Source organism: Enterobacter sp. UPMP2060 (assembly GCF_053709655.1).
The window spans coordinates 1-57,504 of sequence record NZ_JBSKJQ010000005.1; the positions used below are offsets into that span (position 1 = coordinate 1).

General features: G+C 56.7%; 51 protein-coding genes and 1 tRNA gene (1 of these 52 only partly in view). 28 read left to right on the forward strand and 24 right to left on the reverse strand.

All coding sequences use genetic code 11. The features are described from left to right. From ACWKXN_RS12345 to ACWKXN_RS12355, 3 genes are all read right to left on the reverse strand, one after another. On the reverse strand, positions 1-2,912 hold a 2,912-nt coding region (locus tag ACWKXN_RS12345; RefSeq protein WP_454543850.1), incomplete at its 3' end, for an efflux RND transporter permease subunit. 9 nt (positions 2,913-2,921) lie between these two features. Beyond that, a complete protein-coding gene (locus tag ACWKXN_RS12350; RefSeq protein ID WP_454543851.1) occupies positions 2,922-3,986 on the reverse strand; it encodes an efflux RND transporter periplasmic adaptor subunit in 1,065 nt (354 codons plus the stop codon). Positions 3,987-4,145: 159 nt separating this feature from the next. Further along, positions 4,146-6,854: a cation-transporting P-type ATPase gene (locus ACWKXN_RS12355; protein WP_454543852.1), complete on the reverse strand. Its 2,709-nt coding sequence runs from the start codon at positions 6,852-6,854 to the stop codon at positions 4,146-4,148. A gap of 477 nt (positions 6,855-7,331) precedes the next feature. On the opposite strand from ACWKXN_RS12355, the gene ACWKXN_RS12360 reads away from it, so the two are divergent. Next, complete coding sequence (locus ACWKXN_RS12360; protein WP_013097677.1) at positions 7,332-7,580, forward strand: DUF1158 domain-containing protein; 249 nt, start codon at positions 7,332-7,334, stop codon at positions 7,578-7,580. A gap of 82 nt (positions 7,581-7,662) precedes the next feature. Here ACWKXN_RS12360 and ACWKXN_RS12365 read toward each other — a convergent pair whose 3' ends face one another. Both ACWKXN_RS12365 and ACWKXN_RS12370 read right to left on the reverse strand, forming a co-directional pair. Continuing rightward, positions 7,663-8,004 (reverse strand): RamA family antibiotic efflux transcriptional regulator, encoded by a 342-nt coding sequence (locus tag ACWKXN_RS12365; RefSeq protein ID WP_010428317.1) that lies wholly within the window; start codon positions 8,002-8,004, stop codon positions 7,663-7,665. Positions 8,005-8,036: 32 nt separating this feature from the next. After that, positions 8,037-9,140, reverse strand: coding sequence for an MBL fold metallo-hydrolase (locus ACWKXN_RS12370; RefSeq protein ID WP_454543853.1), 1,104 nt, complete (start codon positions 9,138-9,140; stop codon positions 8,037-8,039). Positions 9,141-9,330: 190 nt separating this feature from the next. Here ACWKXN_RS12370 and ACWKXN_RS12375 point away from each other — a divergent pair, with 190 nt between their 5' ends. From ACWKXN_RS12375 to ACWKXN_RS12415, 9 genes are all read left to right on the forward strand, one after another. After that, positions 9,331-9,921, forward strand: a complete 591-nt coding sequence (locus ACWKXN_RS12375) for a TetR/AcrR family transcriptional regulator (protein WP_039264021.1) — start codon at positions 9,331-9,333, stop codon at positions 9,919-9,921. Beyond that, positions 9,911-10,279: an MmcQ/YjbR family DNA-binding protein gene (locus ACWKXN_RS12380; protein ID WP_045889435.1), complete on the forward strand. Its 369-nt coding sequence runs from the start codon at positions 9,911-9,913 to the stop codon at positions 10,277-10,279. The genes ACWKXN_RS12375 and ACWKXN_RS12380 overlap by 11 nt, the downstream gene beginning before the upstream one ends. 120 nt (positions 10,280-10,399) lie before the next feature. Continuing rightward, the gene (nfsB, locus tag ACWKXN_RS12385; protein WP_454543854.1) at positions 10,400-11,053 is read left to right on the forward strand and encodes an oxygen-insensitive NAD(P)H nitroreductase; all 654 of its coding nucleotides are present in this window, start codon (positions 10,400-10,402) and stop codon (positions 11,051-11,053) included. 404 nt (positions 11,054-11,457) lie between these two features. Further along, entirely contained in the window at positions 11,458-14,067 is a 2,610-nt protein-coding gene (locus ACWKXN_RS12390; RefSeq protein ID WP_454543855.1) for a two-partner secretion domain-containing protein, read from the forward strand. A 93-nt stretch (positions 14,068-14,160) separates the two neighbouring features. After that, positions 14,161-15,819: a ShlB/FhaC/HecB family hemolysin secretion/activation protein gene (locus ACWKXN_RS12395; protein WP_454543856.1), complete on the forward strand. Its 1,659-nt coding sequence runs from the start codon at positions 14,161-14,163 to the stop codon at positions 15,817-15,819. A 328-nt stretch (positions 15,820-16,147) separates the two neighbouring features. Beyond that, the gene (locus tag ACWKXN_RS12400; protein ID WP_211437705.1) at positions 16,148-16,519 is read left to right on the forward strand and encodes a pilin glycosylation ligase domain-containing protein; all 372 of its coding nucleotides are present in this window, start codon (positions 16,148-16,150) and stop codon (positions 16,517-16,519) included. 61 nt (positions 16,520-16,580) lie between these two features. Further along, entirely contained in the window at positions 16,581-17,021 is a 441-nt protein-coding gene (locus tag ACWKXN_RS12405) for a Wzy polymerase domain-containing protein (protein WP_454543857.1), read from the forward strand. A 1,063-nt stretch (positions 17,022-18,084) separates the two neighbouring features. After that, complete coding sequence (locus tag ACWKXN_RS12410) at positions 18,085-18,363, forward strand: hypothetical protein (RefSeq protein ID WP_048978903.1); 279 nt, start codon at positions 18,085-18,087, stop codon at positions 18,361-18,363. A gap of 110 nt (positions 18,364-18,473) precedes the next feature. Continuing rightward, positions 18,474-19,010 carry a helix-turn-helix domain-containing protein gene (locus tag ACWKXN_RS12415; RefSeq protein ID WP_176690013.1) on the forward strand — a complete coding sequence of 179 codons (537 nt, stop codon included), beginning with the start codon at positions 18,474-18,476 and terminating at the stop codon, positions 19,008-19,010. A gap of 47 nt (positions 19,011-19,057) precedes the next feature. On the opposite strand, the gene ACWKXN_RS12420 is transcribed toward ACWKXN_RS12415, so the two are convergent. Further along, complete coding sequence (locus ACWKXN_RS12420; RefSeq protein WP_454543858.1) at positions 19,058-19,930, reverse strand: helix-turn-helix transcriptional regulator; 873 nt, start codon at positions 19,928-19,930, stop codon at positions 19,058-19,060. A gap of 107 nt (positions 19,931-20,037) precedes the next feature. Between ACWKXN_RS12420 and ACWKXN_RS12425 the strand changes: the two genes are divergently transcribed. Further along, positions 20,038-21,474 (forward strand): MFS transporter, encoded by a 1,437-nt coding sequence (locus ACWKXN_RS12425; protein ID WP_240608842.1) that lies wholly within the window; start codon positions 20,038-20,040, stop codon positions 21,472-21,474. 65 nt (positions 21,475-21,539) lie between these two features. Then, entirely contained in the window at positions 21,540-22,781 is a 1,242-nt protein-coding gene (locus ACWKXN_RS12430) for a mechanosensitive ion channel family protein (protein ID WP_454543859.1), read from the forward strand. Positions 22,782-22,863: 82 nt separating this feature from the next. Here the strand turns inward: ACWKXN_RS12430 and pheP are convergent, their stop codons facing one another. The 8 genes from pheP to ACWKXN_RS12470 all read right to left on the reverse strand — a co-directional run bounded on the left by pheP (position 22,864) and on the right by ACWKXN_RS12470 (position 32,163). Then, a complete protein-coding gene (pheP, locus tag ACWKXN_RS12435) occupies positions 22,864-24,252 on the reverse strand; it encodes a phenylalanine transporter (RefSeq protein ID WP_047061279.1) in 1,389 nt (462 codons plus the stop codon). A 103-nt stretch (positions 24,253-24,355) separates the two neighbouring features. Further along, positions 24,356-26,539 carry a TonB-dependent receptor gene (locus tag ACWKXN_RS12440; RefSeq protein WP_454543860.1) on the reverse strand — a complete coding sequence of 728 codons (2,184 nt, stop codon included), beginning with the start codon at positions 26,537-26,539 and terminating at the stop codon, positions 24,356-24,358. Between the two features lie 185 nt (positions 26,540-26,724). Next, a complete protein-coding gene (gene yahO / locus ACWKXN_RS12445; protein ID WP_033144835.1) occupies positions 26,725-27,000 on the reverse strand; it encodes a DUF1471 family periplasmic protein YahO in 276 nt (91 codons plus the stop codon). Between the two features lie 149 nt (positions 27,001-27,149). Further along, on the reverse strand, positions 27,150-28,181 hold the full coding sequence (locus ACWKXN_RS12450; protein ID WP_454543861.1) for an ABC transporter ATP-binding protein: 1,032 nt from the start codon (positions 28,179-28,181) through the stop codon (positions 27,150-27,152). A 1-nt stretch (position 28,182) separates the two neighbouring features. Next, the gene (locus ACWKXN_RS12455; protein WP_454543862.1) at positions 28,183-29,757 is read right to left on the reverse strand and encodes an ABC transporter permease; all 1,575 of its coding nucleotides are present in this window, start codon (positions 29,755-29,757) and stop codon (positions 28,183-28,185) included. 24 nt (positions 29,758-29,781) lie between these two features. Further along, positions 29,782-30,798 (reverse strand): iron ABC transporter substrate-binding protein, encoded by a 1,017-nt coding sequence (locus ACWKXN_RS12460; protein ID WP_181594540.1) that lies wholly within the window; start codon positions 30,796-30,798, stop codon positions 29,782-29,784. A gap of 355 nt (positions 30,799-31,153) precedes the next feature. Then, positions 31,154-31,984, reverse strand: coding sequence for a CPBP family intramembrane glutamic endopeptidase (locus ACWKXN_RS12465; RefSeq protein WP_454543863.1), 831 nt, complete (start codon positions 31,982-31,984; stop codon positions 31,154-31,156). A 102-nt stretch (positions 31,985-32,086) separates the two neighbouring features. Beyond that, positions 32,087-32,163: transfer RNA gene (locus tag ACWKXN_RS12470), tRNA-Arg, on the reverse strand. A gap of 278 nt (positions 32,164-32,441) precedes the next feature. Here ACWKXN_RS12470 and ACWKXN_RS12475 point away from each other — a divergent pair. The 3 genes from ACWKXN_RS12475 to fimZ all read left to right on the forward strand — a co-directional run bounded on the left by ACWKXN_RS12475 (position 32,442) and on the right by fimZ (position 35,326). Next, complete coding sequence (locus tag ACWKXN_RS12475) at positions 32,442-33,140, forward strand: EAL domain-containing protein (protein WP_454543864.1); 699 nt, start codon at positions 32,442-32,444, stop codon at positions 33,138-33,140. A 24-nt stretch (positions 33,141-33,164) separates the two neighbouring features. Beyond that, the gene (locus ACWKXN_RS12480; RefSeq protein ID WP_211437700.1) at positions 33,165-33,893 is read left to right on the forward strand and encodes a helix-turn-helix transcriptional regulator; all 729 of its coding nucleotides are present in this window, start codon (positions 33,165-33,167) and stop codon (positions 33,891-33,893) included. A gap of 800 nt (positions 33,894-34,693) precedes the next feature. After that, positions 34,694-35,326 (forward strand): fimbria biosynthesis transcriptional regulator FimZ, encoded by a 633-nt coding sequence (gene fimZ / locus ACWKXN_RS12485; RefSeq protein ID WP_032661427.1) that lies wholly within the window; start codon positions 34,694-34,696, stop codon positions 35,324-35,326. A gap of 51 nt (positions 35,327-35,377) precedes the next feature. Here the strand turns inward: fimZ and sfmF are convergent, their stop codons facing one another. The 6 genes from sfmF to fimA all read right to left on the reverse strand — a co-directional run bounded on the left by sfmF (position 35,378) and on the right by fimA (position 41,389). Continuing rightward, positions 35,378-35,899 (reverse strand): fimbria assembly protein, encoded by a 522-nt coding sequence (gene sfmF, locus ACWKXN_RS12490; RefSeq protein ID WP_039263992.1) that lies wholly within the window; start codon positions 35,897-35,899, stop codon positions 35,378-35,380. 9 nt (positions 35,900-35,908) lie between these two features. Continuing rightward, positions 35,909-36,916: a type 1 fimbria D-mannose specific adhesin FimH gene (gene fimH, locus ACWKXN_RS12495; RefSeq protein ID WP_033144826.1), complete on the reverse strand. Its 1,008-nt coding sequence runs from the start codon at positions 36,914-36,916 to the stop codon at positions 35,909-35,911. Beyond that, positions 36,909-39,470 (reverse strand): fimbrial biogenesis usher protein, encoded by a 2,562-nt coding sequence (locus ACWKXN_RS12500; protein WP_182931605.1) that lies wholly within the window; start codon positions 39,468-39,470, stop codon positions 36,909-36,911. Before ACWKXN_RS12500 ends, fimH begins: the two co-directional genes overlap by 8 nt. 14 nt (positions 39,471-39,484) lie before the next feature. Further along, the gene (gene fimC / locus ACWKXN_RS12505; RefSeq protein WP_032661434.1) at positions 39,485-40,177 is read right to left on the reverse strand and encodes a type 1 fimbria chaperone FimC; all 693 of its coding nucleotides are present in this window, start codon (positions 40,175-40,177) and stop codon (positions 39,485-39,487) included. Positions 40,178-40,211: 34 nt separating this feature from the next. Continuing rightward, the gene (gene fimI / locus ACWKXN_RS12510) at positions 40,212-40,757 is read right to left on the reverse strand and encodes a type 1 fimbrial protein subunit FimI (protein ID WP_023310642.1); all 546 of its coding nucleotides are present in this window, start codon (positions 40,755-40,757) and stop codon (positions 40,212-40,214) included. Positions 40,758-40,825: 68 nt separating this feature from the next. Then, on the reverse strand, positions 40,826-41,389 hold the full coding sequence (fimA, locus tag ACWKXN_RS12515; RefSeq protein ID WP_023310641.1) for a type 1 fimbrial major subunit FimA: 564 nt from the start codon (positions 41,387-41,389) through the stop codon (positions 40,826-40,828). Positions 41,390-41,699: 310 nt separating this feature from the next. On the opposite strand from fimA, the gene folD reads away from it, so the two are divergent. From folD to ACWKXN_RS12540, 5 genes are all read left to right on the forward strand, one after another. Continuing rightward, positions 41,700-42,566: a bifunctional methylenetetrahydrofolate dehydrogenase/methenyltetrahydrofolate cyclohydrolase FolD gene (gene folD, locus ACWKXN_RS12520; protein ID WP_008499332.1), complete on the forward strand. Its 867-nt coding sequence runs from the start codon at positions 41,700-41,702 to the stop codon at positions 42,564-42,566. 1 nt (position 42,567) lies between these two features. Beyond that, positions 42,568-42,780, forward strand: coding sequence for a ribosome-associated protein YbcJ (ybcJ, locus tag ACWKXN_RS12525; RefSeq protein WP_023334767.1), 213 nt, complete (start codon positions 42,568-42,570; stop codon positions 42,778-42,780). A 234-nt stretch (positions 42,781-43,014) separates the two neighbouring features. Beyond that, on the forward strand, positions 43,015-44,514 hold the full coding sequence (locus tag ACWKXN_RS12530; protein ID WP_029741054.1) for a PTS transporter subunit EIIC: 1,500 nt from the start codon (positions 43,015-43,017) through the stop codon (positions 44,512-44,514). A gap of 86 nt (positions 44,515-44,600) precedes the next feature. Then, positions 44,601-45,617 carry a Mal regulon transcriptional regulator MalI gene (gene malI, locus ACWKXN_RS12535; protein ID WP_023310638.1) on the forward strand — a complete coding sequence of 339 codons (1,017 nt, stop codon included), beginning with the start codon at positions 44,601-44,603 and terminating at the stop codon, positions 45,615-45,617. Positions 45,618-45,691: 74 nt separating this feature from the next. Continuing rightward, positions 45,692-46,219, forward strand: a complete 528-nt coding sequence (locus ACWKXN_RS12540) for a metal-dependent hydrolase (RefSeq protein WP_454543865.1) — start codon at positions 45,692-45,694, stop codon at positions 46,217-46,219. Positions 46,220-46,308: 89 nt separating this feature from the next. On the opposite strand, the gene cysS is transcribed toward ACWKXN_RS12540, so the two are convergent. After that, positions 46,309-47,694 (reverse strand): cysteine--tRNA ligase, encoded by a 1,386-nt coding sequence (gene cysS, locus ACWKXN_RS12545; RefSeq protein ID WP_454543866.1) that lies wholly within the window; start codon positions 47,692-47,694, stop codon positions 46,309-46,311. 174 nt (positions 47,695-47,868) lie between these two features. On the opposite strand from cysS, the gene ppiB reads away from it, so the two are divergent. The 7 genes from ppiB to mnmH all read left to right on the forward strand — a co-directional run bounded on the left by ppiB (position 47,869) and on the right by mnmH (position 52,580). Further along, complete coding sequence (gene ppiB, locus ACWKXN_RS12550; protein WP_023310635.1) at positions 47,869-48,363, forward strand: peptidylprolyl isomerase B; 495 nt, start codon at positions 47,869-47,871, stop codon at positions 48,361-48,363. A 3-nt stretch (positions 48,364-48,366) separates the two neighbouring features. After that, entirely contained in the window at positions 48,367-49,089 is a 723-nt protein-coding gene (gene lpxH / locus ACWKXN_RS12555; RefSeq protein WP_454543867.1) for a UDP-2,3-diacylglucosamine diphosphatase, read from the forward strand. Positions 49,090-49,226: 137 nt separating this feature from the next. Continuing rightward, positions 49,227-49,436 carry a YdgH/BhsA/McbA-like domain containing protein gene (locus ACWKXN_RS12560; RefSeq protein WP_023310633.1) on the forward strand — a complete coding sequence of 70 codons (210 nt, stop codon included), beginning with the start codon at positions 49,227-49,229 and terminating at the stop codon, positions 49,434-49,436. Positions 49,437-49,504: 68 nt separating this feature from the next. Further along, the gene (locus ACWKXN_RS12565) at positions 49,505-49,690 is read left to right on the forward strand and encodes a hypothetical protein (RefSeq protein ID WP_029741050.1); all 186 of its coding nucleotides are present in this window, start codon (positions 49,505-49,507) and stop codon (positions 49,688-49,690) included. Between the two features lie 161 nt (positions 49,691-49,851). After that, complete coding sequence (purE, locus tag ACWKXN_RS12570; RefSeq protein ID WP_023310631.1) at positions 49,852-50,361, forward strand: 5-(carboxyamino)imidazole ribonucleotide mutase; 510 nt, start codon at positions 49,852-49,854, stop codon at positions 50,359-50,361. Beyond that, complete coding sequence (gene purK / locus ACWKXN_RS12575; protein ID WP_032661448.1) at positions 50,358-51,425, forward strand: 5-(carboxyamino)imidazole ribonucleotide synthase; 1,068 nt, start codon at positions 50,358-50,360, stop codon at positions 51,423-51,425. The genes purE and purK overlap by 4 nt, the downstream gene beginning before the upstream one ends. A gap of 84 nt (positions 51,426-51,509) precedes the next feature. Then, positions 51,510-52,580 carry a tRNA 2-selenouridine(34) synthase MnmH gene (gene mnmH / locus ACWKXN_RS12580; protein WP_454543868.1) on the forward strand — a complete coding sequence of 357 codons (1,071 nt, stop codon included), beginning with the start codon at positions 51,510-51,512 and terminating at the stop codon, positions 52,578-52,580. Between the two features lie 123 nt (positions 52,581-52,703). Here mnmH and ACWKXN_RS12585 read toward each other — a convergent pair whose 3' ends face one another. From ACWKXN_RS12585 to ybbA, 3 genes are all read right to left on the reverse strand, one after another. Continuing rightward, a complete protein-coding gene (locus tag ACWKXN_RS12585) occupies positions 52,704-53,849 on the reverse strand; it encodes a porin (RefSeq protein ID WP_039263983.1) in 1,146 nt (381 codons plus the stop codon). Positions 53,850-54,032: 183 nt separating this feature from the next. Continuing rightward, complete coding sequence (gene ybbP / locus ACWKXN_RS12590) at positions 54,033-56,447, reverse strand: putative ABC transporter permease subunit YbbP (protein ID WP_454543869.1); 2,415 nt, start codon at positions 56,445-56,447, stop codon at positions 54,033-54,035. Then, positions 56,444-57,130: a putative ABC transporter ATP-binding protein YbbA gene (gene ybbA / locus ACWKXN_RS12595; RefSeq protein ID WP_023617272.1), complete on the reverse strand. Its 687-nt coding sequence runs from the start codon at positions 57,128-57,130 to the stop codon at positions 56,444-56,446. Before ybbA ends, ybbP begins: the two co-directional genes overlap by 4 nt. Between ybbA and tesA the strand changes: the two genes are divergently transcribed. Further along, positions 57,101-57,504 carry the 5' portion of a multifunctional acyl-CoA thioesterase I/protease I/lysophospholipase L1 gene (gene tesA / locus ACWKXN_RS12600; protein WP_032661743.1) on the forward strand. 220 nt of this gene lie beyond the right edge of the window, so the window shows 404 of its 624 coding nt (coding positions 1-404); its start codon is at positions 57,101-57,103; the stop codon falls past the right edge of the window. The genes ybbA and tesA overlap by 30 nt on opposite strands.

Genomic DNA, 57,504 nt, shown 5'->3' on the forward strand with positions numbered 1-57,504 from the left:
GACACGGCGGTCATCATCACCGCGCGGAAGCGGCGCGATGCCCCTTCCCGCGCGGCATCGACAATCGCCATCCCGTCCATGCGCCGCGCGCGGGCGAACTCCACGATAAGAATTGCGTTCTTGGCGGCGAGGGCTATCAATAGCACCAGACCTATCTGCACATACACGTCGTTGGCGTAGCCCGCCAACCATAGCCAGACCAGCGCCCCGCCGATGGCGAACAGCACCGAGAGCATCACGCTCGCCGGGAGCGTCCAGCTCTCGTACTGGGCAACGAGGAACAGCCACGCCATCACCACCGCCGCCAGCACGATCCACATCGCCTGGTTGCAGGTCTGCTGCTCCTGATACGACATGCCGCTCCAGGCGTAGTCGTACCCGGCAGGCAGATTCTGCGCCAGAAGCTCGCCCATCGCCGCCATCGCGGTGCTGCTGCTCACCCCTTCCGCCGCCGAGCCGCTCACCGACACGGACGGGAACTGGTTGTACTGCTGCAGGAACGGCGCCCCGACGGTCGGCGTGATGGTGACGAGGTTGCTCAGGCGCACCCGCTCGCCGCTGTTGCTGCGCACGAACAGCTCGCTGATTTGCCCGGCGCGCTCGCGCCACTGCATCTCGTTCTGCATCACCACGTGGTAGACGCGGTTGTTGACGCTGAAATCCCCGGCGCGCGTGCCGCCAAAGGCGGTTTGCAGGCTGCTGAAGATGCGCGACACCGGCACGTCGAGGCGCGCGGCGCGCTCGCGGTCAACGGTCAGCATCAGCTGCGGCACGTTGCTGCTCCAGGTGGTGAACACGCGGCTCAGCTGCGGGTGCTGGTTGGCTTTCGCCAGCACCTCACGCGTCACGCGCTCCAGCTCCGCCGGGCTCTGCCCCGCCTGCGCCTGGATGCGCAGGTCGAAGCCGGAGGCGTTGCCCAGCCCCGGCAGCGTCGGCGGGGCGAAGGTCATGATGGTCGCTTCCGGCAGGGCCAGCAGCTGGCGCTGCAGGGTACCCATCACCTCGTCCAGCGGCGGACGCTCGCTCCAGTCCTTCAGCATGATGGAGATAAACCCGCCGTTGGAGGCGCTGGTGCCGTTGAGAATGTTAAATCCGGAGACCTGAATCACGTCCTCCACCGCCGGATTTTTTGCGATGAGTTCGCGTGCCGTGGTCATCACCGCTTCGGTGCGCTCCAGCGAGGCCGCCTCCGGCAGCTGGACGCTGGCAAAGAAGTAGCCCTGATCCTCCTGCGGCAGGAAGCCTTTAGGCATCGACGTAAAGCTGAACGCCACCACGGCCGCCGCGCCTGCGGTGGCCAGTAGCGCCAGCCACGGGCGAAGGTTGAAGATAGTCACGATGCGGGTGTAGACGCCACGCGTGGCCTCCAGCCCCCGGTTGAACCCACGGAAAATCGCCGCGGGCTGCGCCGGGCGCGGGCGCAGCAGCATCGCGCACAGGGCGGGCGTCAGGGTCAGCGCCACCAGGCTTGAGAGCGTGACGGCGGTGGAGAGCGTCACCGCAAACTGGCGGTACAGCTCGCCGACAATCCCCGGCAGGAGCGCCACCGGCACAAACACCGCCAGCAGCACCAGCGTCGTGGCGATGACCGGCCCGGCGATCTGGCGCAGCGCCAGCGCGGTCGCCGCCGTGCGGCTCTGCCCTTCCGCCATCAGCGTTTCGACGCTCTCCACCACCACGATGGCGTCATCCACCACCATGGTCAGCGCCAGAATAATGGCGAACAGGCTGAGCGTGTTGGCGGAGTAGCCGAGCGCGTAGAGCACCGCGAAGGTGCCCACCAGCGATACCGGAATGGCGAGCGCGACAATCAGCGTCGCGCGCCAGCTTTGCAGGAACAGGGACACCACGACCACCACCGCCAGCATCGTCAGCGCCAGCGAGACGCCGATCTCTTTAATGGTGGCGGCCACAAAGGAGGTGGTGTCGAATTTCACCTCGTAGACCAGATCGTCCGGGAAGCGCGTGGAGAGGCGTTCCAGCTCCGCGCGCACCGCGTCGGCCACGCGCAGGGCGTTGGCGGACGGCGTCGGGTAGATGCCGAGGTAGGCGGAGTCGTGCCCGTTCAGCTGCGCGCCGGAGCTGTAGCTGCGCGAGCCGAGCTCGATGGTGGCGACATCCTTCAGGCGCACCAGCTGGCCCATCTCGCCCGCGCGGATGATGATGTCGGCAAAGTCTTCGGCCTGGCTTAAGCGCCCCAGGCCGTTGATGGTCAGGGTCTGCTGCTGGCCGTTAAACACCGGCGGCGTACCGACCTGGCCTGCCGCCCCCTGCACGTTCTGCTCGCGCAGCGCCTGCGCCACGTCGTCGGTGGTGACGTTCAGGGCGTTCATGCGGTCCGGACGCAGCCAGATGCGCATGCTGTAGTCGCGCGCGCCAAACATCTGCACCTGCCCGACGCCCGGCAGGCGGGACAGCGCCTCGCGCACCTGGGTGCTGGCGTAGTTGCTCACAAACAGCGGCGTGTGGGTGTTGTCCGGTGAGTAAAGACTTACCCCCATCATCAGGTTGGTGGCGCGCTTGCGCACCTGCACGCCGTTTTGCTGCGCTTCGGTCGGGAGCTGCGCCACGGCCTGCGAGACGCGGTTCTGCACGTCGATGGCGGCGAGGTCCGGATCGGTGCCCGCCGCGAAGGTGATGTTCAGGCTATACGAGCCTTCGTCCGAGCTGGTGGACTCCATGTAGAGCATGTGATCCACGCCGTTCAGCTGGGTCTCCAGCGGCGTGGCGATAGCCTCCGCCACGTCAGCCGAGCTGGCGCCCGGCCAGCTGGCAGACACATTCACCACCGGCGGCGCGATCTGCGGGTACTGCTCCACCGGGATAATCCTCAGCGCAATGGCCCCCAGCAGGGTGATGACCAGCGCAATCACCATCGCGAAGCGCGGGCGTTTGATGAAAAACGTCAGCATGATGGCTCCTTAATTGAGTATCTGGACGGCCGCGCCGGGCTGTACGCGCTGCGCGCCGTCAGTAATCGCTCGCTCACCGGACTTCACGCCGGATGAAATCCGGAACTGCTGGCCGATCTGTCCGGCGACCTTCAGCGGGCGCATTTCGGCTTTGCCGTCGGCGTTAACCACCCAGGCAAAGAACCCGTCGCCGTTCTGCTGGACCGCCGCGGCGGGCAGGGTCAGAGCCGGCTGCTCGCTGGCCGGGCGCAGCGTCACGTTCACGCTGCCGCCGGGCAGCAGCTGATGGCGCGGGTTGGCAAACTCGGCGCGCAGCATCACGCTGGCGGTGCGCGGATCGATGCGGTTGTCCACGGACGTCAGCTCGCCGCTGACGCGCTGGCCGTTGCTGTCTATGAACGCCTGCCAGGCCTGCTTCATGGCGCTGATATCCGCATGCTGTCCGGCTTTGGTGGCAAACGCGCCCTCTTCCAGCGCAAAGGCGATGCGGATGGGATCGAGCTGCACCACCTCCACCAGCACGCCGCTGGCAGGGTTGACCAGGCTGCCGACGTGGAATCGGCTGTGCCCCACGCGACCGTCAATCGGCGAGGTGATGCGGGTGTAGGTCAGGGTGACATTACGGGTTTCGAGCCGGGCTTTCGCCTGCTCCAGCGCCGCGCTGGCGACGTCCCTTTGCATGCGGGCGTTGTCCACGTCGTGACGGCTGATGGCGTTGCTGCTGCCCAGGCTTTCAAAGCGGGACAGCTGCTGCTGCGCCTGGCGCAGCGTGGCTTCGGCGCTTCTCACCTCAGCCTGCGCCAGACGCAGGGCGGCGCGCGGCTCGGCGTCGTCCAGTTCGAACAGCAGGTCGCCTTTTTTCACGTACTGCCCGTCGCGGAAGTGGATTTTGGCGATCGCGCCTTCGGTACGCGCGCGCAGCTCAACGGTGTGGATGGCTTCGATACGGCCCGGGATCTGGCGCTCGGCGGCGTGGGCGGTCTGCTCCACGGTGGCGACACGAACGGGGATGGCGGCAGCGAATACGGGTTGCAGGGTGCAGGCGAGGAGCGCGAACAGGAGTGGGAGTTTCATGGGAGTACCTCAGCGTTGTTTCTCCCCTCACCCCGGCCCTCTCCCCAAAGGGGCGAGGGAGAAAACCGAGCAGCCCCTTCACCTCAGAGCAGAGGGAGAAAACCGGGCGGTCCCCTCTCCCCTTAGGGGAGAGGGATAGGGTGAGGGGTAAGGTTTTGGTTATGCAGCCTTACGGAACCTGCGGGTCAGTCGCTTCTCGATTTCGACGACGAAGAACATCACGCCCGCTACCGCCAGGGTCACAAACCAGTAGCGCAGCGGCAGGGCTTCGGTGCCAAACAGCATCTGCATCAACGGCAGGTAGATAATCGCCGCCTGGAGCAGGAACAGCACGCCCGTGACCAGCCAGATCCCTTTGTTCGCCAGCAGGCCGCGATTCAGGGAGAATCCTTCGGTGTTGCGGCAGTTAATCATGTACACCCACTGGGCGCAGACCAGCATCTGCAGCAGCACGGTGCGGATGAACTCCGCGCTGTGGCCGCGCGGGGCCAGCCAGGCTTCCAGCGCAAAGGCGGCGATGGCAATCATGGTGCCGACGAAGGCCACGCGCCACACGGCGTAGGCGTCCATCACGTGCTGCCCGGTCTGACGCGGCGGACGACGCATGATGTTGCGCTCGGCGGCTTCGAAGGCCAGGCCGAAGGAGAGCGTGGCGGAGGTGGCCATGTTCATCCACAGGATCAGCACCGGCGTCAGCGGAATGATGTTCCCCGCCAGCAGCGCAATTACAATCAGCAGCCCCTGCGCGAGGTTGGTCGGCATGATGAACAGAATCGTCTTCTTCAGGTTGTCGTAAACGCGACGCCCCTCTTTCACCGCGCTGGCGATGGTGGCGAAGTTGTCGTCCGTCAGGACCATGTCCGCCGCCTCTTTGGTCACTTCCGTGCCCTTGATGCCCATCGCGATGCCGACGTCAGCCTGACGCAGCGCCGGGGCATCGTTCACGCCGTCACCGGTCATGCCGACGATTTCACCCTTGTCCTGCAGCGCTTTCACCAGGCGCAGCTTATGCTCCGGGCTGGTACGGGCGAAGATGTCATACTTCACCGCCGCTTCCGCCAGCGCGGCGTCGTCCATCTTCTCCAGCTCGTAGCCGGTGACCGCTTGCTCGCTGTTGGCGATCCCCAGCATCTGGCCGATGCTCATCGCCGTCTGCGGGTGATCCCCGGTGATCATCTTCACGCGGATCCCCGCCTGCTGGCAGGCGTTAATCGCATCAATGGCTTCCGGACGCGGCGGATCCATCATCCCGGCGATGCCGAGGAAGATCAGGCCGTGGCTCAGGTCGTCGTGCGTCAGTTCCTGCTCGCCGTTCGCCGGCTTAAACGCCGCGGCGACCATGCGCAGCCCCTGACGCGCATAGCGCTCCATCTCGGTTTCCCAGTACGCGCGGTTGAAGGCTTCCGCACCGTTGCGGGTCTGCTGCTGCGCGCACAGGGCGAAAATGACGTCCGGCGCGCCGGTGATCAGGATCTGCTCCTCACCGCCAATCTGGTAGTGGGTGCTCATGTACTTGTACTGCGAGTCGAACGGGATTTTGTTAACCAGCGTGGTCATGACCGGCTCAAGGCTGGCCTTCGCCGCCAGCACCTTCAGCGCGCCCTCGGTTGGGCCACCGGTGATGCCCCACAGGCCGCGCTCGTCCTGGATCAGCTGGCTGTCGTTGCACAGGTCGATGGTGCGCAGGTAGTGCTCCAGCACGGTGCCCGGCTGGATGTGGACCGGCTCATCGCTGCCTTCCAGGTAGATGTTGCCCACCGGCTCGTAGCTGTTGCCGTCCACGCGGTAGCAGGCGTCAGCGGTGATAATGGCTTTAACCGTCATCTCGTTCATGGTCAGGGTGCCGGTTTTATCCGAACAGACCACGGTCATCGCGCCGAGCGTTTCCACCGTCGGCAGCTTGCGGATAATCGCCCGCTTGCGCGCCATCGCCTGCACGCCCAGCGAGAGGATGATGGAGATAATCGCCGGCAGACCTTCCGGCACGGAGGCCACCGCCAGGCTAATCAGGGAGAGCAGCAGCTCGCCCATCGGGATCTCGCGGAACACCAGGCTGAAGACAAACAGCGCGGCCATCATCGCCAGAATAATGGCGAAGATCGCTTTACCCAGCTTGTCCATCTGAACCAGCAGCGGCGTGCGGTGCTTTTCGATACCCGCCATCATCTGGTTGATGTGGCCGAGTTCCGTATCCTTACCGGTCGCGGTGACCACGCCGACGCCGCCGCCCGCGCTTACGGTCGTTCCGGAGAAGACCATATTGGTGCGATCGCCCAGCGGCAGTTCGCCGCTCAGCGGATTAATATGTTTATCCACCACGGTGGATTCACCGGTCAGAATGGCCTCTTCCACGCGTAAATTATGCGCTTCGATTAAACGCATATCCGCCGGAATACGATCCCCCGCGCGTAATACAATAATATCGCCCGGGACTATTTCAGTTGTGGGTAGAGTTTCGTGATTGCCGTTACGAATAACGCGCGCCTCGCTGGAGAGCATATTGCGAATACTCTTCAGGGATTTTTCCGCGTTGCTTTCCTGAATATGCCCAATTAAAGCATTGATTACCGCCACGCCCAGAATAACCAGCGTATCAACCCAGTGGCCCATTACTGCCGTTAATACGGCGGCGGCCAGCAGGACATAAATCAGCACATCATTAAAATGGGCCAGGAAACGCAGCCAGGCGGGTTTACCTTTTTTCTCCGGCAGCGCGTTCGGCCCTGTTTTTTGCAGACGCGCCTGCGCCTCTGCACGATCCAGACCGCTGGCCTGGCTCTGCGTGTGGGTAAGCACCTGCTCGACGGTCTGCTGGTATGCCAGCCCGCCGGAAGGCGGCACGTTTGGGGACAATTTTTTTTCGGTCATCGTATTTTTCCTTCAATATCCGGTGAACAGAAGCCTGAATTCCTTTCTGGCTAAATAAATTCATTTTTAAGTCTTGCGGGTAAAATTGATCTACCGCAATATAATGACTTCTCGGTTATTCAAAACTGATTAAAACTATTTCGATGGCCTGATTTTTACAAAATATTTCTAAACCAACACTAAACGAGGGGGAACCATGTGGGGTATTTATCGCGAACGCCGACTGGTGTTATACGTTATCGCGGCCATTGTTATTGCCACGTTAATTGGTTATAGCACTTATACATTTGTAAAATTATTTTCCTGACAAAGACATTTATTTACATAACGCGATATTAATATAAATGCCGGGTCGTATTTTGTTATTTATTTCCCAAATAATATCTTCGTTTTATTCAATAACGTCTTAGTCGCTGATATTGCTTTACGTTACAGGATGCCGGACAATGACATTTTTAACTGACGATTAACATTACGATGAAACACCCGTTAGAATCGCTGCTTACGGCAGGCGGCATTTTATTGCTGGCCCTGCTCTCCTGCCTGCTGTTGCCCGCGCCATCGCTGGGTCTGGTGCTGGCGCAGAAGCTGGTTCAGACCTTTCACATGGTCGATCTGAACCAGCTTTACACCATTCTGTTCTGCGTGTGGTTTTTACTGCTGGGTGCTATCGAATTCTTCGTGCTGCGTTTCGTCTGGCGCCGCTGGTTTTCACTGGCGTCGTAAGCCAATAAAAAAGCCGGGTGGCGACTTCGCCTTACCCGGCCTGTGATGGCAATTTTTGTGACCCGCCAGGGCGGAAAACAGCTCAATGCGTCTGACTGTGGTTCTCCTTGCGGTACGCACCAGGTGGCTGGTTGAACGTGCGGGTGAAGATACGGGTAAACGTCTGCTGCGAGTCAAACCCGTAACGCAGGCAGATGTCGTACACCCGAGCGTCGGATTCACGCAGATCGCGCGCCGCCAGCAGCAGCTTGCGCTCACGGATATAACGCCCCAGGCTCTCCCCTTTGTACTGCATAAACAACCGCTGCAGGTGCCACTTCGAGTAGCCCGCGTGGCGGGCAATCTCTTCTATACGTAATGGCTGGTGCAGATTGTCGTCGATCCATTCGACGATAGTGTCGATGACTTGAGCGGAAATGGTCATGCTGCTGTCCCCCTCTGCTTCTCGCTTAAACATTATTCCCACCACGCGCGAAAGGTTTGCGTGGCGTCATTCACCCGGACGGGCTCGCCCAGCGCCGGTGTCAGTAGCCGATAGTTTTTATCCTTGCTGGCTTTAGCCAGCTGGATCAGCGGATCGTTCCACGTATGTTTCGCCAGCACGAAGCGTCCGTTATGCCCGGGCACTACGGCTTTCGCGTTCAGATCCACCGAGGCCTGCGCCGTTTCCTCCGGCAGCATGTGGATGTACTTCCAGTCCTGGTCGTACTGGCCGTTTTCCATGATGGCGATATCCACGCCATCAAACTGCTCGCCGATGGCCTTAAAGTGCGGGCCGTAGCCGGAATCCCCGCTGTAATAAACCTTCCGATCTGGCGTGACGAACATAAAGCTGCCCCACAGGGTTCGATCGCGCTTGATGCCGCGCCCGGAGAAGTGACGCGCCGGCAGAACATGCACCGTCAGTTCATCGCTGATGCGTACCGACTGGTTCCAGTCGCGTTCGTCAATAATCTCAGGCTTCATCCCCCAGTAGCGCAGGTGGGATCCCACGCCCAGCGGCGTCACCACGCGCTTCACCTTCGGCAGTAGCGCCCGGATGGTGGCGTAATCCAGATGATCGTAGTGATCGTGCGAGATAATCAGCAGGTCGATTTCCGGCATGCTTTCAGCGCGCCACGGATATTCCCCGGCAAAGGCTTTATTCAGAAACGAGAACGGCGCGGCATAGTTGCCGAGCACCGGGTCAATCAGGATGCGTTTGCCCGCGAGCTGCAGGTACCACGAGGAGTGGCCGAGCCACACCAGGGTGTTCTCCTCAAGCGGCAGGCTCGCAAGATCGGTTTTCACCAGCGGCAGCGGCTGGGCCGGGCGCGCGTTTTCGGTTTTTTTGGTCAGAAAATCCCACGTCGCGACCAGCATGTTTTTGTCGCCGTTATAGCCCGGCGTCGGCAGCGTATTGTGGAATTTCCCGTCGCGATACTGGGGAGAGGCCTCCACTTCAGTGAGCTGCTCACCCTGCGGCGGCTGGCCGAATCCGGCATTCAGAACAAACGGTAAACTCGCAGCTGAAGCAATAATCATGATTAACACCACGCAGATGAAGAGAGGTTTTTTCATATCCAGACCCGAAAACGCGCCCCTTCCGATAGTTTGCGCGGGGTAAACTTGATTATGAGTGAGTAAGCACTCATTATAGATATGATGATAAAGTCGTCAAGACGTTTTCGATCTTTGACATTCCGCGTTGCAGCGTGTCAAAGCACGTGTTTCAATCAGGGTTTTTATAATTGACAGGGGGAAAAATTTAGTGGCACGTCCGAAGAGTGAAGATAAAAAACAGGCCTTACTGGAAGCCGCAACGGTGGCGTTTGCACAGTCAGGTATTGCCGCCTCAACGTCGTTAATCGCCCGTAACGCGGGCGTCGCCGAAGGGACCCTGTTTCGCTACTTTCCCACTAAAGACGATCTGCTGAATGCCCTCTATCTGCACCTGAAGCAGGATCTCTGCCAGGCCATGCTGGCAAACCTCGATCGCACCATCACGCTGCCCAAAGAACATACCCGCAATATCTGGAACAGCTACGTGGACTGGGGTATTCGTAACCCCGTTTCTCATGCGGCTATCCGCCAGATTGGCGTCAGTGAAAAGCTGAGCGCCGAAACCGAACAGGCGGTGAAAGAGATGTTCCCGGAACTCCATGAACTGTGCCGCCGCTCGGTGCGTCAGGTGTTTATGTCAGATGAATTTAAAACCTTTGGCGATGCGCTTTTCTTATCGCTGGCCGAATCCACGATGGAATTTGCCACTCGCGACCCTTCCCGCGCCGTTGATTTTAAAGCGCTCGGTTTTGAAGTGATGTGGCGCGGGCTGGCCCAGGAAGAGAGCGATGGACAGTAAATCCTTGCAGGAGCACGCAATGCGCGTGGCCCTTGAGTTGCCCTTCACCGAACACTGCTGGCCGTTTGGGCCGGAGTTTGACGTGTTTAAAGTGGGCGGAAAGATTTTCATGATCGCCGCGGTCGCGCACGGGCGACCGCACGTCAGCCTGAAGTCAGACCCGGAGAAATCGCTGTTAAATCAGCAGATCTATCGCGGGATAGAGCCGGGCTACCATTTGAGTAAAAAGCACTGGATCTCCCTTTACGGCACCGACGACGTGACGCCGGAACTGGTTACCGACCTCATTCATGATTCCTGGAATCTGGTGGTGGATAAGCTGCCGAAAAAAGACCAGAAGTGGATCCGGCCGGTCTGATTGTTCGTCTGAGACGAACAGATTAAGCGCTCGAATTGCACTTATCTTTTTCCGCGTCCCGCTGTAATCTGCTTTCCTTTCGCGCCCGCGAGCGGGCGAATTTCATCACCAGGAGTTGTTATGGATATCATTTCTGTCGCGCTGAAACGCCACTCTACCAAGGCGTTCGACCCAAGCAAAAAACTGACCGCGGAAGAAGCGGAAAAAATCAAAACCCTGCTGCAGTACAGCCCGTCCAGCACCAACTCCCAGCCGTGGCACTTCATTGTGGCCAGCACCGAGGAAGGAAAAGCGCGCGTGGCGAAATCCGCCGCGGGCACCTATGTGTTCAACGAACGCAAAATGCTGGATGCTTCTCACATGGTGGTGTTCTGCGCGAAAACCGCGCTGGATGACGCCTGGCTGGAGCGCGTCGTGGATCAGGAAGAGGCCGATGGCCGTTTCAACACGCCGGAAGCCAAAGCCGCAAACCACAAGGGCCGCACCTACTTCGCCGACATGCACCGCGTGGATCTGAAGGATGACGACCAGTGGATGGCGAAGCAGGTTTACCTGAACGTCGGCAACTTCCTGCTGGGCGTAGGCGCGATGGGTCTGGACGCGGTACCGATTGAAGGTTTCGACGCCGCCATTCTCGACGAAGAGTTTGGCCTGAAAGAGAAAGGCTTTACCAGCCTGGTGGTGGTACCGGTTGGGCACCACAGCGTGGAAGATTTCAACGCCACGCTGCCGAAGTCTCGCCTGCCGCTGAGCACGATTGTAACTGAGTGCTGATCTCCTCTGGCGCGCTGGGTTCCGGCGTGCCTGTTTTCAATACCGCATACTCCCGTTGTGTATAAATGCATTCGTTAGCAGGCAAATTATTTGTAACAGCATAGAAATACCTATATCGGAAATTTCGCATACAATTTAATAATTAATAATTACGTTCTTCTATGTGATATCAACCAGTTATAGCCTCTCACCATCCCAATCAATAATCCTCAAAAATATATCCATTTATTTTTTGTCACGCTCACGTTAATTAGTCCCTTCTGGTATCGCATTAATTAATGCACATTTTGTATGAATTGTTACATGTCTATTTTTGGAATCGAGGTTCTGCATGTTTTTATGTGCGTCCATTTCGCATGAAGAGAAATGGGAACACTTTTTCAAGGAATTACAAGGATAGATATATGAAAAATAAAAGTGCAGTGAGCACAAAGGCTAATTCAAAGGTATTGCACGCCAAACTGGCGCCGACCTGCTTTGCGACCATGCTTGCGCTGGGCATGATTATGCCAGCTCAGGCTGCCATCGTGGCAGGTAATACCGACAAACCGGCCATTCATACGGATGCAAGTGGCGCAACCATCGTTGATATCAACAAGGCGAGCGCGGGTGGGGTTTCCCATAACGTTTATTCCGAATTTAACGTCGAAAGCAACGGCGTGATCCTGAATAACAGCGGCACAGCAACCAACACCCAATTAGCAGGTCAGATCAATGGCAACGCTAATATGGCCGGCGGCAGCGCTAAAGTGATCCTGAACGAAGTGCGTTCATCCGATCCGAGCCAGCTGAACGGCATGGTCGAAGTAGCAGGCCAGTCCGCGCAGGTGATTATCGCCAACCCATCAGGCATAACCTGTGACGGTTGCGGCTTTATCAATACCAACCACGCTACGCTGACCACCGGTACTGCCACCTACGACAACAAGGGTGATGTTAGCGGTCTGGATGTGAGCAAAGGTCAGGTGACCATCACCGGTAAAGGGATGGATACTCGTTCTACGCAGTACACCGACATTATTGCCCGTTCAGTGAAGGTCAATGCGAAACTTCAGGCTAACGAACTGAATATCGTCACGGGTAATAACCACATTGATAAATATGGCCGCGTGCAGAAGAAGTATGACAGCAGCAATGCCCCGGACGTAGCGCTGGATGTGTCTGCGCTGGGCTCCATGTACGCGAATAAAATCTATATGGAAGGCACTGACGCCGGCGTTGGCGTGCATATCGATCGTGCTGACCTGACGGCATCCGACACGCTGTCAATCAACGTTGAGGGTGTGGTCGAAAACAACGGCGGACGTATCAGCGGTAAAAATTCAGCTACCGTGATGGGAAGTGATGTCCTGAACCATAACGGTCAGATTACCTCTGAGGGGATGGTGTCCGTTGCCGCAGACAACACGCTGGACAACACTAACGGCGTCATTAAAGCTGCGATGGTGAACGTTTCCGGCAAAAATACCGTTAACAACCGTGGTTCCATTCAGGGCAGCCAGAATACCTTTATTACCGCTGACTCGCTGGACAACAGCGACGGTGAAATTCTCAGCAATGGCGATTTGACGATCGGCCGCGCCTCCTGGAATTACAACGCGCAGGGCGTGAATAACACCCATGGCCGCATTGTTGCTAAGGGTGCCCTCAGCGTTGACGCTGCCAGCCTGAACAACTCCGCTGGCCGCGTAGAAACCAACGGTGCGATGAGCGTCAATGTCGACACGCTGACGAACGACAACGGTCTCATTTCCGCCGGGAACGGCTGGAACATGATCAACGCCTCCATGCTGAATAACGATAACGGTGTGATTCAGTCTCTGGGATCTGACAGCCAGCTTCAGGTGAGCGGCAACAACATGCTCTCTAACCGCAATGGATCAATCCACGGCGACGGCTCTGTTTCAATCAATGGCGCGCTGGATAATATGTCCGGCACCATCGCAGCCGAAAAAGACCTCTTTATGTACGGCACGTCCTACTATTCTGACCTTGCCAGTAAGATGGAAGCAGGCGGCAATATCGACATGACCGTGACCGGTACGTTCCAGAACGCCGGAACCCTTAAAGCGGGTCAGGATATGATGTTAACCATCGGTTCTAATGGCTGGAATAACTATGGCGGCCCGGCGCAGAACAGCGGTTCCATCGCGGCTGGCGGTCGCCTGGCGCTGCAGATGAACAGCAGTCAGTTCGACAACAGCGGCGACATTACCGCTAATCAGATGGATCTTCAGCTGGCAGACCTGTCCAACAGCGGCTCGAGCGTCAGCAAGAATGATATCAACCTGAACACCACTAGCCTGGAAAACCGGGGCAACGGTACGCTCGTCGCAGACCATAACATCAACATTACCGCCTCTTATCTGATGACCGATGCAGGCAGCCAGATCAACGCGGGTTCTGATGCCATGCTGTTTATCATGAACAATCTGGACAACAGCGGTGACATCCGCGCGGCGCATGACATTAATCTCGACGTAATGGGCAGCTACGGCTGGTCTCAAAGCACCGCGTATAACTACGGCACGATTGTGGCGGGTAATACCCTGAACGCACAGATGGACCGCGTAACCCTCATCAACGGCGGTACGCTGTCTGCTGATAACGGTATTACCCTGGTCAGCAACTACCTGACCAACAGCGGTAACATCACCAGTGCAAGCGGTATTACGCTGAACACGGCTAACGGCATTAACAACGAAGCCAGCGGTAATATTACCGGCGATCGCGTGTACACCATGGGTTACGTCAATAACATGGGTGTGATTAACGAGACCGGTACAGCAAATCAAGACAACGGTAGTAACACTGCTGATAACAATAATACCAACCCAGATTCAGATACCACGGCGAATAATAGTGGAAATACCACCGTTAAGCCAAACGGTACACCTGAAGGTAATGGCGTTTGGGAAAACGGCGTTGTCTATTATCCGGGCGATCTGTATTACGGGTATCCCATTCAGGGTATCGTTTATTACCCAGGCGGCTACTCCATTTATACCGCGTAATCGTTTGAAATAAACCAAAGCCCCATTCCTGGAATGGGGCTATCTATTTTTTCGTTATATTCAGGATCCTTCGCGGTCCATAAAGTTATTTACATGACTAATTATCGATCTGGCCTCGTTCTGCTATCACTGCTCGCATCACTTCCCGACACTGTACATGCTGAACCGGCCACCACTCAGCAGCAGGATCAGGCGAGGCACGAACAGCTTGCACCGCCTGGGAAGTCAGTCCTTTCATCAGAAAGCATGCTCGCAACTGATGCGCTTGCACTGCCACATGAGACAGTGTGCTACGACATTCAGCATCTGAACATCGACAATACGCAGTCGCTTCCACACTGGCTCACTTTTCGCGATATCATTCGTCAGGCTGAGAATAACTGTATCGGCGTGAAGGGAATTAAAGCCATACATACGGCCGTGCAGAATCGATTAATATCCCACGGATTTATTACCACCCGCGTATTAATACCGGAGCAAAATTTGCACAAGGGAACGTTAACCCTGCGAATTCTGCCAGGACGCGTCAGTGATGTCATTATTCAGGATGAAAGCGGCCTCTCCGTTCATCGCTGGAATAACGTCCCACAAGGGCCGGACGATCTCCTCGATTTACGCGGCCTGGAACAGGGGCTGGAAAACCTGCAGCGTATTCCCGGTTCGCAGGCCAGTATTCGTCTGGTGCCGGGGGAAAATCCTGGCGATACCCGCGTTGAGATCAAGCGCGACCAGCGTAAAGCCTGGCGACTGGGCAGCTGGTTTGATGATTCCGGTAGTAAATACACCGAACGGTATCAGGGGGGGCTGGCGCTGTATCTGGATAACCCCACCTCGCTCAACGATATGTTTTATGCCGCGTATGGCGGTGGTTTCAAGAATGAAAACGGCAAGCGTAACGATAATACCTCGGCGTTTTACTCCGTTCCCTGGGGATACTGGGCGCTGGAACTTTATGCCAGCCAGTACAGAACGACGCAGACTCTCCATAGCGGTGATTTTAACTACCGGTACAGTAGTGATGAAAAGTTAATGACCGCCGCGCTTAACCGCGTGGTTTACCGCAGCGCGAGCCAGAAAACCACGCTGGGCTTTAAAGGGATCAAGCGGGATTCCCGCTACGATCTTAACGACGTGGAAGTGGAGGTTCAGCACCGGGACACCAGCAGCTGGCAGCTCAGCCTGGAACATTTAGCCTATCTTCCCTTCGGTCAGCTTACGGCAAGCCTCGGTTATCAACATGCCGCACCGTGGTTTGGTGAAGAACCCGATGCTGAAGAGATGGTAGGCAGTGCCGACGCGCAGGCGCGCATTATTACGCTGAGTGCAGACGGTACTTTCCCGTTCAAACTGGGCAAGTTTGCCCTCAGCTATGAACCGCACTTCAAGCAACAGACCTCTCCGGACAGGCTGACCCAGCCCGATAAGTTCACCATCGGCAACCGCTGGACGGTGCGAGGCTTTGACGGAGAGTCCTCATTGTATGCCGACAAAGGCTGGTATCTGCGCAACGATATCAACCTGAATCTGCCGGTATGGGGAATGCAGCCGTATATTGGCGCAGACTATGGCGAAGTCAGCGGCTCAGAAAATGATTACTGGAGCGGGGCGCACATTGCCGGTGCGGTCGCTGGCGTGCGCGGGGTAAAAGGCCATCTGGGGTATGACCTTTTTGCGGGTGTACCACTGGCAAAACCGGATGAGATGCATACCAGTCCCGTCACGCTTGGGTTTTCGGTGCAATGGCAGTACTGACGGAGAAAGTCTCAGAATGGACGCAGGAGCGTTAGCCCCTGTCGGAGGGGGTAAATACAATCATGATTTACCCTCTTCAGGCGCAAATGAACATGCAGATGTCTTCTTTGATCACTCCAGCAAACACGCTGCCGCAGACCCGCACGATACGCATGCTAAATACTGTCTATTATTAGTCTTTACTGGCTGGTACTGATGCATCTTCCCTGGCCAAACAGCGGCGATTACGGCATGAACCTGCTGAGGTTGGGAATTATCTCGCTCCTGGGGCCCATCGTGTGGCTGTGCCTGAGAGCAAAAACGGTGAGTATCCCCCCCCCCCCCCCACTTGTTTACTATTATTTGCAAGCGCAGTGCTGTTTACTCTTCCGGCATTTTGGAGGGAGTTTTCGCTTATCTTACGCTCCTGCAGCAACCCATCAGGGAAAAGGAAACGGTTGCCCTGTTTTATCTACTTGCCGCCGCCGCTGTTATTGAGTGCGCACTCTCTTTGGCCGGGTTTTACTGTCCGCAATATCTACCCTTTCCGCTGAATTCACTGGCCGAAAAATATTCCGGCTACGCACCCGGCATCTTTCAACAGGTAAACGTAACCGCCTCGTTTCTTGCGACCGGGCTTGCCGCCCTGCTCGGCACGGTGATACTTCAGCCGTCGGTTGTGGCATCGCTCCAGCATAAAGGCTCTAACCAACAGCGCTGACTGACCCTGGCGTACACGCTGCGCATGATCGACGTTCACCCCTGGCAGGGCTGGGGGCTGGGTGGTACTGTGCCGCCGACGCAAAAACCTCTGGCAGTGGGCGGCGTTGCTAACCACGCTGCCGATCCTGCTGCTTACGCAGGTGGAGTTTCCGCTTTACTATTCTGTGGCGCATTTCTTTGCCGTGCTGCTGTTGCTGGCCGCCTCAGAAGGGAATGCTCCTGTCGTCACCCTGCGCCTTGTTCTGTTCCGCTTGCCGTTGGTGGCGATTGCTTTATACGGCATCATGCTCTCATTCCAGCTCTTTTGCGCCAGCATCACGCTGGGCAATTTTGAAACTGCCCGGCTCGCGGATCGGCAGAGCATTACTCGTCTGCATGTTCCCTGGCTGATGCAGATGCGCTATCAGCGCGATATTACACTGTTGCATCTGGCGAATATCAATGAACACGGGGATTTGGGAAGCTGGAAATATTCATGCGTAGTAACGCCCAGTGGATAAAGCTGCATATGGAAGAAGATGCGTATAACGATCAGATCAATATTCTTTATTTTTTTTAAAACGGCATACAGAAGCGGAAAAATTAAAAATGGAGGCCCATCGGTTAATGCCGTGGAACGACAGATTTAAACCGTGAGAGAAAATCCATGAATATTAAGCTATAATTTAAATACAAATTTTAGTATTTCTAAACGGACTCTACCCCGCCAGCTGGATCTGTAGTATTCCTCTGTATTTAGGTCGTAGTGGAAAACGGACAGAGGTGATAACGGCGCAGCTTAAGCCAGAGACGTTCGTGGTAAAAGAAGTGATATTAGCTCTGGCGGTGCGAGAGACGAGGGAATTGAAAAGAAGCGCGGGTGAAGAATGCGAGGCCGGGCATCCTGCCCGGTTTATCTCAAATGAATTTACTGATAGGTTAGGTTCAGCGTTGCAATCCCGTTAGCGGTGCCAGGTTTTACTTGGCTCTTCGTTTAATAATAATGGGCGGTTATTGGGAGGATTTACTGTCCTCCATTAGATCGCATAAGGTTTATGCAGTTTATTTAATTCCAGAGGCTGACCATCATACACTATTTCAATATCCACACCATCCGCCACTCCGGGCTGACCTTGATTACTTAAAGACAACACTGAATCTTTAGATGAGTCAGGATTTTTAACCCCAGTCAACACAATATTAATATTTGAATTTGCATCACAGTTAAGTACCCTATTTTGAATGGCACTCTTGTACGGTGAAAAGCCTATTTACGATGAAAATTTATCAATATCAATATTTTGAAAATCAAACAACAACTTATCATTCATCAACGTACATTTATTTTATGTCCTGGCAAGCGATCCGGTAACGCTGAACATTACAGGTAATGTGATTGCCTCTCCATGTGAAGTGAGCGCTGCCAGCGCAAATATGACAATTGGCCTGGGGGGCGGTAAAGACCTGCAAACTGCGGATCTGAATGCTTCAGGCAGCAGTTCGCCTTGGGTGCCAATTACCGTCTCACTGGGAAATTGCCCGGCAGGAACATCTGCATGACAGCTACTTTCCACGGCACCTCTGATGCTGCTGTTGCATACCCCTGGTACGGCAACCAACGTAGCTGTTCAACTGGAAGGGAAGTCCGAAGAGCCGTACGGTAACGGTAAGACGTCAACCATTAATATTGCTGATGCCACCGACGGCAAACCAACCTGGGATCTACAGACGCGAGCATTCAGCAAATCAGGTGGTGTGACTCCGGTAACAATCAGCTCAGTGATTACGATGTCCTTTGCCTACAACTCATCCTGTTTTGTTTCACCCGTTTACAGCCAGAACATGATATTGTTTTACTTCTGATATACTTTTGATACCTCTCATTGGGATCGTTAGACATCATGAAACCAATACATGACATAAATAAAATTATTTCCGTTGTCTCAGAACCGTCTCTTATCCGCACGGCGAAAATGCGCCAGATTATCTCATTGGCTTCCTTTCCGGAGCCTATGGTTATCGTGATTCATGAAGGTCTTGTAGCGGCATACAGAAACTCCGATCAGTTGTTATTAAGCTATTTTCAGGGGCCATTGATTGTTGGCATCAATGAATTTAGCGAGTTAAATAATTTTTTCCTTTACAAAGCGTATAGCGAAGTGCGGTATGAAATACAGCCGCGAAAAGAGGTGCTCGAAAAAATCGATAATGCTTCCATCTGGCGTGAAACTGCTTATCTCTATATGTATGCCCTGAAGCGTTTTTCTGAGGTGTACCAAAACTCTGCGGGTCTGTCGACGTACGAACTGATTCGCATCAACCTTAACGCGCTCATGGAAGAGGAGGAAGAGCTCCGTCTTTCAATTAACGTCAGTGATTATATTCAGGATAAAACAAGGCTCTCGCGCAGTCGGGTAATGAAAATTCTTAGCGATCTGCGCGAAGGCGATTTTATTGAGGTCAAAAGAGGCATTTTATTGAAGGTGAACAAACTGCCGGCAAATTACTGATCGGCGATCGTTACCCGGCGGCGCTTCGCTCGCCGGGACGACAAATCTCACACAGCCCCGCGCTCCGCCAGCCATTCCATCGCCCGCTCCCCCGCCTCATCCACCGGTAAATACACCAGCAGCCGCGACCCGTTTCGCGGCGCTGAGTACCAGTACATCTGCTGCAGCGTAAAATCCCCCAGCTCGGGATGGGTGAACAGCTTGAGCTGGTTCTCCACGCCGCGCACGTCGTTGCGCTGGTGCCACAGGGTTTTAAACTCTTCCGACACCGCAAAGAAGCGCGCCAGTTTGGCCTCCCACAGCGGATCGCCCCGGTGCTCGGCCATCGCCGCCCGGAAATAGGAGACAAATATCGGCAGCACATCGTCACGCCTGCCGAGACGCGCGCGCCACGCCGGGTGGGTGAGGAACAGGTAAATACAGTTGCGGTCTTCCGGCGGGATTTCATTGAAATCGACGCCCATCAGGTGCCCGAAGCTGTCGTTCCACGCCACGATGTCGAAATTCGGTTTCTGAATGCTGGCGGGTTTAGGCATCAGCGTATCCAGCAGGCGGCGCGTGCCCTCGCTGATACCCTCGCAGCAAACCGCCTGCGGCGCTTCACCCGGCGGCAGCCCGGCTAACACAAACAGGTGTCGGGCCTCGGTCGGGGTGCATTGCAGCGCTTTTGCCACAGCGGCCATCACCGCGCTGGACGGATTGACGTCCCTGCCCTGCTCAAGCCAGGTGTACCAGGTCACTCCCACGTCCGCGAGCATCGCCACCTCTTCCCGGCGCAGACCCGGCGTGCGGCGACGACCGCTGCGCGGCAGGCCGAGACGCTGCGGATCGAGGCTTTCGCGTCGCGCGCGTAAAAATGCCCCCAGCTGTTTTCGGATGTCATCCTGAAGTGAGACGACGGGTTCAGACATCAAGGCCATAAATCCCCCTGCATGGTAGTGCCAGTACCAGTATAAGCAAGAACTGGTACCCGTTTATCAGATGGTTGATGCTACGACCATCTGTTGAATGACGCAATGGAGTTACCATGAATACGTCAGTTGTTTCACCGGGCCGCGCTGGCCTGATATTGCTGCTAACCGGCCAGATGCTGCCGATGATTGATACCTCAATCACCAACGTCGCGCTGGACGCCATCACCCACTCGCTGAACGCCACCGCCACAGAGCTGGAACTCATCGTCGCCCTCTACGGCGTGGCCTTCGCCGTCTGCCTCGCGCTCGGCAGCAAGCTGGGGGATAACTTTGGCCGTCGGCGTCTGTTCATGTGGGGCGTCGCGAGCTTTGGCCTGGCCTCGCTGCTGTGCGGGATGGCGGGGAACATTGAACAGCTGCTGGCCGCGCGCATCGTTCAGGGGGCGGGAGCCGCGCTGATCGTGCCGCAAATTCTTGCTACCCTGCACGTGACGCTGAAAGGTACGGCGCACGCTAAAGCCATCAGCCTGTTTGGCGGCATCGGTGGGATTGCGTTTATCGTCGGCCAGATGGGCGGCGGCTGGCTGGTGTCGGCGGATATCGCCGGGCTGGGCTGGCGTAACGCCTTCTTCATCAACGTGCCGATTTGTCTGGTGGTGCTGGGGCTGAGCCGCCATTTCGTACCCGAAACCCGTCGCGAGACGCCGTCACGCATCGACTGGACCGGAACCGTGCTGCTGGCGATCATTCTTTGCTGCCTGCTGTTCCCGATGGCGCTCGGCCCACAGTGGCACTGGTCGTGGCCGCTGAAGGTTATGCTTCTCGCCATTATTCCTTTGGGCTGGCTGACGGCGCTGAATGCGCGCAAAAAGGAACGAGAGAATGCCCACCCGCTGATCCCGCCGCGCCTGCTGCAGCTTCGCAGCGTTCGCTTTGGCATTCTGATTGCGATGCTCTTTTTCAGCGTCTGGTCCGGGTTTATGTTCTGTATGGCGCTGACCATGCAAACCGGTCTGGGGATGGCACCGTGGCAGTCCGGAAACAGTTTTATCGCGCTGGGCGTAACTTACTTTATTTCGGCGTGGTTCGCGCCGCGGCTGATTGCTCGCTACAGCACCAGTACCATTCTGCTGACGGGTCTGGCGATCCAGATTGCCGGCCTGCTGGCGCTGATCGCTACGTTCCGCGTCTGGGGAATCGAGAATACCGCCCTGACGCTGGCGCCCGCGACCGGGCTGGTCGGCTACGGGCAGGCGCTGATCGTGAACAGCTTCTACCGCATCGGGATGCGCGATATTCAGCCTGACGACGCGGGGGCCGCGAGCGCCATTCTCAGCACGCTACAGCAGGCCGCGCTGGGGCTTGGCCCGGCCATTTTTGGCGCGATTTTGCTGCACGCGCTGCAAAACCATCACGGGGATTACACCCAGGCGGTGAACGTCTTCCTGATGGTGGAAACGGCGATGATGGTGGTGCTTGCCCTGGCGACGCTGCGCATCCGCCATCGCCTGTGCCTGCCGGTGGTAAAGGTCTGCCAGGCCACCAAATAAGCCCGGGAATTTGCATAATAGATCCGCAGCCGCCATTATGGGGCTGCATCAATACAGGAGACGTTATGCAGGAATTAATTGCTCAGGTTGAAGAGTTAGGCATTGAAATTAATCACACCACCTCTTTAGTGATTATCTTTGGTATTATTTTTCTTACCGCCATCATCGTTCATTTTATTCTGCACAAAGTGGTGCTTCGCGCTTTCGAAAAACGCGCGCAGGCCAGCAGCCATTTGTGGCTGCAGATCATCACCCAGAATAAATTATTTCACCGTCTGGCCTTCACCCTTCAGGGGATAATCGTCAACGTTCAGGCGGTACTGTGGCTGCAAAAGGGCAGCGAAGCGGCGGAAATTCTCACTACCTGCGCAAAGCTGTGGGTCATGGTGTATGCCCTGCTCTCCTTCTTCTCGCTGCTGGACGTAATTTTTAATCTGTCGCAGAAAATGGCCACCGCGTCACAGCTGCCGCTGAAGGGGATCTTCCAGGGCATCAAGCTGGTGAGCGCCATCCTGGTGGGGATATTGATTATCTCCCTGCTGATCGGCCAGTCCCCGGTAATTCTGATAAGCGGTCTGGGCGCCATGGCCGCCGTTCTGATGCTGGTGTTTAAGGACCCGATACTCGGACTTGTGGCCGGGATCCAGCTTTCCGCCAACGACATGCTCAAGCTCGGCGACTGGCTGGAGATGCCAAAATACGGTGCCAACGGCACGGTAACGGACATCGGTCTGACCACCGTTAAAGTGCGCAATTTTGATAACACCATCACCACCATTCCGACGTGGGCCCTGGTGTCCGACGCCTTTATCAACTGGAGCGGCATGTCCGCCTCCGGCGGGCGACGCATTAAGCGCAGCCTGAATATTGATACCACCAGCATTCATTTTCTCGACGAGCAGGAGCAGCAGAAACTCATTCAGGCGAAGCTGCTGAAGCCCTATCTGGCCGCGCGACATGAGGAAATTAGCCTGTGGAATCAGAAGAACGGTGAAGGGGAATCGGTATTAAACCTGCGTAAGATGACCAATATTGGTACTTTCCGCGCCTACCTGAATGAATATCTGCGCAACCATCCGCGTATTCGCAAAGATATGACGCTGATGGTGCGCCAGCTAGCGCCTGACGCGAATGGTTTGCCGATTGAAATATATGCCTTCACCAACACGGTGGTCTGGGCAGAATATGAGGAGATTCAGGCCGACATCTTTGACCATATTTTCGCGGTGGTGGATGAATTTGGGCTGCGTATTCATCAGTCCCCGACCGGGAACGATATTCGCTCGTTGACCCTACAGCATCGGTAAGGTGGGTTGCCGGGTGTGAAGGCTGGTGCAGTCTGGTGCCCTCACCCCGGCCCTCTCCCACGGGGAGAGGGAGAAAAGCGGATCACTTTTTGCGGGAAAGCTTAAACGCCACAAACAGAAAGATAACCCACACCGGCAGCAGCATCGCCGAAAGACGCATCTCATCCATAGTGCACATCAGCACCAGAATCAGCCCGAGGAAAGCGATACAGATGTAGTTCCCCGCCGGGTAAAGCAGCGCTTTGAACTGCGTCTCGCGTCCCTTGCGGCGCATCGCGGCGCGAAAGCGCAGGTGCGCAAGGCAGATCATGATCCAGTTCAGCAGCAGCGTGGCAACAACCAGCGCCATCAGCAGGCCAAAGGCTTCTTTCGGCAGCAGATAGTTAATCAGCACCACCAGCGACGTAATGGCGCCGGAAAGTAACAAGGAATTCACCGGCACACCGCGACGGCTGACGCGGGTGAGGAACTTCGGCGCGTTGCCCTGCACGGAGAGGCCGAACAGCATGCGGCTGTTGGAGTAAACGCCGCTGTTATAGACCGACAGAGATGCCACCAGAATGACGAAGTTCAGCGCCGAGGCCACCACGTTACTGTTCAGATCGTGGAAAATCATCACGAACGGGCTGCTGTCGGACTTCACTTCCACCCACGGATAGAGCGCCAGCAGCACCACCAGCGAGCCGATGTAGAACAGCAGAATCCGATACACGACCTGGTTGACCGCTTTGGGAATGCTTTTATGCGGGTCGCGCGCTTCCGCGGCGGTAATGCCGATCAGCTCTAGTCCACCGAAGGAGAACATGATCACTGCCAGGGAGAGGATCAGCCCTTTCCAGCCGGTCGCCAGGAAGCCGCCGTGCTGCCACAGGTTGTCGATCGTGGCGCGCTCGCCGCCGTGGCCGGAGAACAGCAGCCACAGGCCAAAGCCGATCATCCCGATAATCGCCAGCACCTTGATCAGCGCAAACCAGAACTCGGTTTCCCCATACAGGCGCACGTTGACGAGGTTCACGGCGTTAATAATGATGAAGAAGGCCGCCGCCCAGATCCACGTCGGAACATCCGGCAGCCAGTACTGCATGTAAATGCCTGCGGCGGTCAGCTCCGCCATCCCCACCAGCACGAACATTACCCAGTAGTTCCAGCCGGACAGGAAGCCAGCAAACGGGCCCCAGTATTTATAAGCAAAGTGCGCGAAGGAGCCTGAAACCGGCTCTTCAACGACCATTTCGCCAAGCTGGCGCATGATCAGGAAGGCGATAATCCCGGCGATACCGTAACCCAGCAGCACCGCCGGGCCAGCCATCTGAATAGCGGGGCCGATGCCGAGAAACAGCCCGGTACCGATCGCGCCGCCAAGGGCAATGAGCTGAATATGTCGATTTTGCAAACCACGTTGCAGCGTCGGATTCTGATCCGACGAGGCTTCAGCGCTACCATGGCCTGAAGCGGATGACGCGTCTTTCACGTCCTACCCCTGTCTCTTTTTTAGAAGGGGCACGTTTTAACACTTCATGCTGGAGGTAGCAAGGGATTGGGGCATCCCTGCCCCGGATAACGAGATGGAACGCTTAAAACGCGTAGCCAACCGAAACCTTAAAGGTGCGCGGTTCGCCCTGCGTAATATAGGTACCGGAATCATCCACGCTGGCCCAGTAGTTTTCATTGGTCACGTTGTCGATGCCCGCACGAACCGTCATCTGGTTTTCATTGTGGTTAACCGCGAAGCGATAACGCATTCCCAGATCCAGCGTGGTGTAGCTGTCCAGCTTTTTGGTATTTGCCAGGTCAGCGTACTGCGCACCGGAGTGGTTCACGCGGGCGGTGGCGGTCAGGCCGTCAATCGGCTTGATGTCGTACTCAGCGCCCAGCACGGCGTAAAAGTTCGGGATCCCGATCGCATCGTTACCCTGATTCACGCCATTTTTGGTTTTGGTCAGTTCGGCCTGCAGCCAGGTGGCGCTGGCGTTCAGACGCATCCCCAGCATTGGCTCGCCGAAGACGTTCAGCTCCACGCCACGGTTACGCTGCTCGGCGTCCAGGCCGTAGTGGCCGCTGTCGTCGAGGATCGCCGACGGCATTTTGATTTCGAACAGCGCAAGCGATCCGCCCACGCGGCCGAAGTCCGCCTTCACGCCCACTTCGTTCTGCTTAGAGTGAACGATACCGGTGCTCTGGCCGTAGTTGGTGGCGGTGTTAGGTGCGGTTTTGCCCGGCTGCAGCGCTTCGGTGTGGTTTGCATAAAGGGAGATCGCCTCCCACGGCTTGTAGACCACGCCGTAGGTGGGCATCCAGCGGCTGCCGTCGAAGCCGTCCGCCGCGTTTTCCGCACCGGTGACTTTGTTATACCCGCGAACGACTACCTTCTGATGGCGGGCGCCTGCGGTGAACAGCAGCTTGTCGTCCAGCACGCCCAGCGTATCGCTCAGCAGCCAGCCCTGGGTACGGGTGCGCCCGCTGGTCAGCGGATCGCTGTACTTTCCGCCGGAACCGTTGAAGTTGGTGCTGTCCGGCATGTCGACGCCGGTGTTGTGGTAGATGTTGGTGGTCGGGTTATCCTTCGCCGCCGACATTTTCCACGCGATTTTTTCATTTTTGGTCATCGCCGAATAGCCAACGTTGACCTTGTGCGAGACGAAGCCTGTATTGAAATTACCGCGAACGCCCGCCATGCCGCTGACGGAATCGCTGATGCGGTTGGTATCAAGACGGCTGACCGTTGCCTTGCCGCTTTTATCCACCAGCTTCGGCGCGCTGTAGATGCCTTCCTCATGCGCGTGCTGCGCGCCAAGACCGGTATAGGCGGTCCAGCCATCGGTGATGTCGTACTCGCTGCGCCACATCCCGAATTCGTTTTCGATGTTGCTGTAGGCCCACTTCTGCGAGAAGTTGCGATCGTTTTTCGGCGGCTCGGGAACGAAATCCACCGCGGAAATATTGACGCTGGTCGGGCTGCCGTGGAAGGTTTTCTTCTGATAGCCCAGATCCAGCGAGGTGCGGAAGCGGTCACCCGTGTAATCCAGGCCGGTAGAGAGCAGCGTGGTGCGTCGGCGGTCATTCGGTATGCCGGTTTCCCCTTCGCGATGAACCAGGTTCACCCGCGCGCCAAGCTGGTCGCTGTCACCGTAGCGACGGCCCGCATCCAGCGTGGTGCCAATCTGGGAATCCGAGGTGTAGTCCACGCCGACTTTCGCCTGCGGGAGTTCGCCCGCGTGTTTTGGCTCAAGGTTGATCATCCCGCCCACGCCGGAGCTTGCCGCGCCGTTCATCAGCGAGTTGGCCCCTTTGAAGATCTCGATGCGGTCGACCATCTGGGTATCCACCACCTGGCGCGGCAGCACGCCGGACAGGCCGCCAAAGGTCATGTCGTCGCCGTCGAACTTCAGGCCACGGATGCGGTAGGTCTCCGCGCTGTTGCCGTACCCCTGAACGAACTGCACGCCCGCGTCGTTCGCGACGACATCGGCAATGGTTTTCGCCTGCTGATCTTCCACCAGCTTCGAGGTGTAGCTGATGATGTTGAACGGCACGTCCATGGCGTTTTGCTGGCCCAGCATACCCATGCGCCCGCCGTTCGCCACCTGTCCGTCAAGGAAGGCCGGTACCAATTGGTCGCCGCCGGGTTTGAAATCGCTGGCTGGTGCAGCCTGGACAACGAGGGTGTCCTCTTTTTGATTGTCCGCCGCAAAGGCGGAATGTGTCGCCGCGCCAACGGCGAGCGCCAGCAGCGTCTTGTGTATTTTGGTGTTGTTCATCGTTAACTCATTTTAAAGTGCGCGCAAAAATGACCCGTTGTCGGGCCTTAGAATGTATTGAATGCAATGCAAATGAGAACTATACGCATTATCCATGCGTTAGCAAGTGTAACCGCGTTCATAAGGAGATTTGGCGAGAAAAGAGGGGGAACAGCCACCCCGTTTCGGGGATGGCTGCAATAACATTATTTTTTCTTGTAGATATTGGCCGTACCGTGAATTTTATTGTTGGTGTTCCCTGAAGTGAGCACCAGGACATCCGCGCCTTGCTTATCGGCTTTCTCAATCAGTTCTTTTTTCGCATCATCCACCGATACTTCATTCGAGGTGTTTACCGTACCGATTTTTTTATATTGAGATGCAACTTTCTTGAACTCGCTTTTAGTGAGTAGCTGGGCAGCAAAAGCATTGGTCGTAAACAGTAACGCCGTTCCCAACAAAATAGCAGTCGTCTTTTTCATAACCTTTTTCCTTGAGATTAATCAGCAACTACGAAAAACCTCACGCATTGTGGTGAGGTTTTATGAGCATGGTAGAGAATCTCAGGAATTGCCATGCGTTCGGGAAAAATCTTTTATAACAACCCGTTGCATGAAATTACTAACGAATATTAAGAATATTCGAATACCCGCGCGGTGCCAGCAATATCAATGCGTACAGCCGTGCCCGGGTTCCATCCTGGCTGGCTTACGGTCTTCAGAATTACGGGCTGCTGCTGCCCGGCTAATCCCAGGGTGAGCGTTGACAGCTGGCCGGTGAAGTCCACGTCGAGAATCGAGATCGGGCTTTCATGCGCTGCACATGCCGTCACGCGTAATTGTTCAGGGCGCATCATTACCCTGCCCTGCCCTGTCGCCTGCGCGTTGTCCGTCGGCACTTCACCCAGCGCGCACACGGCATACCCGGCAGCGAGCTGAGCAGGCAGGATCACGGCATCGCCAAGAAACAGCGCCGTCTCTTCGTCAACGGGACGGGTGTAAACGTCATAAGGCGTCCCGACCTGCGTGAAGCGCCCGGAGCGTATGACGGCAACCTGCGTGGCAAAGGACAACGCTTCGTTCTGATCGTGGGTGACCAGAATCGAGGCTACGCCCGCTTCGGCCAGCAGATCGGCCGTTGCCTTACGTGTCATGGCGCGAAGGCCGGTATCCAGCGCCGAGAATGGTTCATCCAGCAGCATCAGTGAAGGTCGCTGGGCCAGCGCACGGGCAAGCGCCACGCGCTGCTGCTGTCCGCCGGAAATCTCGTGGGGCCAGTGCGTTGCGAGCTGCCTGTCCAGAGAAACCATCTCCATCAGCGCCTCAACGCGCTGGCGCTTCTCGTGGCGAGTGCCGTCCAGCCCCCAGGCGATGTTGTCTGCCACATTGAGGTGCGGGAACAGCGCACCCTCCTGAGGCACAAAACCAATCCGGCGCAGGTGGGCGGGAACAAAACTATTTTCATCGAACAGCGTTCTCCCCTGCATGACAATGCGCCCGGTGTCAGGCGTTTCGAACCCGGCCAGAATACGCAGCAGCGTGGTTTTCCCCGACCCGGACGGCCCGACAATCGCCGTCCTGCTCCCCGGCGCCACGCTCAGGTTTAAGCTGTCGAGCACCTGCACATCAGAAAACGATTTAGAAATGGCGGTTAATTCAAGCATGTCATAGCCCTGCAATTTTTTTCGACTGCATATAGAGAATGGCGGTCAGCGGGAGTGAAATCAGGATCATCAGCATCGCGTAAGGCGCGGCGGCAACATAGTCAATTTCACTGGTCAGCGCCCAGAATCCGGTGGAGAGCGTGCGCGTGCCCAGCGGAGAGAGCAGCAGCGTGGCGGTCAACTCGTTGCTGACGCCGAGGAAAACCAGCGCGGCCCCCGCCGCCGCACCCGGCGCGGCCAGCCGCATCGTGACGCTCCAGAGCGCCTTCGCGGGCGTGCTGCCCAGGCTGCGCGCCACGTTCTCCAGTTCGACCGGCGCCTGCGCAATCCCCGCCCGCAGGTTGATGAGCGCACGGGGCATAAACATCAGCAGGTAGGCAAGGAACAGGGTAATTTCCGTCTGGTAAATGGGACGGGCGTAGTGAATGGTGACGGTGACCAGCGCCAGCGCCGTGACGATGCCCGGCAGCGAGCTGGTGATATAGATGCACCCTTCCAGCATCCGGAAGATGCGGTGCGGATAGCGGATACCGAGCCACGCGATGGGGATCACGCACGCGGTCGTCAGAAGCGCGCCGCCCACGCCGAGCATCAGCGTCTGGCGCAGGGAGTGCCAGAGATCGGCACTCATCCAGTTTTGCACGCCGCCGAGCCAAATCCAGCGACACAGGACAATTAACGGCACGCCCAGCGCCAGCACGATCAGCACGATGAAAAACAGCTGGCCCAGCGCGGCGGCCGCAGGCTTCAGCGGCCAGCGTTTCTGCTCGCGCGCGGCCCCGGCGCCAATGCGCGCGTAGCGTGCTTTTCCGCGCGTCACGCCCTCCAGCATTAATATAGCCAGACAGCACAAGGCCAGCACGCCCGCCAGCATGTTCGCCGCCGGGCCGCTGAAGGTAGACTGGAACTGGTCATAAATTGCCGTGGTGAAGGTATCAAAGCGGATCATCACGTACAGGCCATATTCCGCCAGCAGGTGCAGCGCCACCAGCAGCGTGCCGCCGCAGATAGCGAGCTTGAGCTGGGGAAGCACCACGCGGAAAAAGACCCGCCACGGCGGCGTACCCAGCGAAGCGGCGACATCTTCCAGCGTCGGGTCAAGGCGACGCAGCACCGCCGCAACCGGCATATAGATAAACGGATAGTAGGCAAGAACCGAGAGGAACACGCCCGCGGAGAGCCCGTGCATAGACGGGACAGCGCTCACCCAGGCATAGCTTTGCACAAACGCGGGGATCGCCAGCGGGGCGACCGCCAGTGCGGACCAGATCCCTCGCCCGGCAAGCTGCGTGCGCTCCGTGAGCCAGGCGATTGCCACGCCCGTCACGATACACAGCGGAACCGCTAAAGCCGTCAGCCACAGCGTGTTGCCGAGCAGCTCAGCAACACGCGGGCGAAACACCAGCGCCTTGATGGTTTCCCAGCCGGTCTCAATGCCAATGGCAATGATAAAACCCAAAGGCAGAAGCGCCATTAGTGAAAACAATACAGCTAACGCAACCATCGGCAGTGCAGGACGCCTGCGGGCAGGCTCCTGCACTCTGTTTTTTCCGATGTCGAGACTCAGACCAGACATAAGACGTTCACTTCACTCTCAGGATCACAGCAGGCCGGCTTGCGTCATCAGCTCGATAACTTTTTTACTGTTGAGCGTTGAAGGTTCAACTTTCGGCGCATCAAGATCTTTCAGCGGGACCAGTTTCGGGTTTGAGGCCGCGTTCACGCCCACGGCATATTCAAAGGCGTTGTTGGTCCGCAGGCTTTCCTGACCTTCTTTACCGGTAATGTACTTGATGAAGGCCTGAGCCTGCGCTTTGTGTTTGCTGGACGCCAGCACGCCGCCGCCAGAGAGGCTCACGAACGCGCCCGGATCCTGGTGTTTGAAGTAGTAAAGCTGGGTGTTTTTGCTGTTTTCACCGGTTTTGGACTGATCGACAAAACGGTAGTAGTGATAAATCACGCCGCCATCAATCTGACCGGCATTGACCGCTTTCATCACGGTGCTGTTGCCTTTATAGGCAACGAAATTGGCTTTCATCGCCTTGAGCCATTCCAGCGTGGCCTTCTCGCCTTTCAGCGCCAGCATCGCGCTCACGATGGCCTGGAAATCCGCGCCTGACGGTGATGCCGCCCAGCGGCCTTTCCACTCTGGCTTTGCCAGATCCATCAGCGATTTAGGCAGCTGCTGTTCGTTCAGTTTTTGCGGGTTGTACACAAACACCGTGCTGCGGGCCGCGATGCCAATCCAGCGGCCGTGCGCCGGACGATATTCTGCCGGTACCTGCTTCAGGGTGTCTGCATCCAATGGCGCAAACAGGTTGGCATTATCCACCAGCACCATAGAAGGAGAGTTCTCCGTCAGGAACACGTCTGCCGGTGACGCGCTGCCTTCCTGAACCAGCTGGTTACCCAGCTCGCTGTCATCGCCATTACGCAGAGTGACTTTAATGCCGGTTTCTTTGGTAAAACCGTCAACCCACGACTTCACCAGGTTTTCGTGCTGCGCGTTATAAACAACGATACCTTCGTTGTTATCAGCGGCAACCGCTTGTGTGGAAAGGAAAAGGGATGAAGACAACAAGGCAAGCGAGAAGCAGGACAGCAGGCGAGAATTCATGAACATATCCTTTATAGACCAACGGGATTAACGACTCATAGCTTTGTGGGACAGGATTAAAGCATACAACAACGCTAATGATAATTAGTATCAATCGAGTTTAGTCGTAAAAGTGTAAAATTTCTTTTTAGCAGATTTTAGAATGATAAAAATCCAAATTTTAATGAGAGATAATTTTTAGATTAAGAAAACCTTAAGCCTGCCTACAGTGAAATTCATTAGCCTTCTATTCATTATGACGCGAAGGTAAATCTGTTATTCATGCGCCCGGCAGATATAAAAGCCCCGATCTTGCGGGGCTTTTTATGCTTATCCGGAGGTCGCTAAATTTATAAGGCGACTAATTTAAAAAGCATCACATAACCGCATGAGGGGCATACATAGGATAGGTGAAGAACAATAAATGCACGCAGTTCAGCCCAAAATGGAATAACGTTGCAACCCAGAGCCTGCCGCTCCACATCCACGCCAGGCCGTAAATAATGCCGGAGAGGCTGGCAAAAATAATCAGTAGTAAACCGCCGCTATAATGCATCAGTCCAAAGATGACTGAGGCAATCAACAGCGCGACAACAGGATGAATAATCCGGGACAAGCGTTGCTGCAGGTAGCCTCTGAACAAGGCTTCCTCAGCCGAAGAGACGAAAAAAATATTCGCAAGGGCAAATTGAGCGAACCATTCAGGCGCATGCGGCTCAATTCTAAGTCCGCCCAACGCAACAGCCAGAAGTAACAGCACGGGTATCGCAAGAACCAATATTCCCCAGCCGACCTTGCCCGCTTTATAGAGGGGTTTTGCGACGAATAACGTTGGCATGCACGTAATTAAAAAGAACGGCACCACTGCCTTGTCCATATTAAAGTACATACTGAACGGTATGCTTTGCGGACCAACGACGACAGCATCCAGCACTTTGGGGTTATGAAAACCCGGGATCACATGCAAAACCAGGGCAACGGCGATGGCCACGCACAGGCCTTCGACCAAATACGTATATTTATTATTTTTATTCCGTAGCCATTCAACAACAGACCAGCCAACGACGATTGATGCAATAACCAGCAGCGCCGGGGCGTCAAGAATACTCTGTTTCCAGCCGAGAAATGCCGTTAATCCCAGCATTAGATAAGCCAGGCTTTTATTAAGGGAGAGTGCGGCAAGCGAAGTTGCGAGTAGATACCACATAAATGTCCTTCTTGACCGGTAAATTTTAGGGGCGATGTTCCAAATATGTCCCACAACGGAAATCAGGAGGATATGAAAGAGGCGTAACTCTATGAAATGAAATGGCACGCCCTGTAGGATTCGAACCTACGACCTACGGCTTAGAAGGCCGTTGCTCTATCCAACTGAGCTAAGGGCGCACTGATATGCGTGTACTTCGCGGTGGTGAAACGCGAAGAATTATACGGTCAATGGCAGGTGAGTCAATGCCTTTTCCGTTTTCAGGGCCAATTACCGCTAGCCGATTGTAAATACGGCTATTTTCTCAACATTTCGCCCTGTTTCACCGTAAAATTTAGCGCTGCGAAAAGGCTTAGTTGCATTTAAGTAACGCCTGCTGTTTTCCTGACCGTCAGCTCGTCACACTAGAGTCAGGTATCCCGGCCGCCTGGAGGCTGACAGACAACAGGACAATGGAGTGACAGCGCAAAACCTGATCGATACGCCCCCCCGGTTACAGTACATTTCTCAGGACATCGTCGGCATTAAGCTTGAGCCCATCGTCGGCCTTTCCTCCTTGCGCCAGGTTGGCGTGGAGGTCCTTAGCGTTCTTTCCGACACGCGGGACAGCGAGAACTTTTTTTGCGATCGCTCCGCAGAGTGGTCGATAACGCTGCTTGAAGCGCAGCTTGCCGCGTTAAAAAATATGCCGCACGGTCATAATCTTTTTATTAATCTGCCGATAACCGTCCTGACAGAGCCCGCGTCTTTTCAGCGACTTATCCGGTTAACAGGCGTGCCGCTCAATATTGAGATTGTCGACCTCGCGTCCTTTTTGGCGCTTTCCCTCGTAGAGAAGCAGCATGTCGTTCAAAATTTGCGGCAACTTTGCAGACAGGGACACGCAATCTGGCTTGATGACGTGGATGACGTCACAGTGCAGTCGTTTTTATCCTGCCGACTCCCGTTAAGCGGCATCAAAATAGATAAGGAAGCATTCTGGCGTTTACGCGACACCCCTGCGCTGAGGCAACTGGTTTCCCTTTGCTTTCAGCTTGCCGGGAAAGTGCTTATTGAAGGTATTGAGACTGAACGCGATCGTACCTGGGCACTGCAGGCAGGCGCAGACCTCGGCCAGGGATATTACTGGCCGTCCTGGACATGGCCGGAGGATTAAAACGCCATTTCCAGGAGGGAGACCATGCGAATGACAGTGCGCCGTTACCGGCGGCGGCGTACAGGAAGTGATGCACTGGGATTTACGCGCTCACCTTTTGCTCCCCCCTTTTTCGACCGGCTCGAATTTTTGAGCCAGTCCATCAGCCAGCCCCGCAAAACAGACGCCCCGTTTATCCTTCTGGTGACGGAGGATCACTACCTGCGCACCGGTTTTCTCCACGGGCAGTTTCCCCTGAGCAGCTGCTGCGACTACGCCACGCTGGACGACGCCCTTATCGCTCAGACGCAGTGGCCCTCAGCCCGTCTGGTCGTGGATATTGAAAGCCGATCCACGGGGCTTCTGGAGAAACTGGATCAGTTGAGACGGCATAGCCTGTTTCCTCCGTTCCTGACGCCCTGGCTGTTGGTCCGGGCCGATAATTACGACACCCGCCTCTTCTGTAAAGCGGCAGGTCCCTTTCATGTACTCGAACGTCAGCTGAACGCCGCCGCGCTCCAGCACAGCCTGCAGGAGCCCCTCCCTCCGCCGGGTACCGAGAAAGACTGGTTCTCGCGCAACGAATGGCCCATTCTGCAGGAGCTTTCCCGGGGCAAGACATTGCGTCAGATTGCCCTTATGCAGAATCGCCCCTATAGCCGCATTATCTATCGTCTCAGCTGCATCCTCCTAAAGCTGGGGCTAAGCCATCGCCAGGAATTGCTGCATCTTCTTAATAACCTCTCAGACTGCACGTTTTCACTCACCTCCTAACCCCTTATTTCCTAAAGCGGTTTAAGAATTTACTTACCACTTGCGTTGCGAAAATGTTAATTTTTAACAATATAATCGAATTTATAACTATTCCTAATTTATGGGCGCGAACCTTGTGAAATGCCACAGATTAGCGGAACGGCAGCACTTTCCTCCATCCGTTAAGCGAATGCAGAAGGCGTTAACAAGATGATAATGATGTGAAAACAAGCAGCTTAGCGACAACTGCCAGGAGTAAAAAGCAAAGCGGGCAGCACGTTCTCCTGTGCACCAGACGCCGTTATCCGGATCGGCGTAAGCACTTTCAGATGAAGGTCAGACGGCCTGCGAGGGCAATTTTTAACCTCACTTTTGCGGGTTCGTCCCTTTCAAAGAGGCGTATTTTTGTTAACAATTAATCAACATACAGAGATATCTGTTATTTTTTGTTATTACATAAAGATGAAAATATGCGGTAAATGAGATAACAGGATATTTCCGCTAAATTTAAAAAAATAGCGATTAAGATCCAGAAGATAATACAAACCAATACCCTCATATTAATTTACAGGGTTTTCGGAAAAAACTTACCCTGTATAATAAGATGCGTATCAAATATGAATAAGAAAAACCTTTTTGCCAACACCAGCCTAATGAGATGACCGCGCTGAGGCATAGTTCTTTTCATTACGTAAACAAGGATGCTTTCGCTCTTTCCAGGGAAATACTACGGTATAGGGATCTGCACATTATATCCTTCCGGCATTTCGAGAGTTTTACCAAACTCTGCATAACGCTTTTAACAATCTGAGGCATTAAAAATGAAACCGGCATCCGTTATCATTATGGACGAACATCCTATCGTCAGAATGTCGATAGAAGTCCTGCTACAGAAAAATAAGAATATCACAGTCAAGCTCAAGTCTGGCGATAGCCATGAAGTCCTTGACTGTATCCGCAATCACCCTATCGATCTGGTGATCCTTGACATTGAACTCACGGGCACGGATGCCTTCTCTTTACTGAAGAGAATCAGGAACTTAAACAAAAACATTAAGGTTCTGTTCCTCTCGTCTAAATCAGAGTTGTTTTACGCAGGTCGCGCCATTCGCGCCGGGGCAAATGGCTTCGTCAGTAAACGAAAAGATTTGGGTGAGATCTACAACGCCGTAGAAATGATTCTGATGGGCTATTCCTTTTTCCCGTCAGAGACGTTGAACTTTATAAACCATTTGGGTTCCGGGAAAGGGATGGCAGTAGATATGCCATTATCGAATCGCGAGGTCACGGTATTACGGTATCTGGCGAATGGATTATCCAACAAGGAAATAGCTGAACAGCTACTATTAAGCAACAAGACCATTAGCGCGCATAAATCCAATATTTATTCCAAGCTGGGTGTGCAAAGCATCGTGGAATTAATTGATTACGCCAAAGCCCACGAGCTGCTATAACCTGAATTCACTCCCTGCAGCTTATCTGAGCTGCAGGGAGTGCGGTCAGTGCTAATTATAATTAATCATGAAGGTGGCATCCGCATCAGCCCGTCCGGGCTGAGGGTTATCGGCAGTGGCAATATAATTGGCATAAAATGACAGAATCGCATTTCCCTGCGCATCAACCGAGACCGGCTGGCTGGCCTGCTGAAGCGCCAGCCGCGTTTTATCCGCATCCCTGATCTCAACGGCGACATGGCTTGCAGTACTGGCGTCATTCAGCGCCAGCAAGCCGCTATTGCTTCCGTCGGCTTTACCCGAAAACGTAATGGACGCCGCGCCCGGCGGGCAGCCGGTCAGCTTCAGCGTAAACGGCATCGGCTGCGTGCGGCTCCCGGTGGTGCTGAGCTGTTTCGTGGGCCAGGTGCCCAGCGGGACGGCCTTGTCGCTGTCGCTGCCCTCGGCAACGCAGGTAAAATCGACGATATTGCCGTAGAGCCGAATGTTAATCTCGCCCAACGCGGTGTCCGCCTGAGCCTGGGTGCAAAGCGCAAAGAGCGCTACGGTGAGAAAACGGATCCTGTTTCGCATATCGGCTCCTTAGTCGTAATCCACGCGCAAATACCCGCGCGAGGTGAAGCGCCCTTCCGCTGGCTTATTGCCCGTCACGCTCACCGGCCAGACCCGGATCCCCACCTGCGCCTGCGCGCTGTCGTCGAGGCGGAACGGAATTTTGCTCGTCAGGTTGTTGGGCGTCAGCGGCGCCCCGCTCTCGTTGGCGATGATGAACCCCACATCCGGGTTATCCGACACCAGCACATTATCAGAGACTTTTTCCGCCTCGACCCGCATCGTCAGCATGGCGTTCGCCTCCACGTTGGTGCATTTGATGGCGATGGTTTTGCTTTGCGATGAGACCCCCTCCGGCTTGTTACCCACGCCCGCCTTGCTGAACAAGGAGGCGCCAATGTCGCCGAAATCAAACTCCACCACGTTACCGGCATTGATGGCGCAGCTTTGCGGCACCTGAATGGTTCCGCTGTAGCTGATGGTATAGACCGGCGTGGTTAACGGATCGGAAGAGGTAGTGGTGACGTAAACGCGGAACATGGTGGCACGCGGGATCACCACCATGTTGATAAAACGCCGGGTCACCTTAAGACGGAAGACCAGGCTGGAGTCCTGAACGCCAAACGGTTTGTTTTTGGAGACGTTAGGATGGCTCCCCATCTGGATATAGCTTTTTGGCGGGTAAAACACGCCAGCATAGCTGTCCGTGATTTTCATCGCCCCGTCCAGATAGTCGTTAAGCTTCAGATACTGATAGCCATCGCTCGTTCCCGTTACCGGGTAGTCGGTCACATAGCTGCGCTTGGTGGTATTCCCGGTCGTGCCCTTCGGGCAGACGGCATTCACCCCTACCCACTGCGATTTCTCGCTGAGCGTCACGACCTGCCCAATCTGGTTATTCGAGCTGTTGAATTTATCCGTCAGGTCGTAATGCACTTCCGTCGGCACGCCTTTTTCATTGACGCACACGGTCGCTAATGCGTTTGTCGCGGGCAGTAGCGCCAGCAGCGACAAGGCAAAGAGTTGAGTTTTAATCACAGCCGATCCCCTTAAGTGTGATTGCCTGTTGCAGGCTTTGTTCAGACAAGCTGTAAGGTGCGCGACACTGGGACTGCGCCCCGTCGCCCCACTGGATCAGCAGTTCTCCCTCCAGCGGCAGCCCACTCAGGTAAATTTGCCCGTCATCCCCCACCATGCTGGTGACGCCGCTTTTGGTCTCGCGCACCACCGCGCCGAACGGCACCGGCTGGTTGCCGCGCGTTACCGTCAGCAGGGCGCGCACGCCAATGCGGGTATCAAAGCTGGCGCGCACCAGCGCGCCTTTGGTCGGCACCACGCTGCTCACGTTGTTTTCGATATCGGTGTTGTTGCTCATGGTGTTGGTATCCAGCGCCACGCGGTTGTAGCGATAGACGGTGGCATACGGCATCACCGCGTAGCCTCGCCAGTCGGTTTTCACGCCGGTCTGGTTTTCAATACTGACGCCCGATGCCCCCGGCGCTTTGATCAGCACGTTGGTGTCGCCCAGCGGCTGGCTGAAGGTCACGCCGTCGGCGTGGCCGACCACCCCGCCGGAGAGCTGCCAGTTGAGATCGTGCTGATCGCGGGAATAGTTGTAGCCCACGCCCAGCGTGCCGTAGGTCGCCTGCCAGTTGGCGCTGGCGCTTCCGCTTGCGCCGTTGGTGCTGGCGTGTCCCTGGGTCACGCTGTAGTTCAGGTTGCGATCCTCCAGCAGCGTTCCGCTGACGCCGGTTTGCCAGCTAGTGTCGCCGTCGCTGTTTCGACTGGCGGATGCCGTAGCGTAGGCGCGGTCAATCGCGCTGTCCCGGCGATAGCCCTGACGGGTAAAGAGGCTGAACGGCACGGAGACGTTAAACGACGCGATCCGATCGGTGCCGTCTATCCCCACGGATTTGTTCCACGACCACGAGACGGAGTAGTTGATCCCCTTCACGCCGCCCGCATAGCCCAGCTGGTACCAGAGGTTCGTCTCGTCTGTTCCCCAGTAGGTCTGCTCGCTACCGGAGATATAGACCGAGCCGTAGTCCCCCAGCGACTGAGAAACGTTGAGCTGGAAGCGGCCTTTTTTATTCCACGTCAGGTTGTGATAGCTCTGCACGTCCGGCACATCGTTATCGTTCTGGCTATCGGCATACTGATAGCCCTCCATTGAGCGCCAGGCGACATCGTCGAGGGTGTAAAACCCTTTTGTGGAGTAGCGGTAGCCCAGCAGCTGGAAGTTAGTGCCGAAGCCGTTAAGGGATTTCGCGTAGAGGAAGCGCAGAGACTGCCCTTCGTGCCTGCTGTCGTCCGCGAGCTGGCTGCGGGCGTGGGTGATATCAAGCGAGACCGCGCCCCAGTCGCCCAGGTTTTTCCCGGCCCCGACGGCCACCGCGGTATAGCGTGACGCCAGCTGCGTACCGCCGTAGAGCGTGTAACCGTTGGCAAGACCGGTAATCAGGGTGCCCTGGGTGAAAAACGGCGTATCCTGATCGCTGTTCCCGCTGCGGTAATCCCCCGCGACGAGGTCGTACTTCCAGCGCCCTTCACGCTGCAGGAGCGGCACGGTGGAGTACGGCACGGTATAGCGCTGCTGGGTGCCGTCTTTCTCTTCAACCGTGACTTCCAGGTCACCGCTTGAGGAGGTCGGGTTAAGATCGGTAATCGCAAATGCGCCCGGCTGGACATAGCTTTGATAGATAACGTAGCCGTTCTGGCGAACCACCACTTTGGCTGGCGTACGGGCGATCCCGCGCACGGTCGGCGCGTAGCCCTGCAGGCTGTCCGGGTACATGCTGTCAGACGAGAAGAGCCGCCCACCTCGAAAACCCATGCTGTCGAAGACGTCATTCCCGGTATTGCTGTCGCCCAGCACCAGTTCGCTTTTGAGCGGGATGACGGTGCGCTGCGCCCAGGTGCCAATATTCTGCCACTCGCTGTGCCGCTGCCCGTTATTCTGCGTGTACCGCCATGCGCCGTTGTTACGTAAACGCCAGGCGCCATAGTTCAACCCGCTCTGCAGGTTCAGATAATAGCTGTCGTCTTCGCTTCCCCGGTTACCGGTGAAGCTGTAGTTCACCAGCGCAGCGGGAATGCCTTCATCCCACTGTTCAGGCGGAATGTAGCCCCGGGCGCTGTTTTGCAACGCCACCTGCGGCAGGCTGACGTCCAGACGCTGAGAGGCAAAATTGAATACCGTTTCGCTGCCGGGTATGGCCGTGGTCAACGGAACGCAGGTGTCGCCCTGCACCTTAGCCAGCTCGGGAAACGCCGCGACGTTGACGCCAAAGCGATCGAGCATCGCGCGCGTAATACACGCCGACAAACCGCCCGCCACCGGCGGCGTGTTCTCGGCCTGCTCGAAACGCACGTCCTGGGTACCGATAAACTCATCGTTACGCCAGATATCCACGCGATAAACGCCGGGTGCCTGCTGGTGTCCTTGTTCAAAACGCGACAAATCCGCCACGCTGGCGGTGTCGTCCGACAAGAAGGCCGGGTTGAAATAACTTTCGCTCCAGCCAGCCTGCGGCCAGAGCGCAGCCATCAGCGCCAGTGCAACCGGGCAGTAACGTCTCTGGTGCTTTTTCATCGCCCTGACTCTGCTCACAGGTTGACGCTACGCGCCGGAGTGATGGCACCGTAGTCATTCACGCTCTGCCAGGAAAGCGTACCGCCAGCACCGGCTGGCAGCACCTGCTGTGCCGAGCTTTTCGGCGCAACCATCAGGTTATCCAGCTGCTGCCCGCCCAGCTTCAGGTTGACGAGGGTGATGTAATACGGGGAAGCGTTGCTGACTTTGAGATGGCTGCCCGCGCGCTCAAACCGCAGCTGGGAAAGCGCTTCTTCCGGCTGCATCGCCAGGTTGTTCGGGCGCACAAACAGCTTGATGCGTGAGAGGATCGCCAGCTGCAGCACGTTATTGTTTTCCGTTTTCGCTTTGTTCACCGACGGGATCGCCTTCACGTTCATGTAAAAGAGCGATTCGCGATCGGCAGGCAGCGCTGGCCCGGCGTAAATAATACGCAGCGTGTTTTCACTGTTCGGCTCGCTGACAAACAGGGGCGGAGTGACGGCAAAGGTTTTTTCTTTTTGCCCGCTCGCATTTTCGATCCACGCGTTAATTAAATAGCGTTCCTGTTTGTTGCTGTTGGTGATCGCCAGCGACGTTTGCTTCGCCTCTGCGGGATAAATAACGCGCGTGGCCCCCAGCGCAATACCGCCGGAAGCATTTGCGCATGCAGAAACCATCATCAAAATAAACGATAAAAAAAGTCCTGGTTTAATTAGGGTATTCATCACAACCGTACCTTTAATAATGTGTTCGCAGGTGTTATGGATAAATCAACGTAAACCAGACATCCGACTGAATTTTGCCTGGCTCAAGGTGTTCGGAAATAGCCCGATAGCGGGCGCTAAAATGGAACGCGAGCTCGCGGGTATCGATCGGCAGCCAGCTGACGGCCGTGGCGTTTGGGATAATCTGACGCTGCTGTTCGTCAAAAAGCGCCAGCCCCACGCCGCTGCTGACGGGCGTTTCACCCGGCCGCGAGGTCGCCAGAAAGACCTGCGGATCTTCTGCGGGCGTCACGCCCTGAAACTGGATCCCCACGGTGCGCGAAACATCAACGCTGCAGTCCAGCAGCCGCACGGTAAAAGGCACGTTAACCGTGGAAAAACTGCCCACACCGGAAAATGAATTGGTTCGGTACTGCCCCATGTCGATGCGCATATTCTGGCTGTCTGGCGCCACGGCGCAGCCGCCGTTCACCAGTTCACCTCTGAGATGAACCTTGCCACCTTCGATCACCACGGTATGCGCCGATGCCGGGCAAGCCATCGCAAGGGTTAACAGCAGTAGTGTTCCAGTCCTTGTCATCCTTCGTTCCTGGCATTAGCGTATGACGGGCCTCGTCCGTGAGGCCTGAACATCCCTGTGCGGAGGAATTACTCGTATTTCATTACGAAGGTGGCGTCAGCGTTTGCCTGGCCTGGCTCAGTGGTGGCAGCCGTTGATTTGTAACGTGCGGTGAACTTCAGGGTGTTGGTCCCTTCGATCAGCGTCTGCGCAGCAGAGAAGGTCGCGCCGTCTGGGGTCAGAACGCTGGATTTGCTGTCGAGGATCTCGATACCTACGCCTTTCGCGGTGTTGTCGTTGTTACCGGAGGTCACGGCCAGCAGGGTTTTGTCGGTTGGGTCGATCTGACCGGTGAACGCAACAGCGGCAGTTTTGGCAACCAGCGGATCGCAATCATTCAGTTCAATGTTGAATGGAATATTAGAGGTGGTGTCGCCCACTTTGGTAAATTTCGCGGTGCGATACTGACCCAGATTAACGGTCTGCTCGGAAGAATCAGTATTTACTGAACAAGCCGCATTAACCAGCTCACCTTTAAAATGTACGGTACCGCCATTTACGGAAACCGGCGCAGCAGGATCTGCTGCATTTGCGGCACCTGCAACCAGGGCCAAAGTAGCAATAACAGTAGAAGCAATGTTGCTGAGTTTCATGTCTATTCCTTTAAAATGTAAATAACCCTTCCCGCGAATAATCGGGAATAAGAAATACGTTCAATTGATTAATTGAAAGCTTATTTCGGAGGAGACAAAGTAGCTCAGGACGCGTTTTTTAAATATGTCAAAACGCTGCCATTTCGCCAGGTCACATCCTAATCCCGCCTAAGAAATTGACCATCCCTTAAGAAGGGTTTTTGCGTCTCACTGATAAAAACGCGTAAAGGGTGACTGACAGCGACGCTCGCTTCTGACAAAATACACGCCATCCCCCCTTTCAAACGTTACAGACGGAATCTTCTCTCTGATGGCAGCAAAGATTATTGACGGTAAAACGATTGCGCAGCAGGTGCGCTCTGAGGTCGCGGAAAAAGTGAAGGCGCGTAAAGCTGCCGGAAAACGCGCCCCCGGGCTGGCCGTTGTGCTGGTTGGCAGTAACCCGGCATCGCAGATTTATGTCGGCAGCAAGCGCAAAGCGTGTGAAGAGGTGGGCTTCGTCTCCCGCTCTTACGATTTGCCGGAAACCACCAGCGAAGCAGAGCTGCTGGAACTTATTGACACCCTGAATGCCGATAAAGAGATCGACGGTATTCTGGTTCAGCTGCCGCTGCCGGCGGGCATCGACAACGTGAAGGTGCTGGAGCGTATCGCGCCGGATAAAGACGTGGACGGTTTCCATCCGTACAACGTTGGCCGCCTGTGCCAGCGCGCGCCGCGTCTGCGCCCGTGCACGCCGCGCGGCATTGTGACGCTGCTGGAGCGCTATAACATCGACACCTACGGTCTGAACGCCGTGGTTATCGGTGCGTCCAACATCGTGGGCCGCCCGATGAGCATGGAGCTGCTGCTGGCGGGCTGCACCACCACCGTGACCCACCGCTTCACCAAAAACCTGCGTCACCACGTCGAGAACGCCGATCTGCTGATCGTCGCGGTCGGCAAGCCGGGCTTTATTCCGGGCGAGTGGATCAAAGAGGGCGCGATTGTCGTGGACGTCGGGATTAACCGTCTGGAAAACGGCAAAGTGGTCGGCGACGTGGTGTACGAAGATGCCGCCGCGCGCGCGTCTTACATCACCCCCGTACCGGGCGGCGTAGGCCCGATGACCGTAGCAACGCTGATTCAGAACACGCTGCAGGCGTGCGAAGAATATCATGACGTAGAGGACGCGTAAGATGGCGACTTTTTCATTAGGTAAACACCCGCACGTTGAGCTGTGCGATCTGCTGAAGCTGGAAGGCTGGAGCGAAAGCGGCGCGCAGGCGAAAATCGTTATCGCCGACGGGCTGGTAAAAGTCGACGGCGTGGTAGAAACGCGCAAGCGCTGCAAGATTGTCGCGGGTCAGACCGTGAGCTTTGAAGGACAGAGCGTAACCGTTACGGCCTGAGCCGTATTATGCCCTCACCCTAACCCTCTCCCACAGGGAGAGGGGATATAAAATCCCCTCACACCCATCGCGGTTATTTATCGATCAACTTCAAATAATCACTATTTCATCTGTTGAAACGTGAGAATTCAGTTGCGCGTTTTTCACTCTTTGCCCACGATAAGTAGAACGTTCTACTAAAACGTTCTACTTACAATAACAGCGCCAAGAAAGCGCTACTCGGGGGAAATCAGCATGAGTCTGATATCAGGGTTTGTTAAATCGCTGTCTAAGTTATCGATGATTGGTCGCGCCTTAATGCTGCCAATTTCACTGCTTCCCGCTGCGGGCCTGCTGCTGGCCTTCGGCGATAAGTTCCATCTGCCGCTGATGATGAACGCGGGCGGGGTTATCTTTGATAACCTGCCGATGCTGTTTGCCATTGGCTCCGCCGTGGGTCTGGCGTCAGAATCCGGCATCGCGGCGCTGTCTGCGGCGGTGTCGGTGTTTGTCACGAATATCACCATCAGCACCGTGCTGAGCATCACGCCGGAAATGGCCTCCCAGGGTGGGAAATACGCCATGGTGGTCGGCATCCCGACGCTGCAGATGGGCGTCTTCGGCGGCCTGATCTGCGGTATTCTCGCGGCCTGGTGCTATAACCGCTTCCACACCATGCAGCTGCCAGAGTTCCTGGGCTTCTTCTCCGGCAAGCGCTTCGTGGCCATTGCAACGGCGTTTCTGTCGTTCCTGATGGGGCTGCTGCTGCCGTACGTGTGGCAGCATATTCAGGCCGGTATCGACGCGCTCTCCGTGGTGGTGAACGGCGATAATCAGGCGGCGTCGACCTTTATCTTCGGTCTGGTAGAGCGCGCGCTGATCCCGCTCGGCCTGCACCACATCTGGTATCCGTCCTTCTGGTATTCGTTCGGGGATTACACCACCCAGGCTGGACAGGTGATCCACGGCGACCAGACGATCTGGTTCAAGATGCTGGAAGAAGGAGTGAAGTCCTTCAGCAGCGACACCTACCAGAATGCCGGTAAATTCATGCAGGGCGAATTCCCGCTGATGCTGTTCGCGCTGCCCGCCGCGTGCCTGGCGATGTATCACGAAGCCCATACGAAGAATAAGAAAATCGCGGCCGGTATTCTGTTCTCTGCGGCGCTGACCTGCTTCCTGACGGGGATCACCGAACCGGTCGAGTTTACCTTTATCTTCGTGGCGCCGATCCTGTACGTCTTTAACGCCATCATGGCGGGCCTGGCCTACATGACTATGTATCTGCTGCATGCGCATATCGCCAAGTCGTTCTCCGCGGGCTTTATCGACTATCTGTCATTCGGGATCCTGCCGTCCTTTAACGGCTACAAGACCAACTTCCTGAATGCGATTATCATCGGCATTCCAATGGGTCTGATTTATTACTTCACGTTCCGCTTTGTGATCCGTCGTTTCGACGTGAAAACGCCGGGCCGCACTGAAGTGACCGCCAACGCGGATGATAAGTCTGATTCAGAACTCGCGACCGAGATCATCACCCTGCTGGGCGGGGCGCACAACATCGACTCCGTCGGCGCCTGTATCACCCGCCTTCGCCTGGAAGTGGCAAAAAGCGAGGTGGTCGATAAGGACGGCCTGAACGGACTCGGCGCGCGCGGCGTGGTCTTCGTCGGCGACAACGGTATTCAGGTGATTTTCGGTGCCAGAGCACAGTTTATCGCCCAGACCATGTCCACCATGATCGGCAAATAATAAGATGCCTGAACGACGCGTCTCCTGTAGTCTGGGAGACGCATTGTCGTATCTGACTGATAATCGGTGAATTTCAGGGAGCGGTTTTGAAGAAAGTCAGCATTATTGATGTCGCAAAGCACGCGGGCGTATCGGTCTCAACCGTCTCGCTGGTTTTGCGCCAGAAAGGGAAAATCTCAGAGGCAACGATCGAGAAGGTCAACGCTGCCATCAATACGCTGGGCTATGTTCATAACGTTGCCGCTGCCAACCTCCGCGCCAATACGTCCAATCTGATTGGCCTGATCCTCCGCGACTTTAGCGACAGTTTCTCCATCAAGGTGATGGCGAGCATCGTCCAGGATCTTGAAAAACAGGGGTATATGGTTTTTCTCGGCCAGCCCCAGAACGACCATGACCATCTAGAGCGCTGCCTGCTGTCGTTTAAGCAGCAGGGCGTCGCCGGGGTTATCTATCTGGCCTCGGATACCCGCACCTCCACCCTGCCGGAGCAAATTCGCCGCTGCCCGCTGCCGCTGGTGGTGGTTTCTCAGTCGCTGCTGGATGAAAAATGCAATCTGGTGATGCGCGATAACCGTCAGGCGGCAAACCTGGCGGTGCGTTATCTTATCGAGCGCGGCCATCGCAATATTGCCTACATTGGCGGGCGTGAAGGCTGCCTCATCCGCGAGCAGCGCCTGCTCGGTTTTCGCAGCGCGATGACGCAGAACGGGCTGGTCTGGCGCGATGAATACTCTCCGGCCTGCAGCGATGACACGCTGGCGGCGGGTTTCGCCACCCGCCAGCTGCTGGAAAAAAACAACACCATCACCGCCCTGCTCTGCCACTCGCCGGATGCCATGATCGGCTCCATCTCCGGTATTCATCAGGTTGGACGAACGGTGGGTAAAGATGTGTTTTTGACGCAGCAGGTCGCGCTGGTCGGTTTCGAAGATATGCTCCACGTTAACCTCACCTCGCCGTCCTTTACCTACGTCTCGTCAGCCAGCGAAGAGACCGGGCGTCAGGCTGCCGGGCTGATTATTCGTACGCTGAAGGAGCCGACGCTGCAAACCCAGCGCATTACGCTTTCCGGACAGCTTATCGCGCGCGAGTCGGCGTAAAAATAAGAATTTGACGCGGGTCTGCCGGCGCGGGATTGCTGCTATATTTCCATGATTTGCCATGGATAATCGCAATGCCTACCGTTATTACACACGCTGCTGTTCCGCTTTGTCTGGGCTTAGGCCTGGGAACCAAAGTGATTCCTCCCCGCCTGCTGTTTGCCGGGATTGTCCTCGCCATGCTGCCGGATGCCGACGTGCTGGCGTTCAAGTTCGGCGTCGCGTACGGCAATGTTTTCGGCCATCGCGGCTTTACCCACTCCCTGCTGTTCGCCTTTGTGATGCCGATACTCTGCGTGCTGACTGGACGACGGTGGTTCCGGGCCAGCCTGACGCGGTGCTGGCTGTTTTTGACCGCGTCATTGCTTTCGCACAGCCTGCTGGATTCGATTACCACGGGAGGGAAAGGCGTCGGCTGGCTGTGGCCGTGGTCAGATGAACGCTTCTTTGCGCCGTGGCAGGTGATTAAGGTCGCGCCGTTTGCGCTGTCGCGCTACACCACGCCGTACGGGCATCAGGTGATCGTGTCGGAGCTGCTGTGGGTGTGGCTGCCGGGAGTCGTGCTGGTGGGGTTGCTGTGGTGGAGAAAACGTGGGCGCTGATGCCCTCACCCCGGCCCTCTCCCACGGGGAGAGGGAGAAAACCTAATAATTCCCTCTCCCTTTGGGAGAGGGTTAGGGTGAGGGGAAAATTACTTACGGCGCCAGGTAGTCCCCTGCGGGCCATCTTCCAGAATGATTCCCATCTCGGTCAGACGGTTGCGCGCCGCATCTGCCGCCGCCCAGTCTTTTGCCTGACGCGCTTCCAGACGCGCTTTGATCAACGCTTCAATTTCCGCCACTTCACCGTCGTCCGCCTGCGCACCGCTCTGCAGGAATGCGTCCGGGTCCTGCTCCAGCAGGCCGAGCACGGAGGAGAGCTTACGCAGATGGGACGCCAGCGCATTCGCCGCGGCCATATCTTCTGACTTCAGGCGGTTCACTTCGCGCGCCATGTCGAACAGCACGGAGTAGGCTTCCGGGGTGTTGAAGTCGTCGTTCATCACCTCAACAAAGCGGGCTTCGAACGCTTCGCCGCCTGCAGCAGGAACAGACCTGTCGGTTCCGCGCAGCGCGGTATACAGGCGCTCCAGCGCCGAGCGCGCCTGTTTCAGGTTCTCTTCGCTGTAGTTCAGCTGGCTACGATAGTGGCCGGACATCAGGAAGTAGCGCACGGTTTCCGCGTCGTAATACTTCAGCACGTCGCGCACGGTGAAGAAGTTACCCAGCGATTTAGACATCTTCTCGCGGTCAACCATTACCATGCCGGAGTGCATCCAGTAGTTAACGTACTCGCCGCCGTGGGCGCAGGTGGACTGCGCGATTTCGTTTTCGTGGTGCGGGAACATCAGGTCTGAACCGCCGCCGTGGATATCGAAGTGCTTGCCCAGCTGCTTGCAGTTCATCGCGGAACATTCAATGTGCCAGCCCGGACGGCCTTCGCCCCACGGTGATGGCCAGCTTGGCTCGCCCTCTTTGGACATTTTCCACAGCACGAAGTCCATCGGGTTACGCTTCACGTCAACCACGTCAACGCGCGCGCCGGCCTGGAGCTGGTCCAGATCCTGACGGGAAAGCGAACCGTAGGTTGGGTCCGTCGGCACCGAGAACATCACGTCACCGTTGTCCGCAACGTAGGCATGACCGCGAGCGATCAGCTTTTCGGTGATCTCGATGATTTCGTGAATATGGTGGGTCGCGCGCGGCTCGCTGTCCGGGCGCTGAATATTCAGGGCGTCGAAATCTTTGTGCATTTCGACGATCATGCGATCGACCAGCGCAACGAAGCTTTCGCCGTTTTCATTAGCGCGCTTGATGATTTTGTCGTCGATGTCGGTGATATTACGCACGTATTTCAGGGTGTAGCCCAGAAAACGCAGGTAGCGTGACACCACGTCAAAAGCGACAAAGGTACGGCCATGGCCAATGTGACAGAGATCGTAAACCGTAATACCACACACGTACATGCCGACTACCCCGGCATGGATAGGTTTAAATTCCTCTTTCTGGCGCGTCATTGTATTAAAGATTTTTAACATCGAAGATTCCATGTAAACACGTGTGTGGTTGAAAACCGGCTATTCTACCCGTAATTCAAACCCGAAGCAGCACACAATGCAAGGTGATCGCATCCTGTGGTTATGCTATAACAAGCCCCTATAGATGACCCGAACGCGGGTCGACGTACCACAATAACGGAACAGGATGCAAAAATGGTTACTTTCCACACTAATCATGGCGATATCGTAATCAAAACCTTTGATGACAAAGCGCCTGAAACAGTTAAAAACTTCCTGGACTACTGCCGCGAAGGTTTCTACAACAACACCATTTTCCACCGCGTGATCAACGGTTTTATGATCCAGGGCGGCGGTTTCGAACCTGGCATGAACCAGAAAGAGACCAAAGAAGCGATCAAAAACGAAGCGAACAACGGTCTGAAAAACACCCGCGGTACGCTGGCAATGGCCCGTACTCAGGCGCCACACTCTGCCACCGCGCAGTTCTTCATCAACGTGGCGGACAACGACTTCCTGAACTTCTCCGGCGAAAGCCTGCAGGGTTGGGGCTACTGCGTATTCGCAGAAGTGGTTGAAGGTATGGACGTGGTTGACAAGATCAAAGCCGTCGCTACTGGCCGCAGCGGTATGCACCAGGACGTTCCTAAAGAAGACGTTGTGATTACAAGCGTGACCGTCAGCGAGTAATTCGTGGCGACACTCTTTATTGCGGATCTGCATCTGCAAACAGAAGAACCGGCGATAACCGCCGGTTTTCTGCGTTTTTTACGCGGTGAAGCGAAAAGCGCCGATGCGCTGTACATCCTGGGCGACCTCTTTGAAGCCTGGATTGGCGACGACGACCCTAACCCGCTGCACCGTGAAATGGCCGCCGCCATTCACGCGCTCGTGGATTCCGGCGTCCCCTGCTACTTCATTCACGGCAACCGTGATTTCCTGATCGGCAAGCGCTACGCCCGCGAAAGCGGCATGACGCTGCTGCCGGAAGAGCAGGTGCTCGACCTCTATGGCCGCAGGGTTCTGTTCATGCACGGCGACACGCTCTGCACCGACGATACCGGCTACCTGGCGTTTCGCGCCAAAGTCCACACCCCATGGATCCAAAAGGTGTTCCTTGCGCTGCCGCTGTTTATCCGTAACCGCATAGCTGCCAGAATGCGCGCGGGCAGTAAAGCCGCCAACAGCAGCAAATCCATGACCATCATGGACGTGAACCCGCAGGCCGTGGTGAGCGTGATGGAAAAGCATGGCGTTCAGTGGTTGATCCACGGTCATACCCATCGTCCTGACGTCCATTCCCTTATCGCCAACGGCGAACCGGCCCATCGCGTGGTATTAGGTGCCTGGCACACCGAAGGCTCCATGGTCAAAGTCACGCCAGAGGGCGTGGAGCCGATCGCCTTTCCGTTTTAACCCCTCGCACCATCATTCTATTTTTTTGAACAATATCGGCAAATTGTTTCGATTTTAATCAGCCCGTGGTCGGCCTATTATTTATCACATCAGGGCAATACGCCCTATCCCAGATAAAATACTTAAGGAATACGACCATGAAATCTATCAAAACTTTCGTTGCAGTTGCCGCTCTTTCCCTGGTTTCTTTCGGTTCTTTCGCTCAAAGCGTGAGCGCAACCGCCTCTACCCTTGACCGCGCAGAAGCGAAAATTGCCGCGCAGGCCGCCGAGCAGAATGCCTCTTATAAAATCACGAGCGCGAAGGTCAACAACCGCGTGTACATGACCGCAGAACTGACTAAATAAAAACCCTGATTGCCGTGCCGCCAGCGAAGACGTGCGACAGCGACAATACGATGAGGAAGGAACAGAGAATGAAAAACATCAGCATCGTAAGTACCCTGCTGCTGGCAGTCGTGGTGTCCACTGGCGCACAGGCCGCGGAGAATCGCTTCTCCGTGCCAAAATCGGGCTCGAATGCCGACACCAGCATGGTGAATCATATCGATGTCAGCCGCGCGTTCGACAACGAGAACCTGTCCGCAGGGGATCTTCAGTAACATCATATAAAAGACCGCCATCGTGCGGTCTTTTTTGTTATCGCTTTCTCGCCATAACTGCTCGCCTTTTAACCGCGCAACCGTTTTCCTTGCCCGTATAACATGCTATTCTCTGTGCCCTCAAAAGCAGTGTGTTTCGCACCACAGGAGTTTTAAGACGCATGTCTTCCCGCAATAATCCGGCGCGTGTCGCCATCGTGATGGGGTCCAAAAGCGACTGGGCTACCATGCAGTTCGCCGCCGAAATCTTTGAAATCCTGAATGTTCCACACCACGTTGAAGTGGTCTCCGCGCACCGTACACCGGACAAACTGTTCAGCTTCGCCGAAAGCGCCGAAGAGAACGGTTATGAGGTGATCGTTGCCGGTGCGGGCGGCGCAGCACATCTGCCAGGCATGATTGCCGCCAAAACCCTGGTGCCGGTACTGGGCGTTCCGGTCCAAAGCGCCGCGTTAAGCGGTGTAGATAGCCTCTACTCCATCGTCCAGATGCCGCGCGGTATTCCTGTCGGCACGCTGGCGATTGGTAAAGCGGGTGCGGCGAACGCAGCTCTGCTGGCGGCGCAAATTCTTGCGACGCACGATAAAGCATTACACCAGCGTCTGGCGGAGTGGCGTAAAGCCCAGACCGACGAGGTGCTGGACAATCCGGACCCGCGGGGTGCGGCATGAAGCAGGTTTGCGTCCTCGGTAACGGCCAGCTAGGCCGCATGCTGCGTCAGGCCGGTGAGCCGCTGGGTATTGCCGTCTGGCCCGTCGGGCTGGACGCCGAACCGGAAGCCGTACCGTTCCACCAGAGCGTGATCACCGCCGAGATCGAACGCTGGCCGGAAACGGCTCTGACCCGCGAGCTGGCGCGTCATAACGCCTTCGTTAACCGCGACGTGTTCCCGATCATCGCCGACCGTCTGACGCAAAAGCAGCTGTTCGACAAGCTCGGTCTGCCGACCGCGCCGTGGCAGCTCCTGTCCGATAAAAGCGAGTGGAATGACGTTTTCGCGATGCTGGGCGAGCTGGCAATCGTGAAGCGCCGCGTGGGCGGCTATGACGGCCGCGGCCAGTGGCGCCTGCGTGCAGATGAAACGGCAGAACTGCCGGACGACTGCTACGGCGAGTGCATCGTTGAGCAGGGCATTAACTTCAGCGGTGAAGTGTCGCTGGTTGGCGCGCGCGGGCACGACGGGCATACCGTCTTTTATCCGCTGACGCATAACCTGCATCAGGACGGCATTCTGCGCACCAGCGTCGCCTTCCCGCACGCCAATGCTGACCAGCAGGCGCAGGCGGAAGATATGCTCTCTGCCATCATGCACGAACTCGGGTATGTGGGCGTCATGGCGATGGAGTGCTTTATCACCCCGTCCGGTCTGCTGATCAACGAACTTGCGCCGCGCGTGCACAACAGCGGCCACTGGACGCAAAACGGCGCGTCCATCAGCCAGTTCGAGCTGCACCTGCGTGCAATCACCGACCTGCCGCTGCCGCAGCCGGTGGTGAACAGCCCGTCGGTGATGATCAACCTGATCGGCACCGATCTGAACTACGACTGGCTGAAGCTGCCGCTCGTGCATCTGCACTGGTATGACAAAGAGGTACGCGCGGGTCGTAAGGTCGGTCACCTGAACCTGAACGACAGCGACACGGGCCGCCTGAGCGCCACCCTGGAAGCGATGATCCCGCTCCTGCCGCCGGAATATGCGAGCGGTATTGTCTGGGCACAGTCTAAGCTCAAGTAAGACATCTGCGCCGGGGAGTTGATCTTCCCCTTCCCCGGCGTACAATCCCCGCCCATTGCTGCTGAGTTTTCTTCTGGAACAACCATGAACGATGGAACGGACTATCGCGCGATCCTCGCGTCTGATACCCCTTTAATCGACGTTCGCGCGCCGATCGAATTTGCCCAGGGCGCGATGCCTGCGGCGATCAACCTGCCCTTAATGAACGACGACGAGCGCGCCGCCGTCGGTACCTGCTATAAACGCCAGGGCCCCGAGGCCGCGCTGGCGCTCGGCCATCAGCTGGTGAGCGGCGAGACGCGTGAGGCACGCATTAACGCCTGGCGGGAAGCCAGCCTTACCCATCCTGGGGGCTTTCTCTGCTGCGCGCGCGGCGGCCAGCGCTCGCATATCTCGCAGGCCTGGCTGAAAGAGGCGGGCGTTGACTACCCGCTGATCCGCGGCGGCTATAAGGCCCTCCGCCAGACGGCGATTCAGGTGACTATCGAGCAGTCGCAGAAGCCGATGGTGCTTATTGGCGGCTGCACCGGAAACGGCAAAACCCTGCTGGTGAAGCAGCACGTGCAGGGTATCGATCTGGAAGGGCTGGCGCACCATCGCGGTTCGTCGTTTGGCCGCACGCTCACGCCGCAGCTTTCCCAGGCCAGCTTTGAAAACCACCTTGCGGTTGAGCTCCTGAAAAAAGACGCCGCGCGCTGGGTGCTGGAAGACGAGGGCCGGATGATTGGCTCCAACCACCTGCCGGAGTGCCTGCGCGACCGCATGGCTGAAGCCCCTATCGTTGTCGTCGAAGACCCGTTTGACGTCCGCCTCGAGCGCCTGCGCGAAGAGTATTTCGACCACATGTGGGCGGACTTTTCTGCCGCATACGGCGAGGAAGCGGGCTGGAAAGAATACAGCGAGTATCTGCACCACGGCCTGTTCGCCATTCGCCGCCGTCTGGGGCTGCAGCGGTATGCAGAATTCACCGCGCTGTTAGATTCCGCGCTGCTGGAACAGCAACGCTCCGGCAGCACCGAGGCGCACTTTAGCTGGCTTGCGCCGCTGCTGAAGGACTATTACGACCCGATGTACGGCTATCAGCTGGAGAAAAAGGCGGAGAAGATTGTGTATCGCGGGACGTATGGCGAGGTCGCTGAGTGGCTTAATCGCTAAAACAAAGCCGGGTGGCGAGGTAAAAGCCAAACGGCAACCTGGGTTGCCGTTTTTAATGTTTATTCCCTCTCCCCGTGGGAGAGGGTCAGGGTGAGGGCATCAGGCCGCACCCAACAAGACGACCTAGAAGTCGTAACGCAGACGCACCAGGTTCATGTCACCCAGGTTGTCGGTGCTGGAGGTGAACACGTGTTCGTAATCCACGCGGAAACCGTAATCCAGCTGGAAGCTGATACCCACGCCGTTGTCGATGCGCTGGTAGTTACGGCCATTCACGTACTCAATACGGTCGCCCATGAAGTAAGGCTGAATAGATTTAACCGCGTACTGACCGACTGGGAACTTGTAGCCCGCAAAGTATTCAATACCCCATGCATCACCCGCAAAGTAGTCGTTAACCGACACTTTTTTGGTGGTCATGAAGTTCTGGTACCAGCCGCCGCCAGCGGAGAAGGTCCAGTTGTCCGGGGTCCAGCTCAGCGCGGTACCGAGGATGTTCTGGTCGTAGGTTTTGCTGTCGCCGTTATCCGGGTTACGCATGTCCGCGCGGGTGTAGTTCCACGCGGCGCCCCAGGTCAGGTCGGTGGTCAGGTGGTAATCCAGACCCAGCGAGCCGCCGCCTTTACGCTTGTATCGCAGGCCGTTGCCCGGCAGGTATTCGCTGTCTTCAAACAGGTAAGATGCGTAGATGTCGGCATCGCCCACGGTTTTCTTATATTTCAGCATATTACGTGAACGGTAAGAACCGTCGTAATCGCCTTTGATCCCGTTACCTGGTGCCTGGCCGATCATGTCGTAGTCCCAGATATCGGTTTTCGCGCCCACCACATCATAGTAAACGCTGTTCTGTTGACCGAAGGTCAGCGTACCCCAGGTGTCGCTCTTCAGGCCGGTGTAGAGCATACGACGCGTCGTGTCGTGATCGCTTTCGCTGTAGTGGTTGTCCCAGTTGAACATTGCAGGGAAGTTCACGCCCAGCTCGTAGTAGCTTACCCAGCTGATGTCATCAAACAGGTAGTAATCAGCCGCGAAACGGAAACGGGTGCCGCCGTCAAAGCCGTTACGCTTGTAGCTGTTTTTACCGTCGTCGCCGGTCATGTTCTGGAACTGAGGACGAATACTGCCGCCAACGGTGAAGTTCAGACGGCTCAGCGGGTTACCCGCCTGAGGATCCTGCTTAAGAACGGTGATTTCCGCCTGAGAAGCGAAGGTAGTCAATGCCACTGCCGCGCCGATCGTTGCCGCCAGCGCTGATTTTTTTATAGTCATTATTTTTCCTTAATAGACACGCTGCTAAATATTTAGCGGGTGAATATTAACTGGAAATAATCGGGCCGTGTGGTCGGGTTTTTAATGTTTTGTGCTACTAAATGAGTGGGTATTATCAGTTTGTGCTATTTAAACGCTGCGCACCGGCATTAAAACCCGGTGCGCAACTATCACCGTGCTAAATCAACTCGCAAACTGACGGAACAGGGCTTTGCCCTTTAACAGCCGCGTGCCGAGCCAGCCTCCGCAGAGAGAAAGCAGCACCGCTCCGCTGAGAGGCAGGATCAACCAGAGACGCCAGTCAGGCTCCCACGGGAAGTCGAAAACCTTTGTCTGCAGCACCGCCAGCGCCGTTTCCGCGCCAATGGCCGCTACCAGACCCGCCACCAGCCCCAGCAGCGCAAACTCGCTCCATAGCGTCATCCGCAGCAGTCGCTTTCCGGCCCCCAGCGTGCGGTAGACCACCAGCTCCTGATGGCGCTGGCGCATCCCCACCTGCACCTGGGCCAGCAGCAACAGCACGCCGCAGATCGTCACCAGCACCACCATGACCTCCAGCGCGCGGCTCACCTGCTCCAGCACCTGCCCTACCTGCTTCAGGATCGCCCCAATATCCAGCAGGCTGACCGTCGGAAACTCCCGGTTGAGCTGGGTCAGCATGCCGTTGCCGTTTTCCCAGCGGAAGCTTGTCAGCCAGCTCTGCGGCTGCCCGTCCAGCGCGCCCGGCGGGAAGATAAAGAAGAAGTTTGGCCGCAGGCTTTCCCAGTCCACTTTACGCAGGCTGGTGACTTTCGCGGTAAAATCCTGGGTATCGCCGGTAAAGGTGACGCTGTCTCCCAGCTTCACGTTCAGCCGCGTCGCCAGCCCCTCTTCCATCGAGACTTCCCCCGCTTTCGGCGGCCAGGTGCCGGCGGTTATCGGGTTATGGTCAGGGCGTTTCTCCTGCCAGGTCAGGTTCAGTTCGCGGTTCAGCGACTCGTCCTTATTCCCCTCCGTTGGCTGACCGTTGATCTGCGTCAGACGCGCGCGCACGATGGGATAGAACGACTCAGGAATAATGTGATGCTCAGACAGGAAGCCCTTCAGCGGCGTGACCTGCTCAGGGGCAATGTTGATCAGGAAATAGTTCGGGCTTTCCGGGGGAAGCTGCTGCTGCCAGCGATCCAGCAGATCGCCGCGCAGCACTAACAGCAGCGCCAGCAGCATAAACGACAGCGAAAACGCCGACAGCTGGCTGAGCGTTGACCACGGCTGATGCAGCAGGCGGTTGACCGCCAGGCGCACGGGCAGGGATTTCACCGTGAGCCGCTTCAGGACGTTGAGCAGTATCCAGCCCAGCACGCCGCACAGCAGCGCCAGCACAACCGCCCCGGCCAGTACCGCCCACAGCAGCGTGCTGCCCCCCATCAGCCACGCCAGCAGCCCCACCGCCACGGCAATAATCACCGGAAGGTAGAACTTCAGCGGCCAGACGTTCGCCACCACATCGTTGCGAAGCACGCGCAGCGGCTGCGTCGCGAGCAGCAGGCGGTAGGGGCGTAGCCCCACCAGCAGCGAAATCACCGTCATCGCGCCCATCGCCCACAGCCACGGCCAGAGGCTGGCCGGCGGCAAGGCGGCCGGGAGCACCGGCTTCAGCATCACCATCAGCAGTTTTTCAAACAGCAGCCCGATTATTCCGCCAGTAATCGCGGAGAGGACCAGCAGCATCAGCCACTGGCCGACAATCAGCTTGCGCAGCTGCGCCCTGCCCGCCCCCAGGGTTTTGAGGATCGCCACCAGGTCGTAACGGCTGCGGCAGTAATGCCCCATCGCCACGGCAACCGCCGCCACCGCCAGCAGCAGGGTCAACAGTGCCGAAAGCAGCAGGAACTGCTGAGAACGTTCAAGTGATTTACCGAGCGCCCCTTCGTCCTGCTCCAGCCCGTACCAGCGGTGCTCCGGCTTGAGCTGCGGCAGAAGCCATTTTTCATACGCGTCAAGCTGGGCAGGCGTGCCGCCAAACTTATAGCGCCAGGTGACGCGGCTGCCCGGCTGTACCGCATGGGTTGCCGCGACATCCGCGGTGTTCATCAGCAGGCGCGGCGCGAGCTGGAAGGGGTTAAAGCCGGAATCGGGCTCCTGCACCACTTCCCCGGCAATGTTGAAGGTGGCGTCGCCGACGTCGATGCTATCGCCGGGTTTCAGGTTCAGAAGCGCCATCAGACGTGATGCCAGCAGCACCGTACCGGGCTTTGGCTTCAGCCCTGGCGGGTTGGTCTCCAGTTCGCCGTACATCGGATAGATATCATCGACGGCTTTAACGCTGGCGAGCTGCGGCGTGTCGCCCGCAAAGGTCATGGTCTGGAAGCTTATCTGCTCCCCCACCTTCAGCCCTTGTTTACGCGCCTCTGCAATCCAGCCCGACGGCACCGGGCGGGAGCTTTGCAGCGCCCGGTCACCCGCCATAAACTCCCGGCTCTGCTGGCTAAGCCCTTTTTCCATGCGGTCGCTGACGCTGCCGAGCGCCAGCACGCAGGCCACCGCCAGGCTTAGCGCCAGCCAGACGATAAGCAGCGAGGGCGAGCGCCACTCGCGCCAGAACCAGCGGGTAATCATGCCTCCTCCTGAAGAATACCGTTCACCAGCCGCAGGCGGCGGTCGCAGCGGGCGGCGAGCTGCGGATCGTGGGTGACGAGGATCAGCGTGGTGCCGTGCTCGCGGTTGAGCGAAAACAGCAGGTCGGCAATCCGGTCACCGGTTTTACGGTCAAGGTTACCGGTGGGCTCATCGGCAAACAGGACTTCGGGACGACCGTTAAACGCCCGCGCCAGCGCCACGCGCTGCTGCTCACCGCCGGAAAGCTGTGCGGGAAGGTGGTCGAGACGCTTGCCCAGACCGAGCTGCTCCAGCAGCGCCTTCGCGTGCGCCCGGCTTTCACGGCTGTTTTCACCGCGCAACAGCGCCGGGAGTTCGACGTTTTCCAGCGCGTTCAGGGTGGGGATCAGCATGAAGGACTGGAAGACAAAACCAACGTGACGCGCGCGCAGCGCGGCCCGCGCCTCTTCATCAAGCTGATGCAGCGGTTGCCCGACAAGATGGACCTCGCCGCTACTGCCGTCGTCCAGACCGGCCAAAATCGCCAGCAGCGTGGACTTGCCGGAGCCGGATTCGCCAATCAGCGCGATGGTTTCAGCGCGTTTGACAACGAGTTCAACTCCAGTAAGGATGGAAAGCTCGTGTTCCCCCTGACCGACGGACTTCTTAAGATGATGAACTTCAACACTGTTTTCCGCTGGCATTTGCCCTTCCTGTTTTTGATTCTGATGACCTTCCGCGCGGCGGCAGCGGACACGTTACTGGTTCTCGGCGACAGCCTGAGCGCAGGCTATCGCATGGCGGCCAGCGCGGCCTGGCCTGCTCTGCTCAACGACAAATGGCAGAGCAAGACGTCGGTAATTAACGCCAGCATCAGCGGCGATACCTCGCAGCAGGGCCTGTCGCGCCTGCCTGCACTGCTCAAACAGCATCAGCCGCGCTGGGTGCTGGTGGAGCTTGGCGGTAACGATGGATTGCGCGGTTTTCAGCCTCAGCAAACCGAGCAAACGCTGCGCACCATTTTGCAGGATATCAAAGCGGCAAACGCCCAGCCGCTGCTGATGCAAATTCGCCTGCC

What these genes read in the sequence shown, in the direction of transcription:
- ACWKXN_RS12350 (WP_454543851.1), bottom strand. Translation starts at nt 3,986, where the DNA reads ATGAAACTCCCACTCCTGTTCGCGCTCCTCGCCTGCACCCTGCAACCC.
- ACWKXN_RS12355 (WP_454543852.1), bottom strand. Translation starts at nt 6,854, where the DNA reads ATGACCGAAAAAAAATTGTCCCCAAACGTGCCGCCTTCCGGCGGGCTG.
- ACWKXN_RS12360 (WP_013097677.1), top strand. Translation starts at nt 7,332, where the DNA reads ATGAAACACCCGTTAGAATCGCTGCTTACGGCAGGCGGCATTTTATTG.
- ACWKXN_RS12365 (WP_010428317.1), bottom strand. Translation starts at nt 8,004, where the DNA reads ATGACCATTTCCGCTCAAGTCATCGACACTATCGTCGAATGGATCGAC.
- ACWKXN_RS12370 (WP_454543853.1), bottom strand. Translation starts at nt 9,140, where the DNA reads ATGAAAAAACCTCTCTTCATCTGCGTGGTGTTAATCATGATTATTGCT.
- ACWKXN_RS12380 (WP_045889435.1), top strand. Translation starts at nt 9,911, where the DNA reads ATGGACAGTAAATCCTTGCAGGAGCACGCAATGCGCGTGGCCCTTGAG.
- nfsB (WP_454543854.1), top strand. Translation starts at nt 10,400, where the DNA reads ATGGATATCATTTCTGTCGCGCTGAAACGCCACTCTACCAAGGCGTTC.
- ACWKXN_RS12390 (WP_454543855.1), top strand. Translation starts at nt 11,458, where the DNA reads ATGAAAAATAAAAGTGCAGTGAGCACAAAGGCTAATTCAAAGGTATTG.
- ACWKXN_RS12395 (WP_454543856.1), top strand. Translation starts at nt 14,161, where the DNA reads ATGACTAATTATCGATCTGGCCTCGTTCTGCTATCACTGCTCGCATCA.
- ACWKXN_RS12410 (WP_048978903.1), top strand. Translation starts at nt 18,085, where the DNA reads ATGCTGCTGTTGCATACCCCTGGTACGGCAACCAACGTAGCTGTTCAA.
- ACWKXN_RS12415 (WP_176690013.1), top strand. Translation starts at nt 18,474, where the DNA reads ATGCGCCAGATTATCTCATTGGCTTCCTTTCCGGAGCCTATGGTTATC.
- ACWKXN_RS12420 (WP_454543858.1), bottom strand. Translation starts at nt 19,930, where the DNA reads ATGGCCTTGATGTCTGAACCCGTCGTCTCACTTCAGGATGACATCCGA.
- ACWKXN_RS12425 (WP_240608842.1), top strand. Translation starts at nt 20,038, where the DNA reads ATGAATACGTCAGTTGTTTCACCGGGCCGCGCTGGCCTGATATTGCTG.
- ACWKXN_RS12430 (WP_454543859.1), top strand. Translation starts at nt 21,540, where the DNA reads ATGCAGGAATTAATTGCTCAGGTTGAAGAGTTAGGCATTGAAATTAAT.
- ACWKXN_RS12440 (WP_454543860.1), bottom strand. Translation starts at nt 26,539, where the DNA reads ATGAACAACACCAAAATACACAAGACGCTGCTGGCGCTCGCCGTTGGC.
- yahO (WP_033144835.1), bottom strand. Translation starts at nt 27,000, where the DNA reads ATGAAAAAGACGACTGCTATTTTGTTGGGAACGGCGTTACTGTTTACG.
- ACWKXN_RS12450 (WP_454543861.1), bottom strand. Translation starts at nt 28,181, where the DNA reads ATGCTTGAATTAACCGCCATTTCTAAATCGTTTTCTGATGTGCAGGTG.
- ACWKXN_RS12455 (WP_454543862.1), bottom strand. Translation starts at nt 29,757, where the DNA reads ATGTCTGGTCTGAGTCTCGACATCGGAAAAAACAGAGTGCAGGAGCCT.
- ACWKXN_RS12460 (WP_181594540.1), bottom strand. Translation starts at nt 30,798, where the DNA reads ATGAATTCTCGCCTGCTGTCCTGCTTCTCGCTTGCCTTGTTGTCTTCA.
- ACWKXN_RS12465 (WP_454543863.1), bottom strand. Translation starts at nt 31,984, where the DNA reads ATGTGGTATCTACTCGCAACTTCGCTTGCCGCACTCTCCCTTAATAAA.
- ACWKXN_RS12480 (WP_211437700.1), top strand. Translation starts at nt 33,165, where the DNA reads ATGCGAATGACAGTGCGCCGTTACCGGCGGCGGCGTACAGGAAGTGAT.
- fimZ (WP_032661427.1), top strand. Translation starts at nt 34,694, where the DNA reads ATGAAACCGGCATCCGTTATCATTATGGACGAACATCCTATCGTCAGA.
- sfmF (WP_039263992.1), bottom strand. Translation starts at nt 35,899, where the DNA reads ATGCGAAACAGGATCCGTTTTCTCACCGTAGCGCTCTTTGCGCTTTGC.
- ACWKXN_RS12500 (WP_182931605.1), bottom strand. Translation starts at nt 39,470, where the DNA reads ATGAAAAAGCACCAGAGACGTTACTGCCCGGTTGCACTGGCGCTGATG.
- fimC (WP_032661434.1), bottom strand. Translation starts at nt 40,177, where the DNA reads ATGAATACCCTAATTAAACCAGGACTTTTTTTATCGTTTATTTTGATG.
- fimI (WP_023310642.1), bottom strand. Translation starts at nt 40,757, where the DNA reads ATGACAAGGACTGGAACACTACTGCTGTTAACCCTTGCGATGGCTTGC.
- fimA (WP_023310641.1), bottom strand. Translation starts at nt 41,389, where the DNA reads ATGAAACTCAGCAACATTGCTTCTACTGTTATTGCTACTTTGGCCCTG.
- folD (WP_008499332.1), top strand. Translation starts at nt 41,700, where the DNA reads ATGGCAGCAAAGATTATTGACGGTAAAACGATTGCGCAGCAGGTGCGC.
- ybcJ (WP_023334767.1), top strand. Translation starts at nt 42,568, where the DNA reads ATGGCGACTTTTTCATTAGGTAAACACCCGCACGTTGAGCTGTGCGAT.
- ACWKXN_RS12530 (WP_029741054.1), top strand. Translation starts at nt 43,015, where the DNA reads ATGAGTCTGATATCAGGGTTTGTTAAATCGCTGTCTAAGTTATCGATG.
- ACWKXN_RS12540 (WP_454543865.1), top strand. Translation starts at nt 45,692, where the DNA reads ATGCCTACCGTTATTACACACGCTGCTGTTCCGCTTTGTCTGGGCTTA.
- cysS (WP_454543866.1), bottom strand. Translation starts at nt 47,694, where the DNA reads ATGTTAAAAATCTTTAATACAATGACGCGCCAGAAAGAGGAATTTAAA.
- ppiB (WP_023310635.1), top strand. Translation starts at nt 47,869, where the DNA reads ATGGTTACTTTCCACACTAATCATGGCGATATCGTAATCAAAACCTTT.
- ACWKXN_RS12560 (WP_023310633.1), top strand. Translation starts at nt 49,227, where the DNA reads ATGAAATCTATCAAAACTTTCGTTGCAGTTGCCGCTCTTTCCCTGGTT.
- ACWKXN_RS12565 (WP_029741050.1), top strand. Translation starts at nt 49,505, where the DNA reads ATGAAAAACATCAGCATCGTAAGTACCCTGCTGCTGGCAGTCGTGGTG.
- purE (WP_023310631.1), top strand. Translation starts at nt 49,852, where the DNA reads ATGTCTTCCCGCAATAATCCGGCGCGTGTCGCCATCGTGATGGGGTCC.
- purK (WP_032661448.1), top strand. Translation starts at nt 50,358, where the DNA reads ATGAAGCAGGTTTGCGTCCTCGGTAACGGCCAGCTAGGCCGCATGCTG.
- mnmH (WP_454543868.1), top strand. Translation starts at nt 51,510, where the DNA reads ATGAACGATGGAACGGACTATCGCGCGATCCTCGCGTCTGATACCCCT.
- ACWKXN_RS12585 (WP_039263983.1), bottom strand. Translation starts at nt 53,849, where the DNA reads ATGACTATAAAAAAATCAGCGCTGGCGGCAACGATCGGCGCGGCAGTG.
- ybbP (WP_454543869.1), bottom strand. Translation starts at nt 56,447, where the DNA reads ATGATTACCCGCTGGTTCTGGCGCGAGTGGCGCTCGCCCTCGCTGCTT.
- ybbA (WP_023617272.1), bottom strand. Translation starts at nt 57,130, where the DNA reads ATGCCAGCGGAAAACAGTGTTGAAGTTCATCATCTTAAGAAGTCCGTC.